This window comes from Atopomonas hussainii, assembly GCF_900109735.1.
GTDB classification, from domain to species: Bacteria; Pseudomonadota; Gammaproteobacteria; order Pseudomonadales; family Pseudomonadaceae; genus Atopomonas; species Atopomonas hussainii.
The window spans coordinates 56,790-112,863 of record NZ_FOAS01000004.1 but is presented as its reverse complement, the minus strand read 5'-3'; the positions used below and the strand labels follow the sequence as shown (position 1 = coordinate 112,863).

Below are 56,074 nucleotides of genomic sequence, written 5' to 3'. Positions count from 1 at the left end.
GCTGTACGCCTGTGGTCTGCGTGTTAGTGAGTTGGTGGGCTTGCAGCTTGAGCAGATCAATCTGCGCCAAGGCGTAGTGCGCGTGACCGGTAAGGGCAGCAAAGAGCGCCTCGTGCCGTTGGGCGAAGAGGCCTTGGATTGGCTGTTGCGTTATCTGCAAGCGGCGCGTGCCGAGTTGCTGGCGGGGCAGAGTAGTGCGGTGGTGTTCCCCAGTTTGCGTGGTCAGCAAATGACTCGGCAAACCTTCTGGCATCGGATTAAACAGCATGCGTTGGCGGCTGGGGTGAGTACCAGCTTGTCGCCGCATACGCTACGGCATGCCTTTGCCACCCACTTGCTCAATCACGGCGCTGACCTGCGTGTGGTGCAGTTGTTATTGGGCCACAGCGATTTATCCACCACCCAGATTTACACCCATATTGCTAAGGCGCGTTTGCAGAGTTTGCATGCTGAGCACCATCCGCGAGGGTAATGTGACAACTGGTCTTGCAACGGCCGCCCCAGGCTGCGCCAAGCGCTGTGCTCTGTGTTAGGCTAGCGCCACTTTGCGTCCGGAGAATCCCATGCGCTTGAAAATGATGGCCGCCGTGTTGGGCTTGGCCGTTGCATCGGCTGTGCAGGCCGATGTTGAACAGAACATTCGCCAGCAGCTCAAGGCTTCTGGCCTCGATTTACCCGTGGAAAGCGTGGCCGAGAGCCCGTTAGCTGGTATCTACCAAGTGCAGCTGAAAGGCGGGCGCATGTTGTATGCCTCGGCTGATGGTCAGTATGTGCTGCAGGGCTACTTGTTCCAGTTTAAAGATGGCAAGGCGACTAACCTCACCGAGCAAGCCGAGCAGCAAGGCATCGCTAAAGAGCTGGCTAAGGTTAAGGCGAGCGAGATGGTGGTGTTTGCCGCTAAAGACGAAAAAGCCCACATCAACGTGTTTACCGACACCGATTGTGGCTACTGCCGCAAACTGCACCAAGAAATCCCCGAGCTGAATCGTCAGGGCGTGAGCGTGCGTTACTTGGCGTTCCCGCGTCAGGGCGTGGGCTCGCACGGTTACAACACTATGGTGTCGGTGTGGTGCGCGAAAGATCGCCAAGACGCCATGAATAAAGCCAAAGGTGGCGATGACCTGCCGGCGGCACAATGCGATAACCCAGTGGCTAAACAGTACGAGCTGGGCCAGCTGATTGGGGTTAACGGCACGCCGGCCATTGTGCTGGCCGATGGTACTTTAGTGCCGGGCTACCAGCCGGCACCGCAACTGGCCAAAGCCGCGCTGCAAGCGCAGGCTGCCGCTGATAAATCGAAGAAACAGTGATTTTGTGTGATCAAGGAGCCGCCGTTTGTGCGGCTTCTTTATAAGTGATGAGGAGAGGGGCTCTTGAATCCGGTCAAAGTGGGCATCTGTGGGTTGGGGACCGTCGGCGGCGGTACCTTCAATGTGCTCAAACGTAACGCCGCTGAAATTGCACGCCGCGCGGGTCGTGGCATTGAAGTGGTGCAGATTGCCAGTCGCTCGGCTAAGCCACAGTACGACACAACCGGCGTGGCGCTGACCAGCGATCCCTTTGACGTGGTGAACAACCCCGAGATCGATATCGTTGTCGAGTTAATCGGCGGCTATGACCTGGCTCGCGAGCTGGTCATGCGCGCTATCGAGAACGGCAAGCACGTAGTCACCGCCAACAAGGCGCTGATCGCCGTGCACGGCAACGAAATTTTTGCCCATGCGCGGAGTAAGGGCGTGATGGTTGCCTTTGAAGCCTCGGTAGCCGGCGGCATTCCGGTGATCAAAGCGATTCGTGAAGGCCTGTCGGCTAACCGCATCAACTGGGTTGCAGGCATCATCAATGGCACCGGCAACTTTATCTTGAGCGAAATGCGCGAGAAGGGCCGCACCTTTGAAGACGTGCTGGCCGAAGCGCAAGCGCTGGGCTATGCCGAAGCCGACCCAACCTTCGACGTCGAAGGCATCGACGCCGCGCACAAGCTGACCATTCTGGCCTCGATTGCCTTTGGCATTCCGCTGCAGTTCGACAAGGCCTTTACCGAAGGCATCACTAAGCTGACCATCGCCGATGTGAACTACGCCGAGCAGTTGGGTTATCGCATCAAGCATTTGGGTGTGGCGCGCCGTACCGAGCAAGGTATCGAGCTGCGCGTGCACCCCACGCTGATTCCTGAAGAGCGCCTGATCGCCAACGTTAACGGTGTGATGAACGCGGTGATGGTCAATGGCGATGCTGTCGGCAGCACTCTGTATTACGGTGCTGGCGCAGGCCAAGAGCCGACCGCCTCCGCGGTGGTGGCTGATTTGGTCGATGTGGTGCGCGTGCTGACCAGCGATCCGCAGAACCGCGTGCCGCATTTGGCTTTCCAGCCGGATTCGCTGTCGGACCTGCCGATTCTGCCGATCAGCGATTGCGAGAGCGCGTACTACCTGCGCATTCAGGCCAAAGATCACCCCGGCGTGCTGGCCCAAGTGGCGAGCATTCTGTCGGCGCGCGGCATCAATATCGAATCCATCATGCAGAAAGAGGTCGAAGAACAAGACGGCCTCGTTCCCATGATCCTGCTGACCCACGAAGTCAAAGAGCAGAAAATCGACGATGCCATCACTGCGCTACAGCAGCTCAAAGACATCGTCGGCGAAGTGGTGCGTATTCGCGTCGAGTACTTGGGCTAATCCGTTATCGCGCCGCTTGCAGCGCAGGCGGCCTCAGCAAGGTTTTGAGTTATGCGTTACATCAGTACCCGCGGCAAAGCGCCCGCGCTGAACTTTGAAGATGTGTTGCTGGCGGGTCTGGCCAGCGATGGCGGCCTGTATGTGCCGGAAAATCTGCCGCGCTTTAGCGTGGAAGAGATCGCCTCGTGGGGCGGTCTGCCGTATCACGAGTTAGCCTTCCGCGTGATGCGCCCGTTTGTCGCCGGCAGCATCAGCGATGCCGACTTTAAACAGATTCTCGAAGCCACCTACGCCGGTTTCGCCCACAGCGCCGTGGCCCCGCTCAAGCAGCTGGATGCCAACGAGTGGGTGCTGGAACTGTTCCACGGCCCGACCTTGGCGTTTAAAGACTTCGCCCTGCAACTGCTCGGCCGCCTGCTCGATCACGTGCTGCAAAAGCGCGGCGAGCGCGTGGTGATTATGGGCGCCACCAGTGGCGACACCGGTTCGGCAGCGATTGAAGGCTGTAAGGCGTGCGATAACGTCGACATCTTCATCATGCACCCGCACAACCGCGTGTCGGCCGTGCAGCGTCGGCAGATGACCACCATCTTGGGCGATAACATCCACAACATCGCCATCGAAGGTAACTTCGATGACTGCCAAGAGATGGTCAAAGCTAGCTTTGCCGATCAAGGCTTCTTGAAGGGCACCCGTTTGGTCGCGGTGAACTCGATCAACTGGGCGCGCATCATGGCGCAGATCGTGTATTACTTTCATGCAGCGTTGCAGCTGGGTGGCCCAGCGCGTTCGATCGCCTTCTCGGTGCCCACCGGTAACTTTGGCGACATCTTTGCCGGCTACTTGGCGCGCAACATGGGCTTGCCGATCAGTCAGCTGATCGTCGCCACCAACCGCAACGACATTCTGCACCGCTTTATGTCGGGCAACCGTTACGACAAAGACACCCTGCACCCGTCGCTGTCGCCGTCGATGGACATCATGGTGTCGTCGAACTTCGAGCGCCTGCTGTTCGACCTGCACGGTCGCAATGGCTTGGCCGTGGCCGACTTGCTGGATGGCTTTAAAGCCAGCGGCAAACTGTCGGTGGAAGAAGACCGCTGGACAGAAGCGCGTAAGCTGTTCGACTCGCTGGCAGTCGACGACGAAGCGACCTGCGCCACCATCGCCGAGGTGTATAAAGCCACCGGCGAAGTGCTCGACCCGCACACCGCCATCGGCGTGCGCGCCGCCCGCGACTGCCGCCGCCACTTGGCCACGCCAATGGTGATTCTGGGCACCGCACACCCGGTGAAATTCCCCGAAGCGGTTGAGAAGGCTGGCGTCACTGCACCGCAGCTGCCAGTGCACTTAGCCGACCTGCACGAGCGCGAAGAGCGCTGCACCGTGCTGGCTAATGATCTGAAAGTGGTTCAGCAGTTCGTTAGTGCTCACGGTAATCGTGGTAAGCCGCTATAGAGTGGTGACAGAAAAGCCCGTAGTGATACGGGCTTTTTTATGGTGTGTAGCTTAAGAGGTGGCGGGTTACACATCGTTACTATCTAGGGGTGTTCGCTCTTACGGATTAGCGGCAAACTGGTGGCCCTAAAAATAGGGGGTTGCTGTGCTACGCCATTACCCGAGTGTCTTGAAGGATGTCTGACAGTCAGCTAAGCATGCCAGTGGTCGATGCCAAGTCGGCGCGGTTCTTTCGTCCGCCGTTACCGGCAGGGCATGTGTGTCGTCCGCGCTTGACCGACAGTTTGCTGCAAGGGTTAAGCGGTAAGCTCAGTCTGGTTTGCGCGCCGGCAGGGTTTGGTAAGAGTCAGTTAGCCAGCGAGTTGTGTGAGGTTTTGCCCGCAGGTTGGCGGGTGCTGTGGCTGAGCTTAAGCGCGCGCGACAAAGACCCCGGGCGTTTTCTTGAGATGCTTTTGGAGGCTTTGCGTAGCCTCTACCCCGGCTTGGCTGAGGCGCCGTTAGAGCGCTTGCGTTTGCGTCAGCGTCATCAGCCGTTCGCCTTTGAGGCATGGCTGGATGAGGTGCTCGACGAGCTTGAAGGCCATCTTGCCGAGCCACAGCCGCTGCTGTTGATTCTGGATGATTACCATCTGGCCACGGGCCCGGTGCTCGATCGTTGTTTGCAGTTTCTGATTAATCACTTACCCGCCCCGTTAAGCCTGCTGGTGACCACCCGGCAAGCGCCGAACTGGCATTTGGCTCGCTTACGCTTGCATGGCCAGTTACTCGAACTCAACGAGTTGGATTTGCGCTTATTGCCCAGCGAAGTGGCGCAGTGGCTTGCCGCCCGTGGGGTTGAGAGTAGTCCCGAGCTGGTCGAAACCTTATTAGCACGCAGTGAAGGCTGGCCAGCGGGGCTGCAAATGCTGTGGATGGCCGGGCAGGGCGAGGCCGAGTTGGACTTGGCGCAGCTGCACGGCAATGCCCCTCTGATCAGTGAATATTTACTGCAAGAAGTGATCGAGCGCCTGCCAGCGGATTTGCAGAGCTTTCTCTATGAAACCGCTTTGCTAGAGCGCTTTAGTGCCGCACTGTGTGATGCCGTGCGGCAAAGCCATGACAGCACAGGGCATATCGACTATCTGTTTCGCCACCAGCTGTTTTTGGTGCCGTTGGACGAGCGCGGCCAGTGGTTCCGTTACCACCATTTATTCAGTGATTTACTGCGCAGCCGGCAAAGTGAACTGGCGCTGCTGAGCCCCAAGCAGGTGTATTTGCGCGCGTGCCAATGGTTTATGCAGCAAGGCCAAGTTGAAGAGGCCGTAGAGCATGCGCTACTGGCAGAGCGCCCGGATGTGGTCGCCAGTCTGGTGCAAAACCTCTCTGAAGAGCAGCTGCTCTCCGAGCAAAACGTGGTGCAGTTGCTGCGCTGGAAACGCATCTTGCCCGACAGCCTGCTGTACAGCTCGCCGCGCCTGATCATCTTGTATAGCTGGGCATTGATATTGGGTTGCCAGCTGCAAGCGGCTGAGGATTTGCTCGGCCATTTAAGCCGCTTCTTGCCGGCCAATGGCGAAGTGCAGCAGCGTTTGTTGACCGCGCAATGGTTAGCCCTGCAAACCGTATTGGCCAAAGCGCGTGGGCAGGTAGCGCGCGCTCGCGAGCTGGGCGCGCAAGCTTTGGCCTGTGTGCCAGATGACTTATACGGCCCACAACTGATGCTGCTCACCGCCTTGGCCAGCATCGAAATGGGCCAAGGCAATATTGATTTGGCCCGCCGTTACAACCGCCGTGGCTTAGAGCTGGCGCGGCGCTCGGCTAACCCGGCGTTTGAAGCCTTGATGCACTACGAGCGCGCACGCGTGCTGCTGGCGCGTGGCTTACCCACGCGCGCGCTGGATGAGCTGGCCGAAGGGCTGGCGCGCGTGCCCAGTCGGCAAGCGCGCAAATTAAGCCCACTGCGCGGCCGGCTGCATTTGTACCGGGGCTTTGTCGGCTTGTTTACCGCCGACTTTGCCATGGCACGTCAGGAGCTTTTGCAAGGCTTGGAAGAAGCCCGCGCCTGCCGCGACGTGGCGGTGCTCACCGCCTACTTTGGCTTGGCTATGCTGGATGCGCGTAAGCACAGCTTGGCGGCGGGTTATGCCTGGTTAGAGGAAGCCGAGCGGCTGATGAGCCAGTGGGATGTGCCGCAGATTTACTATCTCGGCATGATGACCGTGCAAAAGTGCATGATCTGGCTGCAGCAGGGTCGTCTGCAAACCGCGCAAAGCTGGCTAGAAAGCTTGGCCGAAGCCTATTGCCAAGAACCCGCGGCAGCCCCGCCAGAGCTGCACCCGCAAATGGCGATTCAAGTACAGATTCTGCTGCTGCGTACTGCCGCCATGCGCAAAGACTGGAGCGCCGTCGAGCAGCTGCAAGTGGACTTGCTCGAGGCGAATAAAAAACACGCTGGGTTGATGAACCAGTTTGCTTTGATGCAACTGGTGTATGTGGCGATCAGTCGGGGTGAGCTTGAGCTGGCCCGTGAACACCTCAAGGCCTTGCTGCCGGAAACCGAAGGCGGCGTACGCCTGCATTTGTTCGATATTTTGCAGCGCTACCCGCAGGTGTTGCATGCCGCGCTGGATCAGGCGCCGCCGACGGTGCAGCAGTGGTTAGCCCCGCAGTTGGGCGATGACCCGCTGCCGGTGAACACTGAGCTGCTCAGTGATCGTGAGTTCGATGTGCTGCAGCTGGTGGCGCAGGGGCTGTCTAATCAGCAGATCAGCGACAAGCTGTTTATTTCGCTGCACACGGTGAAAACCCATGTGCGCAATATTCACGGCAAGCTCGGCGTGCAACGCCGCACCCAAGCGGTGGCGCGCGCCAAGGCGCTGGGCCTGCTCGGTTAGCCGGCTGCTACGGGCTTAAAAGTCCGGCTCGAACTTTAGGTTCAGGTTGGGCTTGGGCGCCGGCTCGTCAGCCAATGGCTGCGCGCTTTTGTCCCGCAGATCTGTCTCCACCACTTGCAGCACGGGCAGTAAGTCAGCCAAGGCGGTTTTTACCGGCGGCAGCGGGTGATCGCTGGCCAGCGTGGTGAGGCGCGTGCGTAGCTCGTCGCGGGCTTCGATATCTAAATGCACATACAGCTCAGGCATCAGCGCGGCCAGTTCGTTGGCGTACAGCGCTAAATCGTGATGGCCAAATTGGCTGGTCAGGGCTAGGTAATCCAAGGCGCTGCTGGTGAGCATGGCCGCGCCTTGTTTGGTTTCGGCCAAGCCTTGTAAGCGCGCGGGGTTTTGCTGCTCGTTCTTCGCCAGCGTGGTCCAGTATTCCACCGTTAAGGTGAACTGCACGGCTTGCTGGCGCAGCGAATAACTCATCAAGCCCAGGGCTTCGCTGCCGTAAGGCTGCAACTTGGCGCGAAAGTTAAAGTACACGCGCATCAGCTCTTTGAGTTGCTCCAGCATGGCCTGTGCTTCGAGCTGGCGTAGCTCCAGCGGCAGGTAAATGTTGAGCTGGTAGCGGAAGTTTTCTTCGCTGATCAAACGACGATAAATCGCCCCGGTGTATTGGCCGCTGCGTCGCGGCAGAGCGTCGGGCTGGGACAGGTCAATTTGCTTTAAGGCTTTCTGCAGCAAGGCGTAATCACTGGCGCGCCATGGTTGCTGCGGATCGGGAATTTTCTGCCCCAGATACCAAATGTCGGCAGCCCACACGGGGTTGCCCAGAGCAAGACAAAGACTAAAGCCGATACTGAGTAGTGCGGTAGCAAGTGGGCGCATGGTGATAGAGCTAGCAGAGACCAGCGCAAAGCTTACCCGACTTGGCGCAGCCTGCGCTCCTGCGCAAAGTCGGGTGTGGCGCTGTTGTTGCTGGGGTTACGCGGTGGCTGGCAGCGCGCCGGGGGCGCTGGCGAACTTCGCTTGGTATTGATGCATCAGCTCGCGGTTGTCGTGGTCCCACGGATGAAAACCGCGCCGGTAGTAGTCCAGATAAGGGCGGATCAACGGCTTGAGCACGCCGTCGCGGCCCCATAGAAACTGCCAGCCTTCTTTCCACGTCGCCCAATTCCACAACAGACCATCGCGCTTGAGCATGTGCAGCAGGTTCTTGGTCACGTCGTAGATAAAGAACAGGGTGATCTCCGCCATCAGCACGCGGCGTCGGGTTTCGCCGCCGCCAATCAGGCGATACAGGTCGAAGGCCACGGCTTTGTGCTCGGTTTCTTCCAGGGCATGCCAGTGCCATAGGCGGCGTAGCGCTGGATCGGCGCCGGCCATCCACTGCGGGTTTTTCAGCAAGGCATCGGCCATGATGGCGGTCAGGTGCTCAACGCCAACGGTGGCGGCCAACTGGCGCTTGGCGGAGAAGTGCTTCTGCACAAAACGCAGACGCTTGCCGAGTGCATTTTCGAGGCTATCAATGTCGTAGCCTTGGGCTTTGAGACGCTCGTTGTACTGAATGTGCTCGTTGCTGTGGTGCGCTTCTTGGCCAATAAAACCACGAATCTGTTCGGCCAGCTCAGTGCCATCGGCGCTCTTACGAAAATGCCGTACCGAGTCGATGAAAAAACGCTCGCCCTTGGGGAATAACACCGACATGGCATTGAAGAAATGGCTCTTGAATGCACTACCGCTGTGCCAATAGCGCGGCAGGGGCTCAGGCAGCGGGGCATCTAAGCGGCGTGGTGCAATGGTCAGGTAAGTGGGGTTCGTCATGCGATCCTCCTTGGGTTTGTGCATTGACTATCCGCCGGGTTGGGTTGTCGGACAAGGTGATCTTCAGCCATTATTTAAGTCATATCTGGCCAAATAGCGAGTTAGCCATGCGTCTCGGCATGACTGCCACTACCGAGTTAGTGCCCACCAGCTACGTGCAAGCTTTGCTGCAAGTGGCCGAGGAGCGTGGCGTGGATGCCGGCGCCTTGTGCCGCTTGGGCAAGGTGAGCCCAGCGCTGTTGGCCAATCCCGAAGGGCGCTTAAGCTTTATCGACTTCAGCTACATGGTGGCCGAGGCGATCAGCCGTAGCGATAGCCCCGGGCTGGGCTTGGCTTTTGGTCGGCACTTGAATGTGTCGAGCCACGGCATGCTCGGCTATGCGGTGATGGCCAGTCGCGACTTAGAGCAAGCGCTGCACTTCGCCCTGCGTTATTACAAAGTGCTTGGGCTGGCTTATGAGTTGGAGCTGCTGCCGGCCACCGACCCGCACGCGCCGGTGGTGTTGCAGGCCAAGCAGTCGATACCGCTGGGGCCATTGGCCACCTTTGCCGTTGAGGCACTGTTTGCCAGCTTATTCAGCATTGCCGAGTTTTTGTTGGGCGAAAAAATCAGTGGCCACCAGCTGGCTTTTAGTCACCCAAAACCTGCGCATGCCGAGCAATATCAAGCCATTTTTGGCCCGGCGGTGAGCTTTGATCAGCCGTGGGATGCCTTGAGCTTGCCTGCCCATTACCTAAAGCGCCCCATGGCCTTGGCCAACCCCGCCACGGTGCAAATGTGCGAGCGCCAATGCGAGGCGCTGCTGGCCAAGCTGGATGTCGGCGATGGCTTACTCAGCCGCGTACGCCGCCTATTGCTGGCGCGCCCCGGCGATTTCCCCTCACTCGAAGATGCTGCACAGGCGCTGCACACCAGTGGCCGTACCCTGCGCCGCCACTTAAGCAGCGAAGGCACCAGCTACCAGCAAGTGCTCGATGACGTACGCCGCAGCTTGGCACTGCAATACTTAGAAACCCGCCTGCCGCTGCACGAGATTGCCGCCTTGCTGGGCTTTAGCGATGCGAGCAATTTTCGCCGTGCCTTCAAGCAGTGGACGGGGAAGAACCCCAGTGATTACCGCGAGAGGGGAGACGCTGATTAAATGCCGGCACGGCCCCATCACTGCGTTGCGCGGTGCTCGCAAACTCGCCTACCAGTGCGGTATGTCTCGCTTGCTGCGCTCCGTGCGCCTTGCGCTGGCACCGTTCGCCGTTTACTCAACGCCTCCCCGCTAATTTGCCCATCTTTAAAATGAGTGCCCCGCTATGACCGCCGTGAGCAAAACCAAAACCAGCTACTACCGCCGCCTCTATGTGGCGTGGTTAATCGAGCAAGGTGTGGCGAGCATTCCCGCGCTGATGGACGCCACCGGCATGCCGCGGCGCACCGCGCAGGACACCTTAAGCGCTCTGGCCGAGCTGGATATTGTCTGCGAGTTTGCGCAAACCCCCGGCGCGCCGAACCATATTGGCGCCTATGTGATTCGCGACTGGGGTGCGATTAACCCCAAGTGGATAAAAGCCAATTTGGCGCAGATAAAAGCGGTGCTGGATTACCCCTAAAGCGCAACAACAGGCACAAGAACAGGCGCAACAACTGGCGTAATAGAAGGAGCAACAACATGGAGCGTTCGCACATCCTGCGCGTCGCCAGACCTACCGATCATCTTGAGCAGCTTGTGGCGATGTACTGCCAAGGCTTGGGTTATCAGGTGCTGGCCAGCTTTGCCGATCATCAAGGCTTCGACGGCGCCATCCTCGGCCTGAAATCGCACAGCGTGCATCTGGAATTTACCCACTGCCACGGCCACCACGTGGGCAGAGCACCGACGCAAGACAATCTACTGGTGTTCTACGTGCCGGATGAAGCCGAGTGGCAGAGCCGCTGCGCCGCGATGGAGGCCGCCGGTTTTACTCCCGTGGCCTCGTTTAACCCGTATTGGGATGTGCAGGGCAAAACCTTTGAGGATGTGGACGGCTATCGGGTGGTGATTCAGCGTGAGGTGTGGAAAGACAACTAAATCGCTTGGCTAAGCAACAGCATCCGCTGCACTACGGCATTTAAGCCATTGGCCCGCGAAGGGCTGAGCTGTTGTTTTAGGCCGAGCTGGGTTAGCCAGTCGGGCCAATCTAAGAGGGCCAGTTCGGCGGCTGTTAAGCCATTAGCGCGCAGCAGCAGGCAGGCGAGCAGGCCGCGAATTAGGCGGGCGTCGCTGCTGGCGCTGAACTGCAGGGTTTCTGCGTGGCGTTCGCAACGTAGCCAGACTTGGCTGTCGCAACCGGGCACGAGGTCTTCGTCGTTACGTTGCTCGCTGGCAAAGCTGGGCAGCTGGTTGCCCAGTTGCAGCAGGGCGCGGTTACGGCCTTCGAAGCCGGGCGATTGTTGCAGCAGGTTAAGCACTTGTTGTGCGGCGGCGGGCAGGCTCATGGCACGGTTCCTATTGCAGTAGCGCCAAGGCGTTATCCAGCGCGGTGAAAAAACGCTCAAGGTCGGCGGCTTGGCTGTACAAGCCTAGGGAGACGCGCGTGCTGCCGGCCACGCCCAAGGTAGCCATGAGCGGGTGCGCGCAGTGTTGGCCACTGCGCACGGCGATGCCTTGCTCATCCAATAACTGCGCAAGGTCGGCGTGGTGTACACCATCGACGACAAACGACACCAGCGCAGCATCGCTGTCGCCCAAACGGCGCACGCCGGCGCGTTGGTCGAGGCCGGTTTTCAGTTGTTGCAGCAGCAGCGCTTCGTGAGCGGCCACGGCGCTGCGATCCAGCGTGCGCAGATACGCCAAGCTGGCGCGCAGGGCGAGTACGGCACTGATCGGCGGGGTGCCGGCCTCAAAGCGCAGCGGCGCGGCTTGAAAGCTGGCGCTATCGCGGCTGACCTGTAGCACCATCTCACCGCCGAATTGCCACGGCGGTAGTTGGTTGAGCAGATGGTGGCGACCATACAGCACGCCGAGGCCATCTGGCCCGTACAGCTTGTGCGCCGAGAACACATAAAAGTCGCAGTCCAAGGCGCGCACATCGACGCTGCTGTGCACGACACCCTGCGCGCCATCGACCACCGACAACGCGCCGTGCTGTGCGGCCAGCGTACACAACTCGCGCACCGGCTGTAGCGTGCCGAGCACGTTAGATAGCTGGGTAACGGCCAAGAGCTTAGTGCGCGGGGTAAACAGCGCGCTGGCGGCGGCCATGTCGATATGCCCGCTGGCGCTGATCGGTAGCCAAACTAGTTTGGCGCCCCGGCGTGCCGCCAGTTGTTGCCACGGCAGCAGGTTGGCGTGGTGTTCCAGCGGGCTGAGCAGCAGCTCGTCACCAGCGTTAATCTGCGCCTCCAGGCCGTAAGCCAGCAGGTTAAAGGCCTCGGTAGCGCTGCGGGTGAAGACGATCTCGTCGCGCTGAGCCGCGCCAATAAAGGCGGCCACGTCATCGCGGCAGGCTTCAAAGGCGCTGGTCACTTCATCGGCCAGCCGATAGCCGGCGCGGTGCACATTGGCGGCGCCTTGGCTGAGATAAGTCTGTAGCGCAAGCAACAGCGCCGCCGGCTTTTGCGCGGTGGCGGCACTGTCTAAGTAGGTGATGCCCCGCGCGGCCAAGGCGGCCAGCGCGGGGAAGTCGTTATGCCACATCGTGATTCAGTGCTCGCTGTGCGTTAGCGCCTGCAGTGGGCTGGAGGATTAGCTGATTTGGTCAATTTTTCGGCTGTCTTTGATGTAGCCCAACTGCAGTAATTCTAAGGCGACATGCTTCAATTGCTGGGTTTGTTCGCTGCTACGATTCTCGGTTTTGACGAGCGTCGCATACAGGTTAAGCAGCTGCTTTATCGATTGCTCTTTCTTTCTACAGTCCACGCACTTTGTGCACTCAGCGTCTATGTAGAAGCCAAGCTCTTCAAACCAAAACTTCTGCTCTTGAGCAAAGAAGATAAACCAGCGGTTGCACTGGGCGCAGCGTTTCTCAACGTCAACGTAATAGCTTCTGGGAAAGGTCGAGTAGTTTTGCTTCTCGATGTTTGCTTTGATAGCCGTTTCAGGAAAGAACGTACTGCCGGCAAGGCTCCAGTGAGCGTCGAGTAGTTTCTCAATGCTCACGGATAGCCCTGAATACAACGGTTTATCCCCGTATCTAGGGTGCAGCACATAGTCCTTGTGCATCGTCTTACGCTTCTTCGACACGGTCTTTGCGCTAATGCTTAGTTATGCGCGTGCAGCTCGTGGTTGAGCTCGATGGCGGTTTTGTTGGTTTTACATTCGATGGCGCCGGTCAGCGAGTTGCGGCGGAACAGCAGGCTGGCTTGGCCGGCCAAGTCGCGGGCTTTGACTTCTTTAACCAGTTGGCCTTCGCCGTCGAGCAGCAGCACTTTGGTGCCGGCGGTGATGTACAGACCGGCTTCGACGGTGCAGCTGTCGCCCAGCGGGATGCCGATACCGGCGTTGGCGCCGATCAGGCACTTTTCGCCCACGCTGATCACAATGTTGCCGCCGCCAGACAGGGTGCCCATGGTGGAGCAGCCGCCGCCCAAGTCGGAGCCCAAGCCAACAAACACGCCCGCCGAGATACGCCCTTCGACCATGCTGGTGCCTGCGGTGCCGGCGTTAAAGTTGACGAAACCCTCGTGCATGATGGTGGTGCCTTCGCCCACGTAAGCGCCCAAACGCACGCGCGCGGTGTCGGCGATACGCACGCCGCTTGGCACTACGTAGTCGGTCATCTTGGGGAACTTGTCCACCGAGTTCACTTCCAGCACCTCGCCGCTCAGGCGTGCTTGCAGCTGGCGCTGCGGCAGTTCGGCTAGGTCGATAGCGCCGTGGTTGGTCCACGCCACGTTCGGCAGCAGCGGGAAGATACCGGCCAGCACCACGCCGTGCGGCTTCACCAAACGGTGCGAGAGCAAGTGCAGCTTGAGGTAAGCCTCGGGGGTGCTAGCTGGGTTGTTGTCTTCGGCCAATAGCACGGCCACCAGCGGCTTGCGGCTGTGGGTCATTTGCTCCAGCACTTGCGCTTGCTCGGCAAAGCCGGCGGCTTGCACGGCTTCGGCAAGACCAGCGCACAGGCCAACATCCAGCGCGATGGCGTGGTTGCCGCCTTGGTAGTTCAGCTTGCCAGCGATGGCGGCGGCAAGCTCAGCGGGCGGGTTAAGCAGCGGCTTAGGGTAGTAGACCTCCAGCCAGTCACCGTTGCTGTTCTGCGTGCCAATACCAAATGCGAGGCTAAAGAGGGCGGTCATGTCGTTTCCTTAAGGCTGTGTAGTGCTTTTGATTCAGTGATGTTTTGCAGTGATGCTTAGAAGTTTAAGCCGCGTGTTGCGCAGGCCACTTAGCTCAGATGAGTGGCGTAGAGCTCGGGCTTGAAGCCGAGCAGATGCTGCTCGCTTAAGGCCAGCACAGGGCGCTTAATCATCGACGGCTGTGCTTGCATCAGAGCAATCGCGCGGGCTTGGTCGAGGTCGGCTTTGGCTTCATCCGGCAGTTTGCGGAAGGTGGTGCCGGCGCGGTTGAGGACTTTCTCCCAACCCAGCTCGTCGCACCAACGGGCGAGCAGTTCAGCACTCGGCGCGCCGTCTTTTTTGTAGTCGTGAAAGGTGTAGGCCACGCCGTGCTCGTCGAGCCAAGTGCGGGCCTTTTTCATCGTGTCGCAGGCTTTGATGCCGTACAGGGTAATCATCACAGGCTCTCCACAAAGCGGCGAATACGCTGCGCGGCTTCGATGCACTCGGCCAGCGGGGCGACCAAGGCCATGCGCACGCGGTTGGCGCCGGGGTTGTTGCCGTTAACCTCACGCGAGAGGTACGAGCCGGGCACCACAGTGACGTGTTCGGCCTCGTATAAGCGGCGGGCAAATTCGCTGTCGCTGATCGGCGTGCGCGGCCACAGGTAAAAGCCGGCGTCGGGGCGCTGGATGTCCAGCACGGGGGCCAAGATTTCCAGCACGGCATCGAACTTGGCGCGGTACAGGTCGCGGTTTTCTTTCACGTGCGCTTCGTCGCCCCACGCGGCGATGCTGGCCAGTTGACTGGCCACCGGCATGGCGCAGCCGTGGTAGGTGCGATAGCGCAAAAATTGCTTGAGGATGGCTGCATCGCCGGCGACAAAGCCTGAGCGCAGGCCGGGCAAGTTAGAGCGCTTGGATAGGCTGTGGAACACCACGCAGCGCGCGTAATCGGTGTGGCCTAGCTCGGCGCAGGCTTGCAGCAGGCCGACGGGCGGTGCCGCTTCGTCAAAATACAGCTCGCTGTAGCACTCGTCGGAGGCGATCACGAAGTCGTATTGGTCAGCCAGCGCGATCAGCTGTTTGAGCGTCTCGCTTGGCACGACGGCGCCAGTGGGGTTGCCCGGCGAGCAAATAAACAGCAGCTGGCAGCGCTGCCAAATCTCCGCCGGTACGGCGTTAACGTCCGGATTAAAACCGTGCTCAGCGGTGCAGGGCAGGTAGTGCGGCTGCGCACCGGCGAGCAGCGCGGCGCCTTCGTAGATTTGGTAGAAGGGGTTGGGGCTCAGCACTAAGGCATCGGCTTGCTCGCGATTGATCAGCGCTTGGGTAAAGGCGAACAGCGCTTCGCGGGTGCCGTTCACCGGCAGCACTTGGGTTTCTGCATCAAGGCCATTATCGCCCAAGGCAAAGCGGCGCTCGGCCCAGCGCGCAATGCTCTCACGCAAGGCGGGTAAACCAGCGGTGGTCGGGTACACGGCCAGCTGTGCGAGGTTGTCGGCCAGCGTTTGCGCGACAAAATCGGGCGAGGCGTGCTTGGGCTCGCCAATCGACAGGGCGATGGGTTTTTTATCCGCCGCTGGGGTGACATCGGCAAACAGCGCGCGCAGTTTTTCGAACGGGTATGGGTGCAGTAGGTTCAGCGCGGGGTTCATGGCAGTCCTGATCAAAACACGATGGGGGCGGGCACTGTGTTGTCGCCTTGGGCGTCAGACAGGCGGGTGATGATGGCGTCGCTTAGGCGCTTGCACAGCTCGGGGTCGGCGAGCGGCTGGTTGTTGGCGTCGGTGACGAAGAACACGTCTTCCACGCGCTCGCCCAAGGTGACGATTTTGGCGTTCTGTAGCGACAGGTCGAAGTCGAGGAAAATGCCGCCGATCCGCGCCAACAGGCCGGGGCGGTCGGGGGCGAGCAGCTCGATCACACTCACATGCCGGCTGGCATCGTTAAAGATGGTCACCTGTGGCTTAAAGGCAAACTGCTTGAGCTGGCGCGGGGTGCGGCGCTGGATGATCTCGGGGTAGTCGTCGGGGTTTTTCAGTGCGCCGACGAGGCCTTCGCGAATGTCTTTTAGGCGCTGCACATCGCCATCAATCGGCTCACCGTCGGCATCCAGCACTATGTAGGTGTCGAGGGTGAACTGGCTGGTCGAGGTGATGATGCGCGCGTCATGAATGCTCAGGTTGAGCTGATCCATCGCGGCCACTGTTACGGCAAAGAAGTCGTGTTGGTCGGCGGCGTAGATAAAGATCTGCGTGGCGCCTTCGAACTGCCGTTGAGTGGTCTCGCGGGTTAGCACCAGCGGCTCGGGGTTGTCGCCATGCGCGATGATGGCCTCGGTGTGCCACGCCACATCGGCGCTGTCGTGACGCAGAAAGTAGTCGTCGCCCAGTTGCGCCCACAGTTGCTCGGCGGTGTCGGCTTCGATGCCGGCGCGTTGGAGCAAATCCAGCGCGGCCAGCTGTGTCTCGCGGATCGACTCTTCGCGGTCTTCGGGGTTCTCTAGGCCGCGCTGCAAGGCGCGCTTGGTGGCGGTGTGCAGCTGACGCAGCAGCGAGGCACGCCACGAGTTCCACAGCGTCGGGTTGGTGGCGTTGATGTCCGACACAGTGAGCACGTAGAGGTAATCCAAACGGGTTTGATCGCCCACGTATTGGGCAAACTCGTGAATCACATCGGGGTCGGTAATGTCTTTGCGCTGCGCGGTGGTGGACATCACCAAGTGGCTCTTCACCAGCCAGCTGACCAAGCGGGTGTCCCATGCGGGTAAATGATGGCGCTTACAGAAAATCTCCGCATCCACGGCGCCGAGCTCGGAGTGATCGCCGCCACGGCCTTTGCCGATGTCGTGATACAAGCCGGCCAAGTACAGCAGCTCGCGTTTGGGCAGGCGCTCGAACACTTCCCACGCCAGGGGGAATTTCTCTTGGAACATCGGCACCTTGAGTTTGCGCATGTGCTTGAGCACGTTGAGGGTGTGCGCATCCACGGTGTAGATGTGGAAGAGGTCGTGCTGCATCTGCCCGACGATCTGGCCGAACTCCGGCAGGTAACGACCGAGAATGCCGTAGCGGTTCATGCGGCGCAGATTGCGGTGAATGCCTTCATCGCAGCGGAACAGCTCGATAAACAGCGAGGTGTTGCGCAGGTCGTTGCGGAAGTCGTCATCAATTAAGTGGCGGCTGTCGCGGATTAGGCGGATGGTTTCTGAGCGCACGCCTTTGAGTTCGGGGTTTTGCGCCAGCAGAACGAAAATCTCCAGCATGGCGAACGGCGCACGCTTAAATACTTTGGGGTGCACGGCTTCGATATAACCGTTGCGCACCTGAAAGCGGCTGTTGAGCGGCTTGATCTGCTCGGGGCTGTCGCTGCCGGTGCGCTCTTCAAAGTACTGCATGAACAAATCACACAGCTCAGAAATGCCCATAACGCGGCGGTAGTACTTCTGCATAAAGGCTTCGACGGCGAGCCTGGCGTCGTCATCGTTAAAGCCGAACAGTGTGGCGATTTTGCGCTGGTGATCGAACAGCAAGCGGTCTTCGGCGCGGCCCGCCTGCATGTGCAGGGCGTAACGCACGCGCCAGAGGAACTCTTGTCCGGCGGAGAGCAGGGTGTATTCGCCTTCGGTGAGCAGCTCGCGCTGCACCAATTCAGCCAAATCGCTGGTGCCAAAGTGGCGGCGGGCAATCCACAAAATGGTTTGAATATCGCGCAGGCCGCCGGGCGAGCCCTTCACGTTGGGCTCTAGGTTGTATTCGGTGTCGCCGTACTTGCTGTAGCGCTGAGTCAGCTCTTCACGCTTGGCGCGGAAGAAGTGCTTGCTCGGCCACATTTGCTCAGGTGCGGTGGCCGCTTGCATCTGCTCGCGAAGATGCTCGGGGCCAACAATGGTGCGGCTTTCCATCAGGTTGGTGATGATGGTCAGGTCGCCGCGTGCCTCATCGGCGCACTCGCTAATGCTGCGCACGCTTTGCCCGACTTCTAAGCCGATATCCCACAGCAGCATCAAGAATTGCTCGATGGAATCGCGGAACTGCTCGTGCAGGTCGTCTTGCAGCAGAATCAGCAGGTCGATATCCGAATGCGGGTGCAGTTCGCCACGGCCATAACCGCCGACGGCGACCAGACTAATTTGGCTGCCGTCACCCCAGTCAAAGCGTTGCCAGGCATGGGTGAGAATTTGGTCGATAAACCACGCGCGGTCGGTGATTAGCTGACGAATATCGACGCCACTGACAAAGCGCTGATTCAGCTCTTCATTGCCTTGCCGTAGGGCTTTTTTAAAGGCGGCGAGTGGGCTGCTTTTCAGTGCCAGTTCGGCTTGAAACTGGCCTGCATCAAACAACGCGCTATCGACCTGCGACATGCCGGCTCCTGCTTAGTTAAAGGCTTCTTCTTGGCGACGGGTAAACACTTCGTAGCCATCGGCGGTGACCAGAATGGTGTGCTCCCACTGCGCAGATAACTTGCGGTCTTTGGTTTTCGCCGTCCAGCCATCGCCCATCACGCGGGTGCCGGCCACGCCTTGGTTGATCATTGGCTCGATGGTAAAGGTCATGCCTTCTTTTAATTCCATGCCGGTGCCGGCTTTGCCGTAGTGCAGCACTTGCGGCTCTTCATGGAACACCGCGCCAATGCCATGGCCGCAGAACTCGCGCACGACTGAGTAGCCGTGTTTCTCTGCGTGCTTTTGAATCACTTCACCGATGTCGCCCAAGCGTGCGCCGGGCTTAACCAGCGCCATGCCTTTATAAAGGCACTCTTGGGTGACTTCGCACAGGCGCTTAGCCCACTCCGGCACGTCACCGACGTAGAACATCTTGCTGGTGTCGCCGTGGTAGCCGTCTTTGATCACAGTGACATCGATATTGATGATGTCGCCGTTCTTCAGCGCCTTGTCGTTAGGAATGCCGTGGCACACCACGTCGTTGATCGAGGTGCAGATCGACTTGGGGAAGCCTTTGTAGTTCAGCGGCGCGGGAATGGCCTGCTGCACATTGACGATGTAATCGTGGCACAGGCGATCTAACTCATTGGTGGTGATGCCCGGCTTGACGTGTGCGCCGATCATTTCCAGCACCTCGGCGGCCAAGCGGCCTGCGACGCGCATTTTTTCGATTTCTGCGGGGGTCTTGATGGTAACGGTCATAACGACTCTCGTAGTGACGGGCCAAACGGCCGGCAAAGCAAAGGGCGCTATAGTAGCAGCTTGCGCCGCGGCTCTTAAGGTTGTGCGGCGTAAATGCCGATTGCGCGCTGGGTTTGCTAGCCTGTACTGGCTTTCTATGGTATAAAGCGCGCGCTTTTGCGGCGTGGTGCCGTAAAAGACTTAAAACCGCACACGTATCGACACCACGACCTGGGTGCCTTCGGGTTGGTCGCGGGGATGCGTGGAGGCCCAACCCAAATCTCGAGGAAGATTTTCATGACTCAAGTCACCATGCGCGACATGCTGAAGGCCGGTGTGCACTTCGGCCACCAGACCCGTTACTGGAACCCGAAGATGGGCAAGTACATCTTTGGCGCGCGCAACAAGATTCATATCGTTAACCTGGAAAAAACCCTGCCGATGTTCAACGAAGCACTGTCTTTCGTTGAGAAGCTGGCTCAGGGCAAGAACAAAATTCTGTTCGTTGGCACCAAGCGTTCTGCGGGCAAAATCGTTCGTGAAGAAGCGCAGCGTTGCGGCCAGCCGTTCGTTGATCATCGCTGGTTGGGCGGCATGCTGACCAACTACAAAACCATCCGTCAGAGCATCAAGCGTCTGCGTGATCTGGAAGCTCAGCGTGACGACGGCACCTTCGAAAAGCTGACCAAGAAAGAAGCGCTGATGCGTTCGCGCGATCTGGAAAAGCTGGAGCGCAGTCTGGGTGGTATTAAGGATATGGGCGGCCTGCCGGACGCACTGTTCGTGGTTGACGTTGATCACGAAGCCATCGCTATCTGTGAAGCCAACAAGCTGGGTATCCCGGTAATCGGCGTTGTTGATACCAACAGCAGCCCGGAAGGCGTTGACTTCATCATCCCGGGTAACGACGACGCGATTCGCGCTGTTCAGCTGTACCTGACTGCCATGGCTGACGCAGTACTGCGCGGCAAGCAGAACGGTGGCGCTGGCGACGAGTTCGTTGAAGAAGTAGCTGCCGAGGCTTCCGAGGGTTAATTCCCCGGCAACATCGGTAGGCAAGAAGGGGGCCCGGCCCCCTTTTTGTCATCTGAATGAGATCCCGCTCGGCCTGGCCGGGCGTAGTGAATCACCTAGTTGAGAGGATTGAGCAATGGCAGAGATTACTGCAGCCCTGGTTAAAGAACTGCGTGAGCGTACTGGTCTGGGCATGATGGAGTGCAAAAAAGCACTGGTAGCCGCTGAAGGCGACATCGAAAAAGCCATCGACGACATGCGCGCAGCCGGCGCCATCAAGGCCGCCAAGAAAGCCGGTAACATTGCCGCTGAAGGCTCCATCGGCATCAAAGTGGCTGACGACAACAAAGCCGCTGTGATCATCGAAGTGAACTCGCAGACCGACTTCCTGGCTCTGCAGGACGATTTCAAAGGCTTCGTAGCTGCCAGCCTGGACAAGGCTTTCAACGAGAAGCTGACCGACGCAGCGCCGCTGATCGCCGCGCAAGAAGACGCGCGTCTGGCGCTGGTTGCCAAGTGTGGTGAGAACGTCAACATCCGCCGTCTGCTGCGCGTTGAAGGCGACGTAGTAGGTTCTTACCTGCACGGCCACCGCATCGGTGTATTGGTTGTGCTCAAGGGCGGTACCGTTGAGTTGGCCAAAGACATCGCGATGCACGTTGCTGCCAGCAACCCGGCAGTACTGAGTCCGGCTGATGTGTCTGACGAGCTGATCGCTAAGGAAAAAGAAATCTTCCTGGCCCTGAACGCTGACAAGATCGCTGGCAAGCCGGAAAACATTGTTGAGAACATGGTTAAAGGCCGTATCAACAAATTCCTGGCTGAAGCGAGCCTGGTTGAGCAAGTCTTCGTTAAAGACGGCGAAACCAAGATCGGTGATCTGGCTAAGAAAGCCGGTGCTGAAGTGGTTGCCTTCATTCGTTACGAAGTGGGCGAAGGCATCGAAAAAGCTGAAGTGGACTTCGCCGCCGAAGTGGCTGCCCAGGTTGCTGCTAGCAAGCAGTAAGCTGTCCGCATGATGCATTGCAAAGAGGCTGATCGCACCGCGTTCGGCCTCTTTGTCCATTAACCAGAAGGAGATCCGCATGGCAAGCAATCCGCGCCAGCCGCGCTACAAGCGCATTCTGCTCAAATTAAGCGGCGAAGCCCTGATGGGAAGTGAAGACTTCGGTATCGATCCGAAGGTGCTCGATCGCATGGCGCTGGAAATCGGCCAGTTGGTCGGTATTGGCGTGCAAGTCGGTCTGGTGATTGGTGGCGGTAACTTGTTCCGTGGCGCTGCGTTGTCGGCGGCGGGCATGGATCGCGTCACCGGCGACCACATGGGCATGCTGGCCACCGTGATGAACGCCTTGGCCATGCGCGATGCGCTGGAGCGCTCGAATATTCCGGCGTTGGTGATGTCGGCGATTTCCATGGTCGGCGTGACCGATCATTACGACCGCCGTAAAGCCATGCGCCATTTGAAGGCCGGCGAAGTGGTGATCTTCTCTGCCGGTACTGGCAACCCCTTCTTCACCACCGACTCGGCCGCTTGCCTGCGTGCCATCGAAGTGGATGCTGATGTGGTTCTTAAAGCCACCAAGGTCGATGGGGTATATACTGCCGATCCTTTCAAAGACCCGAACGCTGAAAAGTTCGATCGTCTGAGCTATGACGAGGTATTGGATCGCAAGCTGGGCGTGATGGATCTAACCGCCATCTGCCTGTGTCGCGATCACAACATGCCGCTGCGGGTCTTTAACATGAACAAGTCTGGCGCCCTGCTGAATATTGTCGTGGGCGGCGCCGAAGGCACTTTGGTCGAGGGTTGAACATGATCAACGAAGTTTTGAAGGAAGCGCAGACGCGCATGCAGAAGTCCGTCGAGTCGCTGGAGCACGCGTTTGCCAAGATTCGTACTGGTCGTGCGCACCCGAGCATTCTCGATAGCGTGATGGTGTCGTACTACGGCGCCGACACCCCGCTGCGCCAAGTGGCCAACGTGGTGGCTGAAGATGCCCGCACACTGGCGTTGACCGTGTTCGACAAGAGCATGATTCAGGCCGTGGAAAAGGCCATTCTGACTTCAGACTTGGGGCTTAACCCATCCAGCGCTGGTACTACCATTCGAGTGCCGATGCCGATGCTGACCGAGGAAACCCGTAAGGGCTACACCCGTCAGGCGCGTCAAGAAGCCGAGCAAGGCCGTGTGGCGGTGCGTAACATTCGCCGCGACGCGCTGGCACAGCTGAAAGACCTGCAGAAAGAGAAAGAAATCTCGGAAGACGACGAGCGTCGTGCTGCCGACGAAGTGCAGAAGCTGACCGACAAATTCATCGCCGAGATTGAAAAGGCGTTGGAAGGCAAAGAAGCTGATCTGATGGCCGTATAAGGCCCGTCGTATGCTGAAGAAAAAGCCGAAGATGGCACCACTGGCGGTGATTCCTCGCCATGTGGCCATCATTATGGATGGCAATAACCGCTGGGCGAAGAAACGCCTGTTGCCGGGAGTTGCCGGCCATAAAGCAGGTGTCGATGCGGTGCGCGCAGTGATTGAAGTCTGCGCTGAACAGGGTGTGCAAGTGCTCACCCTGTTCGCGTTTTCCAGTGAAAACTGGCAGCGCCCCGCCGATGAAGTCAGTGCGCTGATGGAGCTGTTCCTCACTGCGCTGCGCAAAGAAACCTTTAAGCTCGACGAAAATGCGATTCGCCTGCGCATTATTGGCGATCGTTCGCGCTTTCATCCTGAGCTGCAAGCCGCCATGGCAGAGGCCGAAGCGCAAACCGCCCATCACCAGCGGTTTACCTTGCAGATTGCCGCGAACTACGGCGGCCAGTGGGACATCGTCCAGGCGGCGCAAAAGCTGGCGGGGCAGGTCGAGCGTGGTGAGCTGCGTAGCGAGCAAATCAGTGCCGAACTGTTAGAAGCGCAGCTGTCGACGGCGGGTATTCCGCTGCCAGATCTGTGTATTCGCACCAGTGGCGAGCACCGCATCAGCAATTTCTTACTGTGGCAGCTGGCTTATAGCGAGCTGTATTTCTCGGACTTGTACTGGCCGGATTTTCGTCACGACGCGATGCGTGACGCGCTGGCCGACTTCGCCTCGCGGCAGCGCCGTTTCGGTAAAACCAGCGAGCAAATCGAAGCGGAGCAGCGCACTTCATGCTAAAGCAACGAATTATCACGGCGCTGATTTTGGCGCCGCTGGCGTTGGCCGGTTTCTTTCTGCTCTACGGGGTTAAGTTCGCCCTGTTTATCGCAGGCGTGGTCACGTTGGCGGCGTGGGAGTGGGCGCGCTTGGCGGGCTTCGCCGCGCAGTGGCAGCGCGTGTTGTATGCCGCCGCCATGTTGGGCGCTATTTATCAGCTCTGGTGGCATCCGCATTGGGCCGACACTGTGTTGCTGGCGGGGGCTGCGTGGTGGGTGCTGGCGGTGATGCTGGTGGCCTTGTTTCCGCGCATGGCGCTGCTCTGGCAGGGGCGTGTGCAGGGCTTGTTGATCGGCTTTGTGGTGCTGCTGCCAGCATGGCAAGGCTTGCAAGTGCTGAAGAGCTGGCCAGAGGGTAACGCGCTGATTTTGGCGGTGATGATTTTGGTCTGGGGTGCTGATGTGGGCGCCTACTTTGCCGGCAAAACCTGGGGCAAACGTAAGCTGGCGCCGGCTGTGAGCCCTGGCAAAAGCTGGGAAGGTTTGTTCGGCGGTTTATTCCTTACCTTGCTGATCACCGCCGGCGTGGCGTGGCAGCGTGAAGTGGATAGCGCTTCGCTGCTGCTGATGCTTTGCGGCACCTTAGTGGTGGTGTTGTTCTCGGTGGTCGGCGATTTGAACGAAAGTATGTTTAAGCGCCATGTCGGGATCAAAGACAGTAGCAACTTGCTGCCGGGGCATGGTGGGGTGATGGATCGCATCGATAGCCTCACCGCAGCAATCCCAGTGTTCACCCTGTTGTTGTGGGTGAGTGAGTGGGGCGCGCTGTAATCATGCAACGCGTTACGGTGCTGGGGGCTACCGGCTCCATCGGCTTAAGCACGCTGGATGTATTGGCGCGCCACCCTGAGCGCTATGCGGTGTTCGCCTTAACCGCGCATAGCCGTTTGGCTGAGCTGGAACAGCTGTGCATTAAACACCGTCCGCAATTTGCCGTGGTCGCCAGTGAAGAGGCCGCGCGGCACCTGCGTGGCGGTCTGCAAGCCGCGGGTCTTGCTACCCAGGTTTTGGTGGGTGAGGCGGGTTTGTGCGCGGTTGCCGAGCACGACGATGTCGATACGGTGATGGCGGCGATTGTCGGTGCGGCGGGTTTATTACCCACGCTGGCGGCGGTGCGGGCGGGCAAGAAAGTTCTGCTGGCCAACAAAGAAGCCCTGGTTATGTCTGGCGCGCTATTCATGCAGGCCGTGCAGGCGCATGGCGCGCAGTTATTGCCGATCGACAGTGAGCACAACGCGATCTTCCAGTGCCTGCCGGGCAACTTTGCCGAAGGTTTAAGTCAAACCGGCGTGCGACGCATTTTACTGACCGCCTCCGGTGGGCCGTTCCGTAATTTCACTGCTGAGCAGCTGCAGGCGGTAACCCCGGCGCAGGCGTGTGCGCATCCGAACTGGTCGATGGGGCGGAAGATTTCCGTCGATTCGGCGAGTCTGATGAATAAAGGCCTCGAATTGATCGAGGCGTGTTGGCTGTTCAATGCGCGCCCGGAGCAAGTCGAAGTGGTGGTGCATCCGCAAAGCGTGATTCATTCGCTGGTCGATTATGTCGATGGCTCGGTGCTGGCGCAGATGGGCAATCCGGATATGCGCACACCCATTGCACATGCCTTGGCCTGGCCGCAGCGCATCGACTCTGGCGTGGCGCCGCTGGATTTGCTGCAAGTGGCGCGACTGGATTTCACCGAACCCGATATGCAACGCTTTCCATGCCTGCGTTTAGCGCGCGAGGCTGCCGAGGCTGGTGGTACAGCGCCGGCGTTGGTCAATGCGGCGAACGAGGTGGCCGTGGAAGCGTTCTTAAGCGAGCGGTTGAGCTTCCCCGGTATCGCCGCTCTGATTGAGACGGTCTTGCAGTGTGTGGCAGTGCAGCCGGCAAACAGTTTGGAGTGCGTGCTTGAGGCTGATCGCCGAGCACGCGAAGCAGCGCAACAGGCGCTGAAGGCGAGGGCATGAGTTCTCTGTATATGCTGTTCGGCACCCTGATTGCCTTGGGCGTCTTGGTGACCTTTCACGAGTTTGGCCACTTTTGGGTGGCGCGCCGCTGTGGTGTGAAAGTGCTGCGCTTCTCGGTGGGCTTCGGCACGCCGCTGCTGCGCTGGTACGACCGCCACGGCACCGAATTTGTCATCGCTGCCTTGCCCTTAGGCGGCTACGTGAAAATGCTCGACTCGCGTGAAGGCGAAGTGGCTGAGCATGAGCAAGCGCAGAGTTTTAATCACAAGCCGGTTGGTCAGCGCATGGCGATTGTCGCTGCTGGACCAATCGCGAACTTTTTGCTCGCCATCGCGTTTTTCTGGCTGATTGGCTTAGTTGGCACCCAGCAAGTGCGCCCGCTGATCGGTACGGTGCTGCCCGATAGCATGGCCGAGCAAGCAGGCCTGCAAGCAGGTGATGAGATTGTCGCCGTCGATGGCGTGGCAACGCCGGGCTGGGATGCGGTCAACCTACAGCTGGTGGCGCGCTTAGGTGAAAGCGGCACCTTGCTCATCACGGTGCTGCCGAGCGGCAGCAGTGTCGCGCAGCAGCGTCAGCTGTCTTTGTTGGATTGGCAGAAAGGTGAGGATCAGCCAGCGCCGCTGCGCTCGCTCGGTTTAGTGCCGTGGATGCCCGAGCTGCTTCCGGTGCTCGGCGAGCTAGACAGTCAAGCGGCAGCTGCTGCGGCGGGTCTGCAAAGCGGTGATCGGGTGTTGGCCTTTGACGGTCAGCCTGTCACCAGCTGGGAGATGCTGGTTGAGCTGATTCGTCAGCGGCCTGAGCAAAGCGTGGAACTGTTGATTGAGCGCGCTGGCGCCACGCAGTCAGTGAGCTTGCGCTTAGGCTCGCGGGAAGTGGACGGTCGGCAGCAGGGTTATTTGGGCGCCGGCGTGACGATTCCGCCGATGCCGGACGACAAGTTGCGCACCGTGCGGCTTAATCCGCTGGAGGCAGTGCCGCAGGCTGTAGCGCAAACCTGGCGTATGACGGTGCTGACCCTCGACTCGCTGCGCAAGATGTTGGTCGGTGAGCTCTCGGCAAAAAACTTGAGTGGCCCCATAACCATTGCTAAAGTGGCGGGCGCTTCAGCGGAGTCGGGCCTTACCGACTTTCTGAGATTTCTAGCTTATCTGAGCATCAGCCTCGGGGTCTTAAACCTGCTGCCTGTGCCTGTATTGGACGGCGGTCATCTGGTTTTTCACTTTATCGAGTGGGTCCGCGGCAAACCGTTATCTGAGCGACTGCAGATCATCGGTTTTCAGATAGGCATGGGGCTAGTGCTGGGGGTAATGCTGCTGGCTCTGTATAACGATCTGACCCGCTGGTAGTGCGGTCGGAAGATTTTTGTCGCGAAAGCGGCCTTGAAGACTGTCGGAAGAACAAGGATTTCATGAAACGTTACCTGCTCTGTGCGCTCCTTGGGGCGTTGCTCTCCACTGAGGTTTACGCCGATGCGTTCCGCATCGCTGATATCCGCGTTAATGGTCTGCAGCGTGTTTCTGCCGGTAGCCTGTTTTCTGCGCTGCCACTGAATGTGGGCGACCAAGCCGATGACCATACCCTGGTTGAAGCCACGCGCGCCTTGTTCAAAACCGGTTTCTTCCAAGACATTCGTTTAGGCCGTGACGGTAACGTACTGGTTATCGAAGTGGTCGAGCGTCCGTCCATTTCGACGATTGAAATCGACGGCAACAAAGCCATTTCCACTGAAGACTTGCTTAAAGGCCTCAAACAATCAGGCTTGGCCGAAGGCGAAATCTTCCAGCGCGCCACTTTAGAAGGCGTGCGTAATGAGCTGCAGCGTCAGTACATTGCGCAAGGCCGTTATGCTGCTGAAGTAGAAGCCGATGTGGTGCCGCAGCCGCGTAACCGCGTATCGCTGAAAATCACCATCAGCGAAGGCCCGGTAGCGACCATTCAGCATATCAACGTGGTGGGTAATACGGTTTTCCCGACCCAAGACTTGGTTGATCTGTTCGAGCTGAAAACCACCGGCTGGTTCTCTTTCTTTAAGAACGACGACAAGTACGCCCGCGAGAAGCTCTCCGGCGACTTGGAGCGTCTGCGCTCTTATTACCTCGACCGTGGTTACATCAATATGGATGTGGCCTCGACGCAGGTTTCCATTACCCCGGATAAAAAACACGTTTACATCACGGTGAACGTCAACGAAGGCGAGAAGTACACCGTGCGTGAGGTCAAGCTCACCGGTGACCTGAAAGTGCCGCAAGAAGAAGTCGAAGCCCTGCTGTTGGTCAAAGAAGGCCAAGTCTTCTCGCGTAAAGTGATGACCACCACCGGTGAGCTGATCACCCGCCGCCTGGGTAACGAAGGCTATACCTTTGCTAACGTCAACGGCGTGCCGCAAGCGCACGATGAAGACAAAACCGTTAGCGTGACCTTTGTGGTAGAGCCGGGTAACCGTGCTTACGTGAACCGGATTAACTTTCGTGGCAACACCAAGACCGAAGACGAAGTGCTGCGCCGCGAAATGCGCCAGATGGAAGGCGGCTGGGCGTCGACCTACTTGATTGATCAGTCTAAAGCACGCTTGGAGCGCTTGGGTTTCTTCAAAGAAGTCAATGTTGAAACCCCCGCAGTGCCGGGTCGTGATGACCAGGTTGACGTGAACTACACCGTTGAAGAACAACCTTCTGGCTCGATCACCGCCAGCGTAGGCTTCGCACAGAACGCCGGTCTGATCTTGGGCGGCTCGATTGTGCAGAACAACTTCTTGGGTACCGGTAACCGTGTCAGCGTGAACCTGACTCGTTCCGAGTACCAAGAGGTGTATAGCTTCGGTTTCGTTGACCCGTACTGGACTGTCGACGGCGTGAGCTTTGGTTATAACGCCTTCTACCGCACTACCGACTATGACGAGCTGGACGTAGATATCTCCAGCTATGCCGTGGACAGCTTCGGTGGCGGTATCAGCTTTGGCTACCCAATCAGCGAAATTTCGCGTCTGACCTACGGCTTGTCGGTGCAGCAAGATGACATCAATACCGGTATTTATACCGTCGATGAAATCTACGACTTCCTGCGCCAAGAAGGCGACAGCTACTTGAACCTCAAGGGCTCGATCGGCTGGTCTGAGTCGACCTTGAACCGTGGCGTGCTGGCCACCCGTGGTTACTCGCAGAGCCTAGTGTTTGAGACCACATTGCCGGGCAGCGACTTGTCGTTCTACAAAGTGGATTACCGTGGCCAGCGCTTTGCGCCGCTGACTGAAAACTTAACCATGCGTTACCACGCTGAGTTGGGTTACGGCGACTCTTATGGCTCCACGTCTGACCTGCCTTTCTATGAACACTACTACGCGGGTGGCTTTAACTCGGTGCGTGGCTTTAAAGACAACACCTTGGGCCCACGCAGTACGCCAAGTACTGGCAGCAACCCCGGCACTGTTTACGATCCGGACCAAGACCCGCTGCCCTTCGGTGGTAACGTGCTGATGACCGGTGGTGTGGAAGTGCTGTTCCCGGTGCCTTTCATCAAAGATCAGCGTTCGCTGCGTACCGCGCTGTTCTGGGATGTGGGTAACGTGTTTGACACCAATTGTAGTAAGAGTCAGGACGCCCGTAAGGATGCGGCCTGTGACCTGGACTTCGGTAACTTGGCTAGCTCGGTGGGTGTGGGCGTGACTTGGATTACCGCGTTAGGCCCGCTGAGCTTCTCGCTGGCGGCGCCGATTAAGAAGCCTGACGATGCGGAAACACAGATTTTCCAGTTCTCGCTGGGTCAGACCTTCTAAGTTTTCATAACAAAGCAACAACCTCTTTGGGGAGTGGATCGTGCGTAAGTTGACTCAATTGGCCATGCTGGCCACCGCGCTGATGGCTGCACCGGCCTTCGCCGAAATGAAAATCGCGGTGCTCAACTATCAAATGGCGTTGCTTGAGTCGGATGCGGCCAAGAAGTATGCCGTTGAAGCGGAAAAGAAATTCGGCCCAGAGCTGAGCAAGCTGAAGGGTTTGGAAGGTCAGGCCAAAGGCATTCAGGAAAAGTTGATCAAGGGCGAAGGCAAACTGTCTGCGGCTGATCAGCAGAAGCTGGAGCATGAGTTCAAGCAGAAAGCCCGCGACTTCCAGTTCCAGTCCAAAGAGCTGAACGAAGCCAAGGCGATTTCTGATCGTGAAATGCTTTCCAAGCTGAAGCCGAAACTGGACCAAGCCGTTGAAGAAGTGCTGAAGAAAGGCGGCTACGACATCGTGTTGGAGCGCGGTGCGGTGGTTGACGTGAAGCCGCAGCATGACATTACCCGTAATGTCATCGAGCGCATGAATCAGCTGACGCGTTAATCCTGTGTTCATGCTTGCGCAGTTGGCAGCGCAGCTCGGTGCCGAGCTGCGCGGTCAGGCAGACCTGACCATCACAGGGCTGGCCACCTTGCAGGAGGCCGGCCCGTCTCATTTGAGCTTTCTTGCCAATGCTCAGTACCGTAAGTTTTTAGCCGCCAGCGAGGCGGGGGCTGTATTGCTCACCCCAGCCGATGCTGAAGGCTTTAGCGGCAACGCCTTGGTGCTGGCTAACCCGTATTTGGCCTACGCTCAGCTCTCTCATCAATTTGACCTTAAGCCTAGGGGCGTGCCGGGCGTGCATCCCACGGCGGTGATTGCTGCCTCGGCTAAGGTGGATCCGTCGGCTTGTGTTGGCCCGTATGTGGTGGTTGAAGAGCAGGCCAGTGTAGGGCCGCGCGTTACCCTGGGTGCGCATTGTGTGGTTGGTGCGCGCAGCCACATTGGCGCTGACGGCTGGTTAGCGCCACGTGTGGTGCTGTATCACGATGTGCGCATTGGTGAGCGGGTGGTGATTCAGTCTGGCGCTGTGGTCGGTGGCGAAGGCTTTGGCTTTGCCAACGAAAAAGGCCGCTGGGTGAAAATCGCCCAGATTGGCGGTGTCAGCATTGGCAACGATGTTGAGATCGGCGCTAACACCACGATTGACCGCGGCGCATTGAACGACACGTTGATTGCCGATGGCGTGAAGCTGGATAACCAAATCCAGATCGCTCACAACGTGCAGATTGGCGAACACACGGCCATGGCCGCTTGTGTGGGCATTTCTGGTAGCACCAAAATTGGCAAGCACTGCACCGTGGCTGGCGGCGTGGGCATGGTGGGGCATATCGAGGTGTGTGATAACACCTTCGTTACCGGCATGACCATGGTGACCCGCTCGATTACCGAGCCGGGGGCGTATTCCTCAGGCACGGCCATGCAAAGCGCGGGTGACTGGAAAAAGAGTGCAGCCCGCTTCCGTCAACTAGATGACATGGCCAAACGTCTGCAACAGCTGGAAAAGCAGTTGGCTGCCGTGACTGCAGCGCAGTCCGACTCATCGAAAGCATAAGTGGCGCCACAGGCGCAGGCTTTGGAATGCCTGCGCCTGTGAGCTGCCTTTTCGTTCCGTTTTATAGGCTGCTTTTCCCATGATGGACATCAACCAAATCCGTAAGCTCTTACCGCACCGCTACCCTTTTTTGTTGGTAGACCGCGTTGTCTCGATGGATCTCGAGAGCAAAGAGATTTGCGCCTACAAAAATGTCAGCGTTAACGAACCTTTCTTTAACGGGCATTTTCCCGAGCATCCGATTATGCCGGGTGTGTTGATCATTGAAGCCATGGCCCAAGCGGCCGGCATCCTTGGTTTTACCATGATGGGCGTCACACCTGAGGATGGCACGCTTTACTATTTTGTCGGCTCCGATAACCTGCGCTTCCGTCAACCGGTGGTGCCGGGTGACAAGCTGGAGTTAAAAGCGCGTTATCTGAGCAATAAGCGCGGCATTTGGAAGTTTGCCTGCGCCGCAGTAGTCGATGGTAAGGAAGTCTGTTCAGCGGAAATCATCTGTGCGGAACGCAAGGTATGAGTTTGATTGACCCTCGTGCGATTATCGATCCACAAGCCAAGTTGGCTGACGACGTAGAAGTCGGCCCTTGGAGCATTATTGGCCCGAATGTAGAAATCGGCGCCGGTACTGTGATCGGGCCGCATGTGGTCATCAAAGGGCCAACCGTGATTGGCCAACATAACCGCATTTTCCAGTTTTCCTCCGTCGGTGAAGACACCCCAGACCTTAAGTACAAAGGCGAAGATACGCGCTTGGTGATTGGCGATCACAACACCATCCGCGAGGGTGTGACTATTCATCGCGGCACCGTACAAGATCGCAGTGAAACCACCATCGGTAACCACAACCTGCTCATGGCTTACGTTCACGTGGGTCACGACAGCGTGATCGGCAATCACTGCATTCTGGTTAACAACACCGCGCTGGCGGGGCATGTGTGGGTGGATGACTGGGCAATTTTGTCCGGCTTCACCTTAGTGCATCAGTTCTGCAAGATTGGCGCGCACAGTTTTTCCGGCATGGGCACCGCCATCGGTAAAGATGTGCCGGCCTATGTCACTGTGATGGGCGCGCCTGCTGAAGCGCGCAGCATGAACTTTGAGGGTTTACGCCGGCGTGGCTTCTCGGTTGAGGCCTGTGCTGCCCTGCGTAAGGCCTACAAAGTTGTCTATCGCCAAGGCTTGACCGTCGATCAGGCGCTCGAAGCCTTGCAGGCGGTTGAGGCTGAGTTTCCTGAAGTCCGGGTGTTTACCGACTCTATTCGCGCCTCGACGCGCGGCATTACTCGCTAACAATTTATGTCCAGACAACCTTTGCGAATTGCCATCGTCGTTGGCGAGGCATCCGGCGATATCTTGGGCGCTGCGTTAATGCAGGCGCTGCAAGCTCGCCACCCCCACGTTGAATTTATCGGCATTGGCGGCCCGCGCATGCTGGCCCTTGGCATGCAGTCGTATTTCTCCCAAGAGCGCCTAGCGGTGATGGGCTTGGTGGAAGTGCTGGGCCGTTTGCCTGAGTTGCTCAAGCGCCGCAAACAGCTGATTGCTGACTTGATTGCTGCCAAGCCGGATGTGCTGATTGGTATCGATGCGCCTGACTTTAACTTAGGCCTTGAGCTGGCCGTGCGTAAGGCCGGCATCAAGACGGTGCACTACGTCAGCCCTTCGGTATGGGCGTGGCGGCAGAAGCGAGTGCTGAAGATTCGCGAAGCTTGCGATTTGATGCTCACCCTGTTTCCGTTCGAGGCCAAGTTTTACCAAGAGCACCAGGTGCCGGTGACTTTTGTTGGGCATTCATTGGCCGATCAAGTGCCGCTGGAGGTCGATCAGGCTGCCGTGCGTGCCGAGTTAGGTCTCAGCAACGACGCGCCCGTACTGGCTTTGATGCCCGGTAGCCGTGGTGGCGAAGTGTCGCGCTTAGGCGATTTGTTCTTCGCTACCGCGCAGCGCGTGCGCGAGCTGATGCCCGGCGTGCAGTTGCTGTTGCCGTGTGCCACGCCAGAGCGGCGCGCACAGCTCGAAGCGCAGCTGCAAGGCCGTGAGCTGCCCGTGCTGCTGCTCGATGGCGATACCGCCAAGGCGTTGACTGCTTGTGATGCGGTCTTGATCGCTTCAGGCACCGCTACCTTAGAAGCCTTGCTCTATCGTCGCCCGATGGTGGTGGCTTACCGTATGGCCGGCTTCACCTACTGGCTGCTGCGCCGCTTGGTGAAAAGCCCGTATATCTCGTTGCCTAATTTGCTGGCGGGCGAAGGCTTAGTGCCGGAAATTCTCCAGGAAAAAGCCAGTGTTGAACGGCTGGCCGCCGAAGTGCTGCCGTTGCTCAAGCCCTGCGCCGAGCGTGAGCAAATGCTCAAGCGCTTTGCCGAGATTCACCTGCAGTTGCGTCAAGGTGCCGCCGAGCGCGCTGCCGATGCTGTGCTTGAACTGATTGGGCGTAGTGCGTGACTGAGTTAGCGCTGCCGCCCGAGTTCGCCAACGAGCGCTTGTTGGCTGGCGTCGATGAAGTTGGTCGTGGGCCTTTGTGTGGCGCTGCGGTTACGGCAGCGGTGATCCTCGATCCGGATAACCCGATCGAAGGCCTTAAAGACTCGAAAAAGCTCAGCGAAAAGCGCCGCGATGCGCTATTTGATGAGATCCGCGAGAAGGCGTTGGCGTGGTCGATTGCCCGTGCTGAAGTCAGTGAAATCGATCAGCTGAACATTCTGCATGCCACTATGCTCGCCATGCAGCGCGCCGTGGCGGGGCTGTCGCTAACCCCGGCGCGCGTGGCGATTGATGGCAACCGTTGCCCTAAGCTGCCGATGCCAGCGCTGGCGGTAGTTAAAGGTGATAGCCGTGTGCCGGCGATTGCCGCCGCATCGATTCTCGCCAAGGTCAGTCGTGACCGCGAGATGCTCGAATTAGATGCACAGTACCCCGGCTACGGCTTGGCCGGGCATAAGGGCTATCCCACCGCCGCGCATCTTGAAGCGCTTGAGCGCTTGGGCGTTACGCCTATCTACCGCCGCTCGTTTGGCCCGGTCAGGCGCCTGCTCGAAAACGCGTAACACCCAGCGCGCCGATTTAATCCGCAACCTGCGTATCTGCCGGTGACCATGGCACCGGCCTGCCGCTACAATCCCTGCACTGATTTTTGCCAAGGCCTCTGCATGTCTGTCTCGTTTGTTCACCTTCGTTTGCACACTGAATATTCGCTGGTCGATGGCTTAGTGCGGGTCAAGCCGCTGATTAAAGCGGTGGCCGGTGCTGGCATGCCAGCGGTGGCGGTGACCGATCAGAGCAACATGTGTGCGCTGGTGAAGTTCTATAAAACCGCGATGGGCGCAGGCATTAAGCCGCTGTGCGGCGCCGATATTTGGTTGGCCAGCCGTGACGAAGACGGCCCGCTGACGCGCATGACCTTGCTGGCGATGAACCCCGAGGGTTATCGCAACCTCACCGAATTGGTCTCGCGCGGCTGGAGTGACGGGCAGAGCAACGACTTGGTGATCATCCAGCGTGACTGGGTGAAAGAAGCCGCCAATGGCTTGATTGCCCTGTCGGGCTCGAAAGAAGGCGAGGTGGGCCGCGCTTTGTTGGCCGGTGACATGCTGCTGGCGGAAACCCTGCTGCGCGAATGGCAGGCGGTGTTCGGTGATCGCTTTTATATCGAAGTGCAGCGCACCAGCCGTGTTGGCGATGAAGAGCATCTGCACGGCGCCGTTGAGTTGGCGGCGCGCTGTCCGGTGGCGTTGGTGGCGACCAACGATGTGCGCTTCTTAAAGCAAGATGATTTCGAGGCTCACGAGACGCGCGTGTGCATCGGCGAGAGCCGCGTGCTGGATGACCCGCGCCGCCCGCGCGATTTCTCAGACCAGCAATACCTGAAAACCCCCGAGGAAATGGCCGAGCTGTTCAGCGACCTGCCCGAAGCCTTGGCCAACACGGTGGAAATCGCCAAGCGCTGCAATATCGATGTGCAGCTGGGCACCTATTTTCTGCCGGACTTCCCCACGCCCAATGGCATGAATATCGATGACTACCTGCGCCATGCCTCGTTCGAGGGGCTGGAAGAGCGCCTCAAAGTCATCCTGCCGGCCGATACCCCTGATTACGCGGCGAAGAAACAGGTCTACATCGACCGGCTGAATTTCGAGCTGGATATCATCATCCAGATGGGCTTCCCCGGTTACTTCCTCATCGTGATGGACTTTATCCAGTGGGCGAAAAATAACGACGTGCCGGTCGGGCCGGGGCGTGGTTCGGGTGCCGGTTCGTTGGTTGCCTATGTACTGAAGATTACCGACCTCGATCCACTGGCCTATGACCTGCTGTTCGAACGTTTCTTGAACCCCGAACGTATTTCCATGCCCGACTTCGACGTCGACTTCTGCATGGATGGCCGCGACCGGGTGATCGACTACGTGGCCGACAAATATGGCCGCAATGCGGTGAGCCAGATCATCACCTTCGGCTCGATGGCAGCCAAGGCGGTGGTGCGCGATGTGGCCCGCGTGCAGGGCAAGTCGTACGGCTTGGCTGATCGTCTGTCGAAGATGATTCCCTTCGAAGTCGGCATGACGCTGGAAAAAGCCTTCGAGATGGAAGAGCCGCTGCGCGACTTTCTCAAGGTTGATGAAGAGGCCCAAGAAATTTGGGACATGGCCTTAAAGCTCGAAGGCATCACTCGTGGCACCGGCAAGCACGCCGGCGGTGTGGTGATCGCGCCGACTAAGCTCACCGACTTTGCGCCGATTGCCTGCGATGTGGACGGCAGCGGCTTAGTGACGCAGTTCGATAAAGACGACGTGGAAGCCGCCGGTTTGGTGAAGTTCGACTTCCTCGGCCTGCGTACTCTGACCATCATCAAATGGGCGATGGAGACTATCCATCGCGAGCAGCAGCGCCGTGGCGAAACAGAACTGGTCAACATCGACCTGATCCCGCTGGACGACAAAAAAACCTACGACATGCTGCAGCGCGCGGAAACCACCGCAGTGTTCCAGCTTGAATCGCGAGGCATGAAAGAGCTGATTAAAAAGCTCAAGCCCGACTGCCTCGAAGACATGATCGCACTAGTGGCCTTGTTCCGCCCCGGTCCGCTGCAATCGGGCATGGTGGACGACTTCATCAACCGTAAGCACGGCCGCGAAAGCATTTCTTACCCGCACCCGGATTACCAATACGCGGGTCTTGAGCCAGTGCTGAAGCCCACCTACGGCATCATCTTGTACCAAGAGCAGGTGATGCAAATTGCGCAGGTGATGGCGGGCTACACCTTAGGCGGCGCCGACATGCTGCGCCGCGCTATGGGTAAGAAAAAGCCCGAAGAAATGGCCAAGCAGCGCGGCGGTTTTATTGAAGGCTGCGAGAAGAACAACATCAGCGCCGATTTGGCGGGCAACATCTTTGATCTGGTAGAAAAGTTCGCCGGCTACGGCTTTAACAAGTCGCACTCGGCCGCGTACGGTTTGGTCTCGTATCAAACCGCGTGGCTGAAAGCCCACTACCCGGCGCCGTTTATGGCGGCGGTACTGTCGGCGGATATGCACAACACCGACAAGGTGGTCACCCTGATCGAAGAATGCCGCAGCATGAAGCTGCGCATCGACGCGCCGGATGTGAACACCTCGGAGTTCAAATTCACCGTTAACGAAGACGGTCGCATCGTCTACGGCTTAGGCGCCATCAAAGGCGTCGGCGAAGGCCCGGTAGAAGCGATTGTCGAAGCCCGCGCCGCTGGGGCTTTCAAAGACCTGTTCGACTTCTGCGCTCGGGTGGATTTAAAGCGCATCAACAAGCGCACGCTGGAAGCACTGATTCGCGGCGGTGCGTTAGATCGCCTCGGGCCGTTCTATTTTGATGAGCTGAAAGCTTATCTCGACAATATCGACCGCAACCGCGCGGTGCTGCTGGCCTCCATGGCGGAGGCCATTCAAGCCGCCGAGCAAAGTGCCGCCAGCGAAGCCAGTGGGCATATGGATTTGTTCGGCGGTGTGTTCGCCGAGCCCGAAGCGGATGTTTACGCCAATCATCGCCAAGCCCGCGAGATGAGCCTTAAAGAACGCTTGGGCGGCGAGAAAGACACCTTGGGCCTGTACCTGACCGGCCACCCGATCGACGAGTATGAGCACGAAGTGCGCCGCTTTGCTCGTCAGCGCATCGTCGATTTAAAACCGGCGCGCGGCTCGCAAACCATTGCCGGTCTGATCGTCGCCCAGCGGGTGATGAAGAATAAGCGCGGCGACAAGATGGGCTTTATCACCCTCGATGACCGCTCGGGTCGTATCGAGGCCTCGCTTTTTTCTGAGGCCTTTAGTGAAGCCAGCGCCTTGCTGAAAACCGACACCTTAGTGGTGGTGGAAGGCGAGGTGAGCATGGATGACTTCTCCGGCGGTCTGCGTTTACGCGCCAAGCGGGTGATGGGGCTTGAAGAGGCCCGCACCGGCCTTGCCGAAAGCCTGCGCATTCAGTTGCGTAAAGATCAGCTGCGCGAGGCGAGTCTGCGCCAGTTGGGCGAGCTGTTAAGCGCTCACAAAGGCCAGTGTCCGGTGAGTATCGATTATCAAGGCGCGGGTGCCAAAGCCCTGCTGCGCTTGGGTGAAACCTTCAAAGTGCAGCCCGGCGACAGCTTGATTCAAACCCTGCGTGACCAGTTCGGGCGCGATAGCGTCTTTTTGAACTACCGTTAGTCGGCCTCACGTAGCTCGACGGCGTTCGCCCTTTTGCATAAGGTAGAACGCCAAGGACTGGCAGCTCGCTGCCGCTACCCGGCCCCGCAAAAGATGGATGCTTATGAATCCCAACTATCTGGACTTTGAACAGCCCATCGCCGAATTGCAGGCGAAGATCGATGAGCTGCGTCATGTTGGCAGTGCCAATGCCATGGACATCAGCGACGAGATCGCCCGGCTGGAAGAAAAAAGCCGCAGCGAAACGCAGAAAATCTTCGCCAACTTGACCAGTTGGCAGGTGGCACGCTTGGCGCGTCACCCGCGCCGGCCGTACACCGAAGATTACCTCAAAGCCATTTTTACCGACTTTGAAGAGCTGCACGGCGATCGTCACTTCGCCGATGACTGCGCCATCGTGGGTGGCACGGCGCGCTTGGGTGGCCGTCCGGTGATGGTGATTGGTCATCAAAAAGGCCGCGAAGTGCGTGAGAAGGTGCGCCGCAACTTCGGTATGCCACGCCCCGAGGGCTATCGCAAAGCCTGTCGTCTGATGGAAATGGCTGAGCGTTTTAAACTGCCGATTCTGACCTTTATTGATACCCCCGGCGCTTACCCGGGTATCGACGCCGAAGAGCGCGGCCAGAGCGAAGCGATTGCTTGGAACCTACGCGTAATGTCGCGTTTGAACACGCCGATTATCGCCACGGTAATTGGTGAAGGCGGCTCCGGCGGCGCTTTGGCGATTGGCGTATGTGATCGTCTGAACATGCTGCAGTACTCCACCTACTCGGTGATTTCGCCGGAAGGCTGCGCTTCGATTTTGTGGAAAACCGCTGAGAAAGCTCCGGAAGCTGCCGAGGCGATGGGCATGACCGCGCCGCGCTTGAAAGAACTGGGCTTGGTGGATGAGATCATCGAGGAACCCTTGGGCGGCGCGCATCGCAACCCCGCTGAAGTGGCTGGCAATATCAAACTGCAGCTGGAAAAGCAGCTCGACGAGCTGGGTAAACTCAAAGGCGACGAATTGCTCAAGGCGCGTTATCAGCGCCTGATGAGTTACGGTCTGGCCTGATGTTCGCTTGGGCCGGCGAGGCGCTACTCGCCCGTCTGGCCCCTTGGCGCCACGCACCAGCGTGGCGCGTTGCGTTTTCTGGTGGGCTTGACTCCACCGTCCTCTTGCATGCACTGGCGGGGCTGCGCGAGCGGCATGACCTGCCGCCGCTTACGGCGCTGCATATTCACCACGGTTTACAGACGGTCGCCGATGCTTGGGTTGCCCATGCCGAGCAGCAATGCGCGGCGCTTGGGGTGCCACTGACGGTGCAGCGTGTGCAGGTGGCTAGTGGCGCCAGTGTAGAGGCGCAAGCGCGCGAGGCGCGTTATCAGGTGTTCACTGCGCAGCTGGCCGCCGGCGAATTATTACTCTTGGCGCAGCATGCCGATGATCAAGCTGAAACCTTACTGTTTCGCTTGTTGCGCGGTGCTGGGGTGCGTGGCTTGGCGGCTATGCCCGCGCAGCGCCCGGTAGGGCAGGGCACTTTGTTTAGACCGCTACTCGCTGTGCCGCGTGCCGAATTAGAGCGTTACGCCCGGCATCATCAGTTGAGCTGGATTGACGACCCCAGCAATCAAGACACCCAGCTCGACCGAAATTTCTTGCGCCTTAACGTGTTGCCCCTGCTGCGCGAACGTTGGCCGCAGTTGCACAGTAATGTGCTGCGCACAGCAGAATACGCGGCCGAAAGCGATCAACTGCTGGCCGAGTTGGCCGAGCTGGATCTGCAACTGGCGCAGCTGGAACTGCCAGCGCATTTGGCGGCGCTTAATCTGCCTGCGCTAGCGCTGGATGCGCTCAAGGCATTAAGCCCGCAACGGCAGCGTAATGTGTTGCGCCATTGGCTGCGTGAGCGGTCGGCGATGCCGGATAGTCGCCACTGGCAAGGTTGGCAAGATCTGCTCATGGCAGGCGACGACGCGGAGCCAGTATGGCGCTGGCAAACCGGCAGTGTGCGGCGTTCGCGCATGGCAATCTGGTGGTTGCCGCAGCGCCTAGAAAACCCGCCAGAGGCGCAAGCCTTAGCGGCGCATGCTGACTGGCAAACGCTGCCCGGCAACGGCCAGTGCCGTGTGCAGGGTAGCTTGCCGGCGCAGCCTTTGAGCGTGCGTTATCGGCAGGGCGGCGAAGTGCTGCGTCTCGCCGGGCGCGGCTCGCGCGACCTTAAGCGTTATTTGCAAGAACAGCAGATTCCAGCCTTTTTGCGCGGCCGTTGGCCGCTGCTGTATGCCGGCGAGCAATTGCTTTGCGTGGCTAACTTAGCGCCGGCCACAGATGAAGGCGTGAGCCTGCTTTGGCAACCTGATTTTTAGTCGTTCTGGCCGGCGTTTTGTGCGCGCTGAACTGTCACTGGGGTTTGAGCAAAAACAGGCTTTGCATTAGACTATGCTCCCGTCCTAGAAGGCAGACGCGCACCGCGCGCCTTCACTCTTTCCCCGGCGGCTGCAGTTCCGCCCAGCACGACATTCAGGGTTTTTCATGACGCGCTACATCTTCGTAACGGGTGGTGTTGTATCTTCATTGGGGAAAGGCATTGCCTCTGCCTCGTTGGCGGCGATTCTTGAGGCGCGGGGCCTTAAGGTCACCATGCTCAAGCTCGATCCGTACATCAACGTCGATCCGGGCACCATGAGCCCGTTTCAGCACGGTGAAGTGTTCGTCACCCACGACGGTGCCGAGACTGACCTCGACCTCGGTCACTACGAGCGCTTTATTCGCACCACGCTGAGCCAGAACAACAACTTCACCACCGGTCGGGTGTACTCCGACGTGCTGCGCAAAGAGCGCCGTGGTGATTACTTGGGCGCGACCATTCAGGTCATCCCGCACATTACCGACGAAATTAAACGCCGCATCATCAAAGGTGCTGGCGATGCCGACGTGGCGCTGGTCGAAATCGGCGGCACAGTGGGTGACATCGAGTCGCAGCCGTTCCTTGAAGCGATCCGCCAGTTGCGTGTCGAAGTGGGCGCGCGTCGCGCTATGTTGATGCACCTGACGCTGGTGCCGTACATCGCCACCGCCGGCGAAACCAAGACCAAGCCGACTCAGCACTCCGTCAAAGAATTGCGTTCGATTGGCTTGCAGCCAGACGTGCTGATCTGCCGTAGCGACCACGCCGTTGACGTATCGTCGCGCCGCAAGATTGCCCTGTTCACCAACGTCGAAGAGCGAGCGGTGATCAGTCTGGAAGACGTCGACACCATCTACAAGATTCCTTCCGTGCTGCACGCCCAAGGCCTCGATGATTTGGTGGTTGAGCGCTTTGGTCTGGAATGCGGCGGCGCCGATCTCACCGAGTGGGACCGCGTGGTCGATGCCAAGCTCAACCCCGAGCGCGAAGTCACCATCGCCATGGTCGGTAAGTACATGGAGCTGCTGGATGCTTACAAATCGCTGATCGAAGCGATGAGTCACGCCGGCATCCAGACCCGCACTAAGGTCAACATGCGCTACATCGACTCCGAGCAGATCGAAGAGCAAGGCTTGGGCCTGTTGGATGGCGTCGACGCCATTCTGGTGCCCGGCGGCTTTGGCCTGCGCGGCGTAGAAGGCAAGATCAAAGCGGTGCAGCATGCCCGCGAAAACAAGATTCCTTACCTCGGCATCTGCTTGGGTATGCAAGTGGCGGTGATCGAATACGCCCGCCATGTGGCTGGCTGGAACGATGCCAACTCCACCGAGTTTGAGCGCAACAGCGCACACCCGGTGATTGGCCTGATCACCGAATGGCAAGACGCCGCTGGTAGCACCGAGAAGCGTACCGATGCTTCTGACTTGGGCGGCACAATGCGCTTGGGCGCGCAGGATTGCCAGCTGCAAGTCGGCTCCAACGTGCATGCTTGCTACGGCAAAGACATCATCACCGAGCGTCATCGCCACCGCTATGAAGTGAACAACGTACTGCTGCCCGAGCTGGAAGCCGCTGGCCTGCAAGTTACCGGTCGTTCTGCCGATGGCGCGTTGGTCGAAGTGGTTGAGGCGCCGGATCATCCGTGGTTCGTGGCCTGTCAGTTCCACCCGGAATTCACCTCCACCCCGCGTGACGGCCACCCGCTGTTCACCGGTTTCGTGAAAGCCGCGATTGCCCACAAAGGCGCCTAACCGATGACCCAGAAGACCGTTACCGTCGGGCAAATCGACATCGCCAACGACAAGCCGTTTGTGCTGTTTGGCGGCATGAACGTGCTGGAATCGCGCGACTTGGCACTGACCATCTGCGAAGAGTACGTCAAGGTCACCGAGAAGCTCGGCATCCCTTACGTGTTCAAGGCCAGTTTCGACAAAGCCAACCGCTCGTCGGTTAACTCGTTCCGTGGCCCGGGCTTGGACGAAGGCCTGAAAATCTTCGAAGAAGTGAAGAAGACCTTCAACGTGCCGGTGATTACCGACGTGCACGAGCCTTATCAGGCGGCCCCGGTGGCTGAGGTCTGCGACATCATTCAACTGCCGGCGTTTTTGTCGCGGCAGACCGATCTGGTGGTGGCGATGGCCAAAACCGGCGCGGTGATCAATATCAAGAAGGCCCAGTTCCTTGCCCCGCAGGAGATGCAACACATCCTGACTAAGTGCAACGAAGCGGGTAATGATCGGCTGATTCTCTGTGAGCGTGGCTCCAGCTTCGGCTACAACAACCTGGTGGTCGATATGCTCGGCTTCGGCATCATGAAGCAGATGGGCTACCCGGTGTTCTTCGACGTAACTCATGCCCTGCAGATGCCCGGTGGCCGTGCCGACTCTGCTGGGGGGCGCCGCGCCCAAGTGACTGATCTGGCCAAAGCCGGGATGAGTCAGGGCTTGGCTGGTTTGTTCCTGGAAGCGCACCCCGAACCGGAACAAGCCAAATGCGATGGCCCCTGTGCCTTGCGCCTGGCCAAGCTGGAGCCGTTCTTGGCGCAGCTCAAGGCATTGGATGAGCTGGTAAAGAGTTTTCAACCCATCGATACCCACTGAGTCTTCCACGGCCCAGAGGCGCGCCTCTGCAGTCGAAGCTCACTGATTACTTTTTGGAGTGCAACGCAACATGGCAAAGATCATCGACATCAAGGGCCGCGAGGTTCTGGATAGCCGCGGCAACCCCACCGTCGAAGCCGACGTGATTCTGGAAGGCGGCATCATCGGCAGCGCCTGTGCGCCGTCCGGTGCCTCTACCGGCTCGCGCGAAGCGCTGGAGCTGCGTGATGGCGACAAGAGCCGTTACTTGGGTAAGGGCGTGCTGAAGGCCGTGGCCAACGTGAATGGCCCGATCCGCGACCTGCTGCTGGGTAAAGATGCCCGCGACCAGCAAGCGCTGGACCGCGCGATGATCGAGCTGGATGGCACCGAGAACAAAGCCACTTTGGGCGCCAACGCCATTCTGGCCGTGTCGCTGGCCGCTGCCAAAGCTGCTGCGCAAGCCAAAGGGATGCCGCTGTACGCGCACATCGCCGAGCTGAACGGCACGCCGGGCGTGTACTCCATGCCGGTGCCGATGATGAACATCATCAACGGCGGCGAGCACGCGGATAACAACGTCGATATCCAAGAGTTCATGGTCCAGCCGGTGGGCGCGAAAAACTTCGCCGACGCACTGCGCATGGGTGCCGAGATCTTCCATCACCTGAAAGCCGTACTGAAGGCCCGTGGCCTGAACACTGCTGTGGGTGACGAAGGTGGCTTCGCGCCGAACTTGGCTTCTAACGAAGACGCGCTGGCTGCTATCGCCGAAGCCGTGGCCAACGCTGGCTACACGCTGGGCGACGACGTGACCTTAGCGCTGGACTGCGCCTCCAGCGAGTTCTTCAAGAACGGTCAGTACGACTTGGCTGGCGAAGGCACTGTATTCAGCGCCGAAGGTTTTGCCGACTATCTGGCTGGCCTGACTCAGCGCTACCCGATCATCTCCATCGAAGACGGTATGGACGAGTCTGACTGGGCTGGCTGGAAGGTGTTGACCGACAAGATCGGCGAGAAGGTCCAGCTGGTCGGTGACGACCTGTTCGTGACCAACACCAAGATTCTGAAGCGCGGCATCGACGAGAAAATCGGCAACTCGATTCTGATCAAGTTCAACCAGATCGGCTCGCTGACCGAAACGCTGGAAGCTATCCAGATGGCCAAGGCCGCTGGCTTCACCGCAGTGATCTCGCACCGTTCGGGCGAAACCGAAGACAGCACCATCGCTGACTTGGCCGTTGGAACTGCTGCTGGCCAGATCAAGACCGGCTCGCTGTGCCGCTCCGACCGCGTCTCTAAGTACAACCAGCTGCTGCGTATCGAAGAGCAGCTGGCCGGCAAGGCCCCGTACAAGGGCCGCGCCGAGTTCCGCGGTTAAGCTGTGATTAAGGGCGCTCCTCGGGGCGCCCTTATCGGCTGAAGCGATGCAAACAAAACGCGTACCTCTCTGGCTGGTTGGTTTGCTGGTGCTCACCTTGGGCGCCCTGCAATACCGTTTGTGGCTGGGTGAGGGCAGTTTGGCGCAGGTGAATCTGCTCAAGCAGCAGATTGCCGAGCAGCAGGGCGAAAACGAGCGCCTGTTGGAGCGCAATCGCGTGCTCGAAGCCGAAGTGCGCGAATTAAAAAGCGGTCTGGAGACCGTTGAAGAACGTGCCCGCGAAGAGCTGGGCATGGTCAAGGAAGGCGAAACCCTCTATCAGTTGACCGGCGATGAGTGAGTTGCCCGCATTCTGCGTGGTGATTCCCGCAGCAGGCGTAGGTGCCCGCATGCGAGCCGATCGACCCAAGCAATACCTCACCCTGCATGGCAAAACGGTGCTGGAACACACTTTGGCGTGTTTCACCGAGCATCCGCAGCTGGCCCACTTAGTGGTCAGTCTGGCCGAGGATGATCCCTACTGGCCGACGCTGCCGGTGGCCGCCGACCCGCGTATTCTGCGTGCGCCCGGTGGCGTGGAACGCGCCGACTCGGTGCTCAATGGTCTGGAGCGCCTGCGCGCGCTGGATGTGCCGGATGAGCAATGGGTGCTGGTGCATGACGCCGCCCGCCCGCTGTTGCATGCCGATGACTTGCAGCTGTTACTCAGCACGCTGGCCGATGACAGCGTCGGCGGCCTGTTGGCGGTGCCCGCGCGCGACACCCTAAAGCAAGCCGAAGCCGGCCGCGTGGCGCGCACGCTGGAGCGCAGTCGCATCTGGCAGGCGTTCACTCCGCAGATGTTTCGCCTCGGCAGCTTGTACAGCGCACTGAGTCGTGCGCTGGCGGCGGGTGTGCAGGTGACTGACGAAGCCTCGGCCATCGAGTGGGTCGGACAAGCACCGCGTTTGGTGGAAGGGCGCAGCGATAATCTAAAAATCACCCGCCCCGAAGACCTCGCGCTGGCGGCGTTCTATCTGGCCGATAAAGACGCCTAAAGCCTTAGCGGCTGGGTTGATACTCCGCGCGCTCTGCCAGCCCTGCCTTGAGAAAATCCACCAACTGGCGGACTTTCGGCGACAAGTGCCGCTGCTGCGGATACAGCGCCCACACGGCGGTGTTTGGCGGCTGCAAGGGGTTGAGCAGGGCGACCAAGGCGCCGCTACGCAGGTGTTCGCTCACGTAGTAGTCCGGCAGTTGGCACAAGCCTAGGCCGCGCAACGCGGCATCGAGCACCGCCTGGCCGCTGTTGCAGCGCCAATTGCCTTGCACGCGCAGGCTCGCGTCGCGCCCCTCCAGTTGAAAATTCCACAGATCAGAGCTGCCGACCAGGCAATTGTGCTGGCTGAGCTCCGACAGGCTGTGCGGTTGGCCATAGCGCTGGAGATACGCTGGCGCTGCGCAGAGGTATAACTGCCGCGGCGCCAGACGCGTGGCGACTAACTGGGAGTCTTGCAGGCGACCCAAGCGCACGGCGAGGTCTAGGCCCTCGTGGACGATATCTAAGGTGCGGTTGCTCAGTACGATGTCGACCTTTAATTGCCGGTGGCGGGTCATAAACTCGGTCACCAGCGGTACGATAAAACGCTCGCCGTAGGCCACTGCGCAGGTCATGCGCAGCAGGCCTTTGGGCTCGGCGCTTAAGTCGCTGACCGCACGCAGGGCTTCCTCCCGCGCGTCTTGCAGGCGTTGGCAGTGCTGCAAAAAGGTTTGCCCGGCCTCGGTGAGCGCCACGCGCCGGGTGCTGCGATAGAACAGGCGGCTCTGCAGGCGATCTTCCAAGCGAGCGACTTGGCGGCTGACCTGTGATGTCGATAGCCCCAAGCGTTCGGCGGCAGCGCTGAACTGCCCGCATTCGGCGACCGCGACAAACTCATCCAATCCTTCCCAGCGATTCATGGTGGCTTCTTCTCTGTGGCGTGCGGCTATTATCCCTTAATAGCAATAATGTTTTGCAAATTGGCGGATTATTTCTGTTTTCTTCTGCACTAGACTGCCGGGCATTGTCCACGAGGTTTTTGGAGCATTGCCATGATCAAGTCCCGCGCCGCCGTTGCGTTTGCCCCCAACCAGCCGCTGCAAATCGTTGAGGTGGATGTGGCGCCGCCCAAGGCCGGTGAAGTGCTGGTGCGGATTGTTGCCAGTGGCGTTTGCCATACCGATGCTTACACCTTGTCTGGCGAAGACAGCGAAGGCGTGTTCCCGTGCATTTTGGGCCATGAAGGCGGCGGCATCGTTGAAGCCGTGGGTGAGGGCGTGACCTCGCTGGCGGTCGGCGATCATGTGATTCCGCTGTACACCGCCGAATGCCGCACCTGTAAGTTCTGTACCTCGGGCAAAACCAACTTGTGCCAAGCCGTGCGCGCCACCCAAGGCAAAGGCCTGATGCCCGATGGCACCACGCGCTTTAGTTACCAAGGCGAGCCGATTTATCACTACATGGGCTGCTCGACCTTCTCGGAATACACCGTGCTGCCGGAAATCTCGCTGGCGAAAATCCCTCAAGAAGCGCCGCTGGAAAAGGTCTGCCTGCTGGGCTGTGGCGTCACCACCGGGATTGGCGCGGTGCTCAACACCGCCAAGGTGACGGAGGGCGCCAGCGTGGCGATTTTTGGCCTCGGCGGCATCGGTTTAGCCGCAGTGATCGGCGCCAAGATGGCTAAGGCCGGGCGCATCATCGCGGTGGATATCAACCCGGCCAAGTTCGCCATCGCTCAAGAGTTAGGCGCCACGGAGTTCGTTAATCCGCGCGATTACGCTAAGCCGATTCAAGAGGTGATCGTCGAGATGACCGACGGCGGGGTGGATTACAGCTTTGAGTGTGTCGGCAATGTGCAACTGATGCGCGCCGCGCTGGAGTGTTGTCACAAGGGCTGGGGCGAGTCGACCATCATTGGTGTGGCCGGCGCCGGGCAAGAGATCAGCACCCGGCCGTTCCAGTTAGTCACCGGTCGCGTGTGGCGCGGCAGCGCCTTCGGTGGCGTGAAAGGGCGCACCGAGCTGCCTAACTATGTTGCAAAGGCCCAGCGTGGCGAAATTCCGCTGGATACCTTTATCACCTACACCATGGGCCTGGATGACATTAACCAAGCCTTTGATTTGATGCATGAAGGCAAGAGCATCCGCACTGTCATTCACTTCTAAACGGTGCGTCGCGCTCGCTGCGCGGCACGGCTGAGGTTGGCTATGAGTCTTGAAATCGTTTCCAGCAACAAGAGCTTTGCCGGCTGGCATAAGCGCTACCGACATCGCTCCACCACCTTGCAGTGCGAGATGACGTTCGGCATTTATCTGCCACCGCAGGCGGAACAGGGGGCTCAACTGCCGGTGCTGTATTGGCTGAGCGGGCTGACCTGCACCGATGAAAACTTCATGCACAAGGCCGGCGCGCAGCGTTTGGCCGCTGAGCTGGGTTTGATCATCGTGGCGCCGGACACCAGCCCACGCGGCGCGGATGTGCCCGGCGACCCGGATGGCGCGTGGGACTTTGGCCACGGCGCTGGCTTTTACCTCAACGCCACACAAGCGCCGTGGGCGCAGCATTACCGCATGCACGATTACGTGGTGGATGAGCTGCCCGCGCTGATTGAGGCGCACTTTCCCGCCTCGGCCAAACGCGGCATCAGCGGGCACTCGATGGGTGGGCATGGTGCTTTGGTCTGCGCGTTGCGCAATCCGGGGCGTTATCAGTCGCTGTCGGCTTTTGCGCCGATCAGTAACCCGAGCCAGTGCCCGTGGGGCGAAAAGGCCTTCTCGCGCTATCTCGGTGCCGACCGCGCCACTTGGCAAGCGTGGGATGCCTGCGCCTTGCTGGCCGACGCGCCAGAAAAATTGCCGATACTGGTCGATCAGGGCGATCGCGATGATTTCCTTCTGCAGCAGCTTAAACCTAGCGCGCTGCAAGCGGCGGCCGAGGCGGCGGGGCATCCGTTAACCTTGCGCATGCAGCCGGGCTACGACCACAGCTATTACTTTATCGCCAGCTTCATCGACGACCACTTGCGCCATCACGCTGCTGCCTTATGCCGATGAGGCCAGTCTTGGCCTGCTGAGTCCTGTAGAATCACGTCCTGACTTTTTTGGGCGTGATTTTTTATGCGTATTGGGCACGGCTACGATGTACACCGCTTTGCCGAGGGGACGTTTGTCACCTTGGGCGGCGTGCAAATCCCTCACCGTTTTGGCTTGCTGGCACACTCCGATGGCGACGTGCTGCTGCACGCGCTGTGCGATGCGCTGCTCGGCGCGGCGGCGCTGGGCGATATTGGCAAGCACTTCCCCGATACCGATCCGCGCTTCAAAGGTATCGATAGCCGCGAGCTGCTGCGTCATGTGGTCAGCCTGTTGGCCGACAAGGGCTGGGCGGTGGGCAATATTGACAGCACCATCGTTGCCCAAGCGCCGAAGATGGCCCCGCATATTGACGCCATGCGCAGCAATATCGCTGCCGACCTGAACGTGGCGCTGGACGCGGTCAACGTTAAAGCCACCACCACCGAAAAACTCGGCTTTACCGGCCGCGAAGAAGGCATTGCCGTGCATGCGGTGGCCTTGCTTGTGCGAGAGGTGAAAGCATGAGCGAAGCCCTGTTAGGCCCCTTTGCCTGGGGTGGGCCGTGCGGTACCGCACAGCTGAAAGTGACTCCAGAAGACTTTCAGGTTGATGAAGTGCTGGCGCTCAGCCTGACCGGCCAAGGCGAACACATTTGGCTGTGGGTCGAGAAGCGTGGCCTGAACACCGAAGACGCCGCCCGGCGCCTCGCCAAAGCCGCTGGCTTGCCGCTGCGTGCGGTGAGTTACGCCGGCCTGAAAGATCGCCAAGCGCTGACGCGCCAATGGTTTAGCGTGCACCTGCCGGGCAAGGCCGAGCCAGATTTTGGCAGCGCCAATAACGCCCAGCTCACGGTGCTCAGCCAGCAGCGCCACAACCGCAAACTGCAACGCGGCACGCACAGCGCGAATCGCTTTATTCTCACCCTGCGCAATGTACAGGCCGATGGAGCCGCGCTAGATCAGCGCTTAGAGCAAATCCGCCAGCACGGCGTGCCCAATTACTACGGCGTGCAGCGCTTTGGTCATCACGGCAACAACCTCGTGCAAGCGCGCGAGTGCGCGGCAGAAGGCATGCTGCCGGAGGCGCGCAATATCCGCTCGCGCTTGCTCTCCACGGCGCGCAGTTATCTGTTTAACAAGGTGCTCGCCGCACGTGTGGCGGCAGGTAGCTGGAATCAAGCCTTGGAAGGCGACTTGCTGGCCTTTACCACCAGCCGCAGCTTCTTTCCCGCGACGGCTGCGGATCTTAATGACCCGCGTTTGGCTGAGCTGGATTTACACCCCACCGCACGCCTGTGTGGCGCCGGTGAGCAAGCCATTAGCGGCGCGCCGCTGGCGTTAGAGCAAAGCGCATTGGCCGGTGAAGAAGCCCTGCAAGACTGGTTAGTCAAAGCGGGCTTGCAGCACGAACGGCGCATTATGCGCCTCCCCATTGCGGCGCTGGCGTGGCATTATCTGGCGCCTGATCAACTGCAACTTAATTTTGTCCTGCCTGCCGGTTGTTTTGCCACGGCTGTGGTACGCGAGCTGTTAGATGTCGCGCCAACCCAGGCAAACGGTGAACATGCGCATACTGATTTCTAACGACGACGGCGTTAACGCCCCCGGCCTAGCCGCGCTACATGGCGCGCTAGCAGGCTTGGGCGAGCGCTACGTAATCGCCCCCGAGCAAGACAAAAGCGGCGCCAGCAGCTCGTTAACGCTCGACCGTCCGCTGCACCCCACGCGATTGGATAACGGCTTTATTAGTCTCAATGGCACGCCCACCGATTGCGTGCACTTGGGCCTCAATGGTTTGCTCGATCCGGTGCCCGAGATGGTGGTGTCAGGGATTAACTTGGGCGCCAACCTAGGCGACGATGTGTTGTATTCCGGCACGGTGGCCGCCGCCTTAGAAGGGCGTTTTCTCGATCGTCCGGCGATGGCTTTCTCGCTGTTGTCGCGCCAAGTGGATAACCTGCCGACCGCCGCACATTTCGCCCGCTTATTGGTGCAAGCCCATGCACAGCTGGACTTGCCGCCGCGCACTGTGCTCAACGTCAATGTGCCGAATCTGCCGCTAGAACGGGTGAAGGGCATCATGCTCACTCGTCACGGCCATCGCGCCCGCGCCGCCGCACCCGTCAAAGTGGTGAACCCGCGCGGTAAAGAAGGCTACTGGATTTCCGTGGCCGGTGATGGCGAAGACGCTGGCGAAGGCACCGACTTCCACGCGGTGATGCAGGGCTATGTGTCGGTCACCCCGCTACAAATTGATAAAACCCATTATTCCGTGTTCGCAGCAGTCGAAGACTGGCTTGACGGCCTGTCTTGAGGAGAACGATGGACAAGTTCGATATCCGCGGTATTGGCATGACTTCGCAACGTACTCGCGAGCGCTTAATCGAGCGCCTGTACGAAGAAGGCCTGTCTAATGCACGTGTGCTAGAGGCGATACGTCGCACGCCGCGCCATCTGTTTATTGATGAGGCGTTGTCGCACCGCGCATACGAAGACACCGCCTTGCCCATCGGGCATAACCAGACTATTTCGCAGCCTTACATTGTGGCGCGTATGACTGAGCTACTGCTGAAAAGCGGGCCGATCGACAAAGTGCTGGAGATCGGTACCGGCAGCGGCTATCAAACCGCGATTCTGGCCCAAGTGGCCGAGCGAGTGTTTTCCGTCGAACGCATCCAGCCGCTGCAAGAGCGCGCCAAAGCGCGTTTGGCCGAGCTGAACCTGCGCAACATCGTGTTCCGCTTTGGCGATGGCTGGGAAGGCTGGAACGCTCTGGCGCCGTATGACGCCATCATCGTCACCGCTGCCGCCAGCGAAGTGCCCCAAGCGTTGAAAGACCAACTGGCCGAAGGCGGACGGATGATTCTGCCGGTGGGGCAGGGCGAGCAACAGGAGCTGCTGTTGGTGGTGCGCGAAGGTGACACCTTCCATCAGCATGTGCTGGAAAGCGTTAAATTTGTGCCGTTACTGACCGGCACCCTCAGTTAATCCGTAGCGAGACACAGGATGTCCATCAATAAAACTCAGGCCGTCTTGGTCTATTTGCGTGGCATGGCCATGGGCGCCGCCGATGTAGTGCCCGGCGTATCCGGCGGCACCATCGCCTTTATTACCGGTATTTACGACACCTTATTAGCTGCCTTGAGCAATGCCCCCAAGGCGCTGCTGTTGCTGCTGCGCGGGCAAGTGGTGCAGGCCTGGCAAACGGTGAACGCGACCTTTCTGCTGCTGCTGTTTGCCGGCATCTTAACCAGCGTGTTTTCGCTGGCGAAGCTGATTACTTGGCTCATGGCTACGCACCCGATTCCCTTGTGGTCGTTCTTCTTCGGGCTGATCTTAGTGTCCAGCTATCTGGTGGGCCGCGAAATTCCGCGCTGGAATGCTGCGGTGGTCGGCATGTTTGCCCTAGGTGCCGGCTTTGCCTACTGGATTACCGTCGCTGAGCCGTTGGCGTGGGGCTCCGACCCGTTAAGCTTGTTTTGCGCCGGCGCGATTGCCATTTGCGCGATGATTCTGCCGGGCATCTCCGGTAGTTTTCTGCTCTTGCTGATGGGCTTGTACCCCACTGTGATTGCCGCGGTGAAAAGTTTGGATATCGGCTTCTTGGCGGTTTTCGCAGCCGGTTGTTTGTTTGGTTTGCTGGCGTTTGCCAAGTTGCTGCACTGGTTGCTGCAGCGCTTTCGCGCGGCTGCCTTGGCGTTTTTAACTGGGCTGATGCTCGGTTCGCTGAATAAAGTCTGGCCTTGGAAAGAAGTGCTGCAATGGATCACCGACCGCCACGGCGAGCAGCGCCCCTTGCTGGAGGCCAACCTCTGGCCGTGGCAGTTCAGCGCCACAGGGCACGACGCGCAGCTGGCGTTGGCACTGGTGATGGCGGTGCTGGGGGTTGTGTTAGTGCTGGCGCTGGAATGGGTGGCGGCACGCTTACGCGGCACTGGTGCGGCGAGCTAATTTCTGCACAATACGCACACGCTGAAGGCAGGGCTTTTTTGCCCCTGCCGCTCAAGCTGGCACAATAAGCATAATTCGCAGCAGGGGGAGTCGGCGTGCAAGCAAACGCACGGTGGCAAGGTTCATTGAATAAAGCACTGGTGCTGGCTGGCTTAGCCGGTCTGCTGGTCGCCTGCTCGTCGCCGGCGCCACGCCCTGTGCCGGTGGTGGACCGTAACTCCAGCGTGCCGCTGCGTGCCCCGATTACCCAAGGCGTGCACACCGTGCAGCGTGGCGACACGTTATATTCGATTGCCTTTCGTTATGGCTGGGACTGGAAACAGCTCGCCATGGCCAACGGCATGCGCCCGCCCTATACGATTTACCCCGGCCAGCAGATTCGCTTTGATGGCCGCCCGGCTGCCTCAGCGCCAGTGATGGTGCAGTCGACCACTCGTCCGTCAAATCCTACCGTTAGTCAGCCTGCCCCCGCGCCGGTCAGTAAGCCTGTTGCGGCACCGGCACCTGTACAAAAACCTGCACCGGCGCCTGCGCCACGCCCTGCGGGCACGCCTCCGGCCATGCCAAGTATGTCGTCAGGCTGGCAATGGCCGACGACCGGGCAGGTCATTGGTCGGTTTGGCTCAAACGGCAGTTTGAATAAAGGAATTGATATCAATGGGCAATTAGGCCAGCCTGTAAATGCCGCAGCCGATGGCGCTGTGGTCTACGCAGGAAGTGGCTTACGCGGCTATGGTGAACTCATCATCATCAAGCACAGTGACACTTTCGTCAGCGCATACGGGCACAATCGTAGGCTGCTGGTAAAAGAAGGTCAGCGCGTCAAGTCCGGCCAACAGATAGCTGAAATGGGTTCTACCGGAACCGATCAGGTGAAGCTCCACTTCGAGATTCGCCAGAACGGTAAACCAGTCGACCCCCTAAGGTTTCTGCCCCGCCGCTAAATCGTCTTGTGTAGGGTCGGACTCTGGTAACCAGGGAAACGGTCGCTGGGGTCCGCGTGTCGAACTCAACACAGGACAATAAAAAATGGCACTCAAAAAGAAAGCGCCAGAGTTTGACAGCAGTGACGAAGTAATGGTTTTGGATGCGCCCAAAGCAAACAAAACCGCTGCCACTGCCACCAAGAAGTCTGGCACCGCCCGTCGTCGGCAGCACAAGCATGTCGATTTCAGTCGCGCCCTAGACGCCACCCAGCTGTATCTCAACGAGATTGGCTTTTCACCCTTGCTGACCCCGGAAGAAGAAGTGCATTACGCGCGCTTAGCGCAGCGTGGTGACCCGGCTGGCCGCAAGCGGATGATCGAAAGCAATCTGCGTTTGGTGGTGAAAATCTCCCGTCGTTATGTCAATCGTGGCTTGTCGCTGCTCGATCTGATCGAGGAAGGCAATCTGGGCTTGATTCGCGCGGTAGAAAAGTTTGATCCCGAGCGTGGTTTCCGTTTCTCGACGTACGCCACATGGTGGATTCGTCAAACCATCGAACGGGCGATCATGAATCAGACGCGCACCATCCGTCTGCCGATTCATGTCGTTAAAGAGTTGAATGTTTACCTGCGTGCTGCGCGTGAACTGACGCAAAAGCTTGATCATGAGCCTTCTGCCGAAGAGATCGCCCACCTGCTGGATAAGCCGGTGGAAGATGTGCAGCGCATGTTGGGCTTGAATGAGCGGGTAACCTCGGTGGATGTCACCTTAGGTGGGGACTCTGACAAAACCCTGTTGGATACCCTGACCGATGAGCAGCCGACCGACCCCTGCGAGCTTCTGCAGGACGATGACTTGTCGAGCAGCATTGATGCTTGGTTGTCTGACTTGACCGAAAAACAGCGTGAAGTGGTGATTCGCCGCTTTGGTCTGCGCGGTCATGAGTGCAGTACGTTAGAAGAAGTGGGCCAAGAGATCGGCCTGACCCGTGAGCGGGTGCGCCAGATTCAGGTGGAAGCACTGCGTCGCATGCGGGAGATTTTTGAAAGCAATGGTTTGTCCAGTGAGGCCGTCTTTAACTAAGAAGGCCATAATCTTGGAGGACAAACGCCCCTTAATTGGGGCGTTTTGCTTTCTGGCGTTGCTGTGTGGCTAGGATCAGTCCTGCAGCCAACCGCCGAGTTCTTTCCAGCGATTGACGATGGCGCAGAACAGCTCGGCGGTTTTTTCAGTGTCGTAGCGGGCCGAGTGAGCCTCACGGTTATCGAACGCCACGCCAGCGCTTTGGCATGATTTGGCCAGTACCGTTTGCCCGTAAGCCAGGCCCGACAAGGTCGCGGTGTCGAAGCTGGAGAATGGGTGGAACGGATTACGCTTAATGCCGCAGCGATTAACCGCCGCATTTAAGAAGCCTTGGTCAAAACTGCTGTTATGCCCCACCAGTACCGCACGCTTACAGCCATTACGCTTCAGCGCCTTGCGCACGTTGCGGAAGATTTCGCCCAGCGCGTGCTCTTCGCTCACTGCCATGCGCAGGGGGTGGTCGAGCTTAATGCCGGTGAAATCCAGCGCGGCCTGTTCGATATTGGCGCCTTCAAAGGGCTCAATGCGGAAGAAAATCGCTTCTTCGGGATAGAGCAGGCCGCTGTCGTCCATGGCAATCGGCACGGCGGCGATTTCTAACAAGGCATCGGTAGCGGCGTTAAAGCCGCCGGTTTCCACATCGACCACCACCGGCAAAAAACCGCGGAAGCGGCGTGCCATGGCGGGTTTGTCGAGGTCGTCAAACTCACCGGCGCTGTCCAGTGCATCTTCGAAACTTTCTTCGCTCATGCGACACCTCCGTCAAGCAGCTTCCAGCGCAGGGTTTCGCCGGCGCGCAGCGGAATCACTTGCTGATCGCCAAAGGGCAGGCTGGCCGGAGCTTGCCAGTCTTCGCGCACTAAGGTGATGGTGTCGCTGTGGCGCGGCAGACCATAGAAGTCTGGACCAAAGAAGCTGGCGAAGCCTTCTAGCTTGTCCAGTGCGTTCATCTGCTCAAACGCTTCGGCATACAGCTCAATGGCCGCGTAGGCGGTGTAACAGCCGGCGCAGCCGCAAGCCGCTTCTTTAGCGTGCTTGGCGTGCGGGGCTGAGTCGGTGCCCAAGAAGAACTTCGGGTTGCCGCTGGTGGCGGCTTCCAACAGCGCTTGCTGATGGGTGTTGCGCTTTAAAATCGGCAGGCAGAAGAAGTGCGGGCGAATGCCGCCAACCAGCATGTGGTTGCGGTTGTACAGCAGGTGGTGCGCGGTGATAGTAGCGCCCACATTGGCCGGCGCTTCGCGTACAAAGGCCACGGCATCGGCGGTGGTGATGTGCTCAAACACCACTTTAAGGGTCGGGAAGCGCTCAATCACGCGGCGCAGGTGTAGGTCGATAAACACCTTTTCGCGGTCAAACACGTCGATATCTGCCGTGGTCACTTCGCCGTGTACCAACAGCGGCAAACCCACCTCGGCCATGGTTTCCAGTACGGCGAAAATATTGTCGATCAGCGTCACGCCGGAGTCAGAGTTGGTAGTCGCGCCGGCGGGGTACAGCTTGGCGGCATACACATAACCGCAGGCTTTGGCAGCGCGAATATCGTCTGGGCTGGTTTGGTCGGTGAGGTAGAGCACCATCAGCGGCTCAAAAGCGCTGCCGGCAGGGCGCTGAGCAAGAATGCGTTCGCGATATTCGCCAGCTTGCGCGGCGTTTTTTACCGGCGGCACCAAGTTCGGCATGATGATGGCGCGGCCAAAGGTGCGCGCAACGTCGGCAACGGTCTGTTGCAAGGCAGCGCCGTCGCGCAGGTGGATGTGCCAGTCGTCGGGGCGAACCAGGGTCAGGCGCTCGGTCATGGGCTTCTCTGCTTAGCTTTTATCAGGGCTTGAATCAGGCGCAAATGCTACCGGAAAAGCCTGCTAGCGGCCATGCGCGTGCCGACTGTCGCTTGCGCGGTAAAGATCGACGCCGCTTGGCCGATAGCCATGCTAAGCCTGAATTTGTGGAGTTCGTCGTGAACCGCGTACTCACCGGGATGCTGCTGTGCTGGTCGCTACCGAGCATGGCGCTGACCTTTCAAACTCGACTGGAAAACGCGAGCTGGGAAGCCAGCGGCGATCAGTTTGAGTGCCGTCTCAGTCAAAATGTGCCCGACTTTGGGGTCGGCGAATTCGCGCGCCGTGCCGGCGAGCCAACGGTATTCCGCCTAAAACCCCGTGAGCCGAGCATCAAGGCTGGCCGCGCCATGCTGTTCGCAGCGGCGCCGTACTGGCGGCCTGCGCTGCGCGATATTGCCTTGGGCAGCGTGTTGCTCAATGAAGGCGACGTGCTGTTCA

General features: G+C 59.1%; 54 protein-coding genes (2 of these 54 only partly in view). 41 read left to right on the top strand and 13 right to left on the bottom strand.

Annotation, left to right across the window (positions count from 1 at the left end; all coding sequences use genetic code 11):
* From xerD to BMX80_RS04875, 5 genes are all read left to right on the top strand, one after another.
* Positions 1-472: the 3' portion of a site-specific tyrosine recombinase XerD gene (xerD, locus tag BMX80_RS04895; protein WP_235821609.1), read on the top strand. Its footprint begins 425 nt before the window's first position; the window shows 472 of its 897 coding nt (coding positions 426-897); its start codon lies off the left edge, out of view; its stop codon occupies positions 470-472.
* 91 nt (positions 473-563) lie between these two features.
* Entirely contained in the window at positions 564-1,310 is a 747-nt protein-coding gene (locus BMX80_RS04890) for a DsbC family protein (protein ID WP_074865814.1), read from the top strand.
* A gap of 63 nt (positions 1,311-1,373) precedes the next feature.
* Positions 1,374-2,678, top strand: coding sequence for a homoserine dehydrogenase (locus BMX80_RS04885; protein WP_074865811.1), 1,305 nt, complete (start codon positions 1,374-1,376; stop codon positions 2,676-2,678).
* Positions 2,679-2,729: 51 nt separating this feature from the next.
* Complete coding sequence (thrC, locus tag BMX80_RS04880; RefSeq protein ID WP_074865808.1) at positions 2,730-4,136, top strand: threonine synthase; 1,407 nt, start codon at positions 2,730-2,732, stop codon at positions 4,134-4,136.
* Between the two features lie 176 nt (positions 4,137-4,312).
* Entirely contained in the window at positions 4,313-7,009 is a 2,697-nt protein-coding gene (locus tag BMX80_RS04875) for a LuxR C-terminal-related transcriptional regulator (protein ID WP_074865804.1), read from the top strand.
* 15 nt (positions 7,010-7,024) lie between these two features.
* Here the strand turns inward: BMX80_RS04875 and BMX80_RS04870 are convergent, their stop codons facing one another.
* Together BMX80_RS04870 and BMX80_RS04865 are read right to left on the bottom strand one after the other, a co-directional pair.
* Positions 7,025-7,882 carry a hypothetical protein gene (locus tag BMX80_RS04870; RefSeq protein WP_074865801.1) on the bottom strand — a complete coding sequence of 286 codons (858 nt, stop codon included), beginning with the start codon at positions 7,880-7,882 and terminating at the stop codon, positions 7,025-7,027.
* A gap of 96 nt (positions 7,883-7,978) precedes the next feature.
* Positions 7,979-8,818, bottom strand: a complete 840-nt coding sequence (locus BMX80_RS04865; protein WP_074865799.1) for a metal-dependent hydrolase — start codon at positions 8,816-8,818, stop codon at positions 7,979-7,981.
* Between the two features lie 107 nt (positions 8,819-8,925).
* On the opposite strand from BMX80_RS04865, the gene BMX80_RS04860 reads away from it, so the two are divergent.
* The 3 genes from BMX80_RS04860 to BMX80_RS04850 all read left to right on the top strand — a co-directional run bounded on the left by BMX80_RS04860 (position 8,926) and on the right by BMX80_RS04850 (position 10,878).
* Entirely contained in the window at positions 8,926-9,960 is a 1,035-nt protein-coding gene (locus BMX80_RS04860) for an AraC family transcriptional regulator (RefSeq protein ID WP_074865797.1), read from the top strand.
* A 163-nt stretch (positions 9,961-10,123) separates the two neighbouring features.
* The gene (locus BMX80_RS04855) at positions 10,124-10,420 is read left to right on the top strand and encodes a winged helix-turn-helix domain-containing protein (protein WP_074865795.1); all 297 of its coding nucleotides are present in this window, start codon (positions 10,124-10,126) and stop codon (positions 10,418-10,420) included.
* Between the two features lie 59 nt (positions 10,421-10,479).
* Positions 10,480-10,878, top strand: coding sequence for a VOC family protein (locus BMX80_RS04850; protein ID WP_074865792.1), 399 nt, complete (start codon positions 10,480-10,482; stop codon positions 10,876-10,878).
* On the opposite strand, the gene BMX80_RS04845 is transcribed toward BMX80_RS04850, so the two are convergent.
* The 8 genes from BMX80_RS04845 to map form a co-directional block, all read right to left on the bottom strand.
* Positions 10,875-11,285 carry a SufE family protein gene (locus tag BMX80_RS04845; RefSeq protein ID WP_074865789.1) on the bottom strand — a complete coding sequence of 137 codons (411 nt, stop codon included), beginning with the start codon at positions 11,283-11,285 and terminating at the stop codon, positions 10,875-10,877. The genes BMX80_RS04850 and BMX80_RS04845 overlap by 4 nt on opposite strands.
* Before the next feature lie 10 nt (positions 11,286-11,295).
* Positions 11,296-12,486, bottom strand: coding sequence for an aminotransferase class V-fold PLP-dependent enzyme (locus BMX80_RS04840; protein WP_074865787.1), 1,191 nt, complete (start codon positions 12,484-12,486; stop codon positions 11,296-11,298).
* Between the two features lie 48 nt (positions 12,487-12,534).
* Positions 12,535-13,011, bottom strand: a complete 477-nt coding sequence (locus BMX80_RS04835; RefSeq protein ID WP_074865784.1) for a zinc-ribbon domain-containing protein — start codon at positions 13,009-13,011, stop codon at positions 12,535-12,537.
* Between the two features lie 38 nt (positions 13,012-13,049).
* On the bottom strand, positions 13,050-14,084 hold the full coding sequence (dapD, locus tag BMX80_RS04830) for a 2,3,4,5-tetrahydropyridine-2,6-dicarboxylate N-succinyltransferase (protein ID WP_074865780.1): 1,035 nt from the start codon (positions 14,082-14,084) through the stop codon (positions 13,050-13,052).
* Positions 14,085-14,173: 89 nt separating this feature from the next.
* A complete protein-coding gene (locus BMX80_RS04825) occupies positions 14,174-14,521 on the bottom strand; it encodes an ArsC family reductase (protein ID WP_074865777.1) in 348 nt (115 codons plus the stop codon).
* Entirely contained in the window at positions 14,521-15,720 is a 1,200-nt protein-coding gene (gene dapC / locus BMX80_RS04820) for a succinyldiaminopimelate transaminase (RefSeq protein WP_074865775.1), read from the bottom strand. The genes BMX80_RS04825 and dapC overlap by 1 nt, the downstream gene beginning before the upstream one ends.
* An 11-nt stretch (positions 15,721-15,731) precedes the next feature.
* Positions 15,732-18,431, bottom strand: a complete 2,700-nt coding sequence (locus BMX80_RS04815) for a [protein-PII] uridylyltransferase (RefSeq protein WP_074865771.1) — start codon at positions 18,429-18,431, stop codon at positions 15,732-15,734.
* A 12-nt stretch (positions 18,432-18,443) separates the two neighbouring features.
* Complete coding sequence (gene map / locus BMX80_RS04810) at positions 18,444-19,214, bottom strand: type I methionyl aminopeptidase (protein WP_074865767.1); 771 nt, start codon at positions 19,212-19,214, stop codon at positions 18,444-18,446.
* Between the two features lie 276 nt (positions 19,215-19,490).
* Between map and rpsB the strand changes: the two genes are divergently transcribed.
* The 23 genes from rpsB (at position 19,491) to ispD (ending at position 44,783) form a co-directional block, all read left to right on the top strand.
* Positions 19,491-20,228, top strand: coding sequence for a 30S ribosomal protein S2 (gene rpsB, locus BMX80_RS04805; RefSeq protein ID WP_071872737.1), 738 nt, complete (start codon positions 19,491-19,493; stop codon positions 20,226-20,228).
* 115 nt (positions 20,229-20,343) lie between these two features.
* Positions 20,344-21,213, top strand: a complete 870-nt coding sequence (gene tsf, locus BMX80_RS04800) for a translation elongation factor Ts (RefSeq protein ID WP_071872736.1) — start codon at positions 20,344-20,346, stop codon at positions 21,211-21,213.
* A gap of 79 nt (positions 21,214-21,292) precedes the next feature.
* The gene (pyrH, locus tag BMX80_RS04795; protein ID WP_071872735.1) at positions 21,293-22,021 is read left to right on the top strand and encodes a UMP kinase; all 729 of its coding nucleotides are present in this window, start codon (positions 21,293-21,295) and stop codon (positions 22,019-22,021) included.
* Positions 22,022-22,023: 2 nt separating this feature from the next.
* A complete protein-coding gene (gene frr / locus BMX80_RS04790; RefSeq protein WP_071872734.1) occupies positions 22,024-22,581 on the top strand; it encodes a ribosome recycling factor in 558 nt (185 codons plus the stop codon).
* Positions 22,582-22,612: 31 nt separating this feature from the next.
* Complete coding sequence (gene uppS, locus BMX80_RS04785) at positions 22,613-23,359, top strand: polyprenyl diphosphate synthase (RefSeq protein WP_139214025.1); 747 nt, start codon at positions 22,613-22,615, stop codon at positions 23,357-23,359.
* Complete coding sequence (locus BMX80_RS04780; protein WP_074865764.1) at positions 23,353-24,168, top strand: phosphatidate cytidylyltransferase; 816 nt, start codon at positions 23,353-23,355, stop codon at positions 24,166-24,168. Before uppS ends, BMX80_RS04780 begins: the two co-directional genes overlap by 7 nt.
* A gap of 2 nt (positions 24,169-24,170) precedes the next feature.
* A complete protein-coding gene (ispC, locus tag BMX80_RS04775; protein WP_074865761.1) occupies positions 24,171-25,349 on the top strand; it encodes a 1-deoxy-D-xylulose-5-phosphate reductoisomerase in 1,179 nt (392 codons plus the stop codon).
* On the top strand, positions 25,346-26,698 hold the full coding sequence (gene rseP / locus BMX80_RS04770; RefSeq protein WP_074865758.1) for a sigma E protease regulator RseP: 1,353 nt from the start codon (positions 25,346-25,348) through the stop codon (positions 26,696-26,698). The genes ispC and rseP overlap by 4 nt, the downstream gene beginning before the upstream one ends.
* Positions 26,699-26,760: 62 nt before the next feature.
* On the top strand, positions 26,761-29,124 hold the full coding sequence (gene bamA, locus BMX80_RS04765; RefSeq protein ID WP_074865755.1) for an outer membrane protein assembly factor BamA: 2,364 nt from the start codon (positions 26,761-26,763) through the stop codon (positions 29,122-29,124).
* Positions 29,125-29,164: 40 nt separating this feature from the next.
* On the top strand, positions 29,165-29,671 hold the full coding sequence (locus BMX80_RS04760; RefSeq protein WP_071873487.1) for an OmpH/Skp family outer membrane protein: 507 nt from the start codon (positions 29,165-29,167) through the stop codon (positions 29,669-29,671).
* A gap of 10 nt (positions 29,672-29,681) precedes the next feature.
* Entirely contained in the window at positions 29,682-30,722 is a 1,041-nt protein-coding gene (lpxD, locus tag BMX80_RS04755; protein WP_074865752.1) for a UDP-3-O-(3-hydroxymyristoyl)glucosamine N-acyltransferase, read from the top strand.
* Positions 30,723-30,801: 79 nt separating this feature from the next.
* Complete coding sequence (gene fabZ, locus BMX80_RS04750) at positions 30,802-31,242, top strand: 3-hydroxyacyl-ACP dehydratase FabZ (protein ID WP_071873485.1); 441 nt, start codon at positions 30,802-30,804, stop codon at positions 31,240-31,242.
* Positions 31,239-32,015 carry an acyl-ACP--UDP-N-acetylglucosamine O-acyltransferase gene (lpxA, locus tag BMX80_RS04745; protein WP_074865749.1) on the top strand — a complete coding sequence of 259 codons (777 nt, stop codon included), beginning with the start codon at positions 31,239-31,241 and terminating at the stop codon, positions 32,013-32,015. The genes fabZ and lpxA overlap by 4 nt, the downstream gene beginning before the upstream one ends.
* 6 nt (positions 32,016-32,021) lie before the next feature.
* Positions 32,022-33,170: a lipid-A-disaccharide synthase gene (lpxB, locus tag BMX80_RS04740; protein WP_074865748.1), complete on the top strand. Its 1,149-nt coding sequence runs from the start codon at positions 32,022-32,024 to the stop codon at positions 33,168-33,170.
* Positions 33,171-33,181: 11 nt separating this feature from the next.
* On the top strand, positions 33,182-33,772 hold the full coding sequence (gene rnhB, locus BMX80_RS04735; RefSeq protein ID WP_139214024.1) for a ribonuclease HII: 591 nt from the start codon (positions 33,182-33,184) through the stop codon (positions 33,770-33,772).
* Positions 33,773-33,874: 102 nt separating this feature from the next.
* The gene (gene dnaE / locus BMX80_RS04730) at positions 33,875-37,396 is read left to right on the top strand and encodes a DNA polymerase III subunit alpha (RefSeq protein ID WP_074865742.1); all 3,522 of its coding nucleotides are present in this window, start codon (positions 33,875-33,877) and stop codon (positions 37,394-37,396) included.
* A 103-nt stretch (positions 37,397-37,499) separates the two neighbouring features.
* Positions 37,500-38,450, top strand: a complete 951-nt coding sequence (gene accA / locus BMX80_RS04725) for an acetyl-CoA carboxylase carboxyl transferase subunit alpha (protein ID WP_074865739.1) — start codon at positions 37,500-37,502, stop codon at positions 38,448-38,450.
* Entirely contained in the window at positions 38,450-39,745 is a 1,296-nt protein-coding gene (tilS, locus tag BMX80_RS04720) for a tRNA lysidine(34) synthetase TilS (RefSeq protein ID WP_074865737.1), read from the top strand. The genes accA and tilS overlap by 1 nt, the downstream gene beginning before the upstream one ends.
* A 166-nt stretch (positions 39,746-39,911) precedes the next feature.
* Positions 39,912-41,537, top strand: coding sequence for a CTP synthase (locus BMX80_RS04715; RefSeq protein WP_074865734.1), 1,626 nt, complete (start codon positions 39,912-39,914; stop codon positions 41,535-41,537).
* A 3-nt stretch (positions 41,538-41,540) separates the two neighbouring features.
* Complete coding sequence (gene kdsA / locus BMX80_RS04710; protein ID WP_071873477.1) at positions 41,541-42,386, top strand: 3-deoxy-8-phosphooctulonate synthase; 846 nt, start codon at positions 41,541-41,543, stop codon at positions 42,384-42,386.
* A gap of 70 nt (positions 42,387-42,456) precedes the next feature.
* On the top strand, positions 42,457-43,746 hold the full coding sequence (gene eno / locus BMX80_RS04705) for a phosphopyruvate hydratase (protein ID WP_071873476.1): 1,290 nt from the start codon (positions 42,457-42,459) through the stop codon (positions 43,744-43,746).
* A 46-nt stretch (positions 43,747-43,792) separates the two neighbouring features.
* Complete coding sequence (gene ftsB, locus BMX80_RS04700) at positions 43,793-44,086, top strand: cell division protein FtsB (RefSeq protein ID WP_071873475.1); 294 nt, start codon at positions 43,793-43,795, stop codon at positions 44,084-44,086.
* Complete coding sequence (ispD, locus tag BMX80_RS04695; RefSeq protein ID WP_074865731.1) at positions 44,079-44,783, top strand: 2-C-methyl-D-erythritol 4-phosphate cytidylyltransferase; 705 nt, start codon at positions 44,079-44,081, stop codon at positions 44,781-44,783. The genes ftsB and ispD overlap by 8 nt, the downstream gene beginning before the upstream one ends.
* 4 nt (positions 44,784-44,787) lie before the next feature.
* Here the strand turns inward: ispD and BMX80_RS04690 are convergent, their stop codons facing one another.
* Positions 44,788-45,684, bottom strand: coding sequence for a LysR family transcriptional regulator (locus tag BMX80_RS04690; protein WP_071873473.1), 897 nt, complete (start codon positions 45,682-45,684; stop codon positions 44,788-44,790).
* Positions 45,685-45,816: 132 nt separating this feature from the next.
* On the opposite strand from BMX80_RS04690, the gene BMX80_RS04685 reads away from it, so the two are divergent.
* From BMX80_RS04685 to rpoS, 9 genes are all read left to right on the top strand, one after another.
* Complete coding sequence (locus BMX80_RS04685) at positions 45,817-46,929, top strand: S-(hydroxymethyl)glutathione dehydrogenase/class III alcohol dehydrogenase (RefSeq protein WP_074865728.1); 1,113 nt, start codon at positions 45,817-45,819, stop codon at positions 46,927-46,929.
* 42 nt (positions 46,930-46,971) lie between these two features.
* Positions 46,972-47,817 carry an S-formylglutathione hydrolase gene (gene fghA, locus BMX80_RS04680; RefSeq protein WP_074865726.1) on the top strand — a complete coding sequence of 282 codons (846 nt, stop codon included), beginning with the start codon at positions 46,972-46,974 and terminating at the stop codon, positions 47,815-47,817.
* Between the two features lie 63 nt (positions 47,818-47,880).
* Entirely contained in the window at positions 47,881-48,363 is a 483-nt protein-coding gene (ispF, locus tag BMX80_RS04675) for a 2-C-methyl-D-erythritol 2,4-cyclodiphosphate synthase (RefSeq protein ID WP_074865724.1), read from the top strand.
* Positions 48,360-49,421 (top strand): tRNA pseudouridine(13) synthase TruD, encoded by a 1,062-nt coding sequence (truD, locus tag BMX80_RS04670; protein WP_074865720.1) that lies wholly within the window; start codon positions 48,360-48,362, stop codon positions 49,419-49,421. The genes ispF and truD overlap by 4 nt, the downstream gene beginning before the upstream one ends.
* Positions 49,402-50,151: a 5'/3'-nucleotidase SurE gene (surE, locus tag BMX80_RS04665; RefSeq protein WP_074865715.1), complete on the top strand. Its 750-nt coding sequence runs from the start codon at positions 49,402-49,404 to the stop codon at positions 50,149-50,151. The genes truD and surE overlap by 20 nt, the downstream gene beginning before the upstream one ends.
* A gap of 8 nt (positions 50,152-50,159) precedes the next feature.
* The gene (locus BMX80_RS04660) at positions 50,160-50,825 is read left to right on the top strand and encodes a protein-L-isoaspartate(D-aspartate) O-methyltransferase (protein ID WP_074865712.1); all 666 of its coding nucleotides are present in this window, start codon (positions 50,160-50,162) and stop codon (positions 50,823-50,825) included.
* 18 nt (positions 50,826-50,843) lie between these two features.
* Positions 50,844-51,788 (top strand): polyprenyl-phosphate transporter, encoded by a 945-nt coding sequence (locus BMX80_RS04655; protein ID WP_074865709.1) that lies wholly within the window; start codon positions 50,844-50,846, stop codon positions 51,786-51,788.
* A gap of 95 nt (positions 51,789-51,883) precedes the next feature.
* A complete protein-coding gene (locus BMX80_RS04650; protein ID WP_074865706.1) occupies positions 51,884-52,732 on the top strand; it encodes a peptidoglycan DD-metalloendopeptidase family protein in 849 nt (282 codons plus the stop codon).
* Between the two features lie 85 nt (positions 52,733-52,817).
* Positions 52,818-53,798 carry an RNA polymerase sigma factor RpoS gene (gene rpoS, locus BMX80_RS04645; protein WP_071873464.1) on the top strand — a complete coding sequence of 327 codons (981 nt, stop codon included), beginning with the start codon at positions 52,818-52,820 and terminating at the stop codon, positions 53,796-53,798.
* Between the two features lie 75 nt (positions 53,799-53,873).
* Here the strand turns inward: rpoS and rnt are convergent, their stop codons facing one another.
* Both rnt and pyrC read right to left on the bottom strand, forming a co-directional pair.
* A complete protein-coding gene (gene rnt / locus BMX80_RS04640; RefSeq protein ID WP_071873463.1) occupies positions 53,874-54,548 on the bottom strand; it encodes a ribonuclease T in 675 nt (224 codons plus the stop codon).
* Positions 54,545-55,594, bottom strand: a complete 1,050-nt coding sequence (gene pyrC / locus BMX80_RS04635) for a dihydroorotase (RefSeq protein WP_074865703.1) — start codon at positions 55,592-55,594, stop codon at positions 54,545-54,547. The genes rnt and pyrC overlap by 4 nt, the downstream gene beginning before the upstream one ends.
* 44 nt (positions 55,595-55,638) lie before the next feature.
* Here pyrC and BMX80_RS04630 point away from each other — a divergent pair, with 44 nt between their 5' ends.
* Positions 55,639-56,074 carry the start of a flagellar protein MotY gene (locus BMX80_RS04630; RefSeq protein ID WP_407922776.1) on the top strand. It continues 593 nt past the right edge of the window, so 436 of the gene's 1,029 nt are visible here — the first part of the coding sequence; its start codon is at positions 55,639-55,641; its stop codon lies beyond the right edge, outside the window.

Bases quoted from the DNA above. Each gene is read 5' to 3' on its own strand.
- BMX80_RS04890 (WP_074865814.1), top strand. From the start codon at position 564: ATGCGCTTGAAAATGATGGCCGCCGTGTTGGGCTTGGCCGTTGCATCG.
- thrC (WP_074865808.1), top strand. From the start codon at position 2,730: ATGCGTTACATCAGTACCCGCGGCAAAGCGCCCGCGCTGAACTTTGAA.
- BMX80_RS04875 (WP_074865804.1), top strand. From the start codon at position 4,313: ATGTCTGACAGTCAGCTAAGCATGCCAGTGGTCGATGCCAAGTCGGCG.
- BMX80_RS04870 (WP_074865801.1), bottom strand. From the start codon at position 7,882: ATGCGCCCACTTGCTACCGCACTACTCAGTATCGGCTTTAGTCTTTGT.
- BMX80_RS04865 (WP_074865799.1), bottom strand. From the start codon at position 8,818: ATGACGAACCCCACTTACCTGACCATTGCACCACGCCGCTTAGATGCC.
- BMX80_RS04860 (WP_074865797.1), top strand. From the start codon at position 8,926: ATGCGTCTCGGCATGACTGCCACTACCGAGTTAGTGCCCACCAGCTAC.
- BMX80_RS04855 (WP_074865795.1), top strand. From the start codon at position 10,124: ATGACCGCCGTGAGCAAAACCAAAACCAGCTACTACCGCCGCCTCTAT.
- BMX80_RS04850 (WP_074865792.1), top strand. From the start codon at position 10,480: ATGGAGCGTTCGCACATCCTGCGCGTCGCCAGACCTACCGATCATCTT.
- BMX80_RS04845 (WP_074865789.1), bottom strand. From the start codon at position 11,285: ATGAGCCTGCCCGCCGCCGCACAACAAGTGCTTAACCTGCTGCAACAA.
- BMX80_RS04840 (WP_074865787.1), bottom strand. From the start codon at position 12,486: ATGTGGCATAACGACTTCCCCGCGCTGGCCGCCTTGGCCGCGCGGGGC.
- BMX80_RS04835 (WP_074865784.1), bottom strand. From the start codon at position 13,011: ATGCACAAGGACTATGTGCTGCACCCTAGATACGGGGATAAACCGTTG.
- dapD (WP_074865780.1), bottom strand. From the start codon at position 14,084: ATGACCGCCCTCTTTAGCCTCGCATTTGGTATTGGCACGCAGAACAGC.
- BMX80_RS04825 (WP_074865777.1), bottom strand. From the start codon at position 14,521: ATGATTACCCTGTACGGCATCAAAGCCTGCGACACGATGAAAAAGGCC.
- dapC (WP_074865775.1), bottom strand. From the start codon at position 15,720: ATGAACCCCGCGCTGAACCTACTGCACCCATACCCGTTCGAAAAACTG.
- BMX80_RS04815 (WP_074865771.1), bottom strand. From the start codon at position 18,431: ATGTCGCAGGTCGATAGCGCGTTGTTTGATGCAGGCCAGTTTCAAGCC.
- map (WP_074865767.1), bottom strand. From the start codon at position 19,214: ATGACCGTTACCATCAAGACCCCCGCAGAAATCGAAAAAATGCGCGTC.
- rpsB (WP_071872737.1), top strand. From the start codon at position 19,491: ATGACTCAAGTCACCATGCGCGACATGCTGAAGGCCGGTGTGCACTTC.
- tsf (WP_071872736.1), top strand. From the start codon at position 20,344: ATGGCAGAGATTACTGCAGCCCTGGTTAAAGAACTGCGTGAGCGTACT.
- pyrH (WP_071872735.1), top strand. From the start codon at position 21,293: ATGGCAAGCAATCCGCGCCAGCCGCGCTACAAGCGCATTCTGCTCAAA.
- frr (WP_071872734.1), top strand. From the start codon at position 22,024: ATGATCAACGAAGTTTTGAAGGAAGCGCAGACGCGCATGCAGAAGTCC.
- uppS (WP_139214025.1), top strand. From the start codon at position 22,613: ATGGCACCACTGGCGGTGATTCCTCGCCATGTGGCCATCATTATGGAT.
- BMX80_RS04780 (WP_074865764.1), top strand. From the start codon at position 23,353: ATGCTAAAGCAACGAATTATCACGGCGCTGATTTTGGCGCCGCTGGCG.
- ispC (WP_074865761.1), top strand. From the start codon at position 24,171: ATGCAACGCGTTACGGTGCTGGGGGCTACCGGCTCCATCGGCTTAAGC.
- rseP (WP_074865758.1), top strand. From the start codon at position 25,346: ATGAGTTCTCTGTATATGCTGTTCGGCACCCTGATTGCCTTGGGCGTC.
- bamA (WP_074865755.1), top strand. From the start codon at position 26,761: ATGAAACGTTACCTGCTCTGTGCGCTCCTTGGGGCGTTGCTCTCCACT.
- lpxD (WP_074865752.1), top strand. From the start codon at position 29,682: ATGCTTGCGCAGTTGGCAGCGCAGCTCGGTGCCGAGCTGCGCGGTCAG.
- fabZ (WP_071873485.1), top strand. From the start codon at position 30,802: ATGATGGACATCAACCAAATCCGTAAGCTCTTACCGCACCGCTACCCT.
- lpxA (WP_074865749.1), top strand. From the start codon at position 31,239: ATGAGTTTGATTGACCCTCGTGCGATTATCGATCCACAAGCCAAGTTG.
- lpxB (WP_074865748.1), top strand. From the start codon at position 32,022: ATGTCCAGACAACCTTTGCGAATTGCCATCGTCGTTGGCGAGGCATCC.
- dnaE (WP_074865742.1), top strand. From the start codon at position 33,875: ATGTCTGTCTCGTTTGTTCACCTTCGTTTGCACACTGAATATTCGCTG.
- accA (WP_074865739.1), top strand. From the start codon at position 37,500: ATGAATCCCAACTATCTGGACTTTGAACAGCCCATCGCCGAATTGCAG.
- tilS (WP_074865737.1), top strand. From the start codon at position 38,450: ATGTTCGCTTGGGCCGGCGAGGCGCTACTCGCCCGTCTGGCCCCTTGG.
- BMX80_RS04715 (WP_074865734.1), top strand. From the start codon at position 39,912: ATGACGCGCTACATCTTCGTAACGGGTGGTGTTGTATCTTCATTGGGG.
- kdsA (WP_071873477.1), top strand. From the start codon at position 41,541: ATGACCCAGAAGACCGTTACCGTCGGGCAAATCGACATCGCCAACGAC.
- eno (WP_071873476.1), top strand. From the start codon at position 42,457: ATGGCAAAGATCATCGACATCAAGGGCCGCGAGGTTCTGGATAGCCGC.
- ftsB (WP_071873475.1), top strand. From the start codon at position 43,793: ATGCAAACAAAACGCGTACCTCTCTGGCTGGTTGGTTTGCTGGTGCTC.
- ispD (WP_074865731.1), top strand. From the start codon at position 44,079: ATGAGTGAGTTGCCCGCATTCTGCGTGGTGATTCCCGCAGCAGGCGTA.
- BMX80_RS04690 (WP_071873473.1), bottom strand. From the start codon at position 45,684: ATGAATCGCTGGGAAGGATTGGATGAGTTTGTCGCGGTCGCCGAATGC.
- BMX80_RS04685 (WP_074865728.1), top strand. From the start codon at position 45,817: ATGATCAAGTCCCGCGCCGCCGTTGCGTTTGCCCCCAACCAGCCGCTG.
- fghA (WP_074865726.1), top strand. From the start codon at position 46,972: ATGAGTCTTGAAATCGTTTCCAGCAACAAGAGCTTTGCCGGCTGGCAT.
- ispF (WP_074865724.1), top strand. From the start codon at position 47,881: ATGCGTATTGGGCACGGCTACGATGTACACCGCTTTGCCGAGGGGACG.
- truD (WP_074865720.1), top strand. From the start codon at position 48,360: ATGAGCGAAGCCCTGTTAGGCCCCTTTGCCTGGGGTGGGCCGTGCGGT.
- surE (WP_074865715.1), top strand. From the start codon at position 49,402: ATGCGCATACTGATTTCTAACGACGACGGCGTTAACGCCCCCGGCCTA.
- BMX80_RS04660 (WP_074865712.1), top strand. From the start codon at position 50,160: ATGGACAAGTTCGATATCCGCGGTATTGGCATGACTTCGCAACGTACT.
- BMX80_RS04655 (WP_074865709.1), top strand. From the start codon at position 50,844: ATGTCCATCAATAAAACTCAGGCCGTCTTGGTCTATTTGCGTGGCATG.
- rpoS (WP_071873464.1), top strand. From the start codon at position 52,818: ATGGCACTCAAAAAGAAAGCGCCAGAGTTTGACAGCAGTGACGAAGTA.
- rnt (WP_071873463.1), bottom strand. From the start codon at position 54,548: ATGAGCGAAGAAAGTTTCGAAGATGCACTGGACAGCGCCGGTGAGTTT.
- pyrC (WP_074865703.1), bottom strand. From the start codon at position 55,594: ATGACCGAGCGCCTGACCCTGGTTCGCCCCGACGACTGGCACATCCAC.